Annotated in this window: 53 protein-coding genes; 38 read left to right on the forward strand and 15 right to left on the reverse strand. The window is 45.6% G+C overall.

From position 1 onward, the window contains the following. Window positions 1-47 precede the first annotated feature (47 nt). Window positions 48-953, reverse strand: a complete 906-nt coding sequence (locus B4C70_RS11860; RefSeq protein WP_290779632.1) for a magnesium transporter CorA family protein — start codon at window positions 951-953, stop codon at window positions 48-50. A 104-nt stretch (window positions 954-1,057) separates the two neighbouring features. Here B4C70_RS11860 and B4C70_RS11865 point away from each other — a divergent pair, with 104 nt between their 5' ends. After that, window positions 1,058-1,978: an HD domain-containing protein gene (locus B4C70_RS11865; protein WP_029340932.1), complete on the forward strand. Its 921-nt coding sequence runs from the start codon at window positions 1,058-1,060 to the stop codon at window positions 1,976-1,978. Window positions 1,979-1,998: 20 nt separating this feature from the next. Beyond that, window positions 1,999-3,030, forward strand: a complete 1,032-nt coding sequence (gene namA, locus B4C70_RS11870) for an NADPH dehydrogenase NamA (RefSeq protein WP_290779635.1) — start codon at window positions 1,999-2,001, stop codon at window positions 3,028-3,030. Between the two features lie 59 nt (window positions 3,031-3,089). On the opposite strand, the gene B4C70_RS11875 is transcribed toward namA, so the two are convergent. The 4 genes from B4C70_RS11875 to B4C70_RS11890 form a co-directional block, all read right to left on the reverse strand. Further along, entirely contained in the window at window positions 3,090-4,007 is a 918-nt protein-coding gene (locus tag B4C70_RS11875) for a peptidylprolyl isomerase (protein ID WP_050677713.1), read from the reverse strand. A gap of 260 nt (window positions 4,008-4,267) precedes the next feature. Further along, window positions 4,268-4,837, reverse strand: a complete 570-nt coding sequence (locus tag B4C70_RS11880) for an HTH-type transcriptional regulator Hpr (protein ID WP_023467344.1) — start codon at window positions 4,835-4,837, stop codon at window positions 4,268-4,270. 83 nt (window positions 4,838-4,920) lie between these two features. Further along, window positions 4,921-5,262: a hypothetical protein gene (locus B4C70_RS11885; RefSeq protein ID WP_290779639.1), complete on the reverse strand. Its 342-nt coding sequence runs from the start codon at window positions 5,260-5,262 to the stop codon at window positions 4,921-4,923. Between the two features lie 115 nt (window positions 5,263-5,377). Further along, entirely contained in the window at window positions 5,378-5,803 is a 426-nt protein-coding gene (locus tag B4C70_RS11890) for an HIT family protein (protein ID WP_023467346.1), read from the reverse strand. Window positions 5,804-5,931: 128 nt separating this feature from the next. Here B4C70_RS11890 and B4C70_RS11895 point away from each other — a divergent pair, with 128 nt between their 5' ends. Next, entirely contained in the window at window positions 5,932-6,984 is a 1,053-nt protein-coding gene (locus B4C70_RS11895) for a TcaA second domain-containing protein (RefSeq protein WP_290779642.1), read from the forward strand. A gap of 36 nt (window positions 6,985-7,020) precedes the next feature. On the opposite strand, the gene B4C70_RS11900 is transcribed toward B4C70_RS11895, so the two are convergent. Next, window positions 7,021-7,272, reverse strand: coding sequence for a GlsB/YeaQ/YmgE family stress response membrane protein (locus tag B4C70_RS11900; RefSeq protein WP_029340936.1), 252 nt, complete (start codon window positions 7,270-7,272; stop codon window positions 7,021-7,023). Window positions 7,273-7,305: 33 nt separating this feature from the next. Then, window positions 7,306-7,554, reverse strand: a complete 249-nt coding sequence (locus B4C70_RS11905) for a GlsB/YeaQ/YmgE family stress response membrane protein (protein WP_023467349.1) — start codon at window positions 7,552-7,554, stop codon at window positions 7,306-7,308. A 316-nt stretch (window positions 7,555-7,870) separates the two neighbouring features. Here B4C70_RS11905 and B4C70_RS11910 point away from each other — a divergent pair, with 316 nt between their 5' ends. After that, a complete protein-coding gene (locus B4C70_RS11910; protein WP_290779645.1) occupies window positions 7,871-8,605 on the forward strand; it encodes an ABC transporter ATP-binding protein in 735 nt (244 codons plus the stop codon). Further along, complete coding sequence (locus B4C70_RS11915) at window positions 8,602-9,738, forward strand: ABC transporter permease (protein WP_290779649.1); 1,137 nt, start codon at window positions 8,602-8,604, stop codon at window positions 9,736-9,738. Before B4C70_RS11910 ends, B4C70_RS11915 begins: the two co-directional genes overlap by 4 nt. 60 nt (window positions 9,739-9,798) lie before the next feature. Here B4C70_RS11915 and B4C70_RS11920 read toward each other — a convergent pair whose 3' ends face one another. Then, a complete protein-coding gene (locus tag B4C70_RS11920) occupies window positions 9,799-11,097 on the reverse strand; it encodes an ammonium transporter (protein WP_290779652.1) in 1,299 nt (432 codons plus the stop codon). Window positions 11,098-11,214: 117 nt separating this feature from the next. Between B4C70_RS11920 and B4C70_RS11925 the strand changes: the two genes are divergently transcribed. From B4C70_RS11925 to mscL, 7 genes are all read left to right on the forward strand, one after another. Continuing rightward, on the forward strand, window positions 11,215-11,517 hold the full coding sequence (locus tag B4C70_RS11925) for a MerR family transcriptional regulator (RefSeq protein ID WP_023467353.1): 303 nt from the start codon (window positions 11,215-11,217) through the stop codon (window positions 11,515-11,517). A 143-nt stretch (window positions 11,518-11,660) separates the two neighbouring features. Continuing rightward, a complete protein-coding gene (gene hemE, locus B4C70_RS11930) occupies window positions 11,661-12,707 on the forward strand; it encodes a uroporphyrinogen decarboxylase (protein WP_023467354.1) in 1,047 nt (348 codons plus the stop codon). Beyond that, the gene (hemH, locus tag B4C70_RS11935) at window positions 12,704-13,636 is read left to right on the forward strand and encodes a ferrochelatase (protein ID WP_290779655.1); all 933 of its coding nucleotides are present in this window, start codon (window positions 12,704-12,706) and stop codon (window positions 13,634-13,636) included. The genes hemE and hemH overlap by 4 nt, the downstream gene beginning before the upstream one ends. After that, on the forward strand, window positions 13,626-15,035 hold the full coding sequence (hemG, locus tag B4C70_RS11940) for a protoporphyrinogen oxidase (protein WP_290779658.1): 1,410 nt from the start codon (window positions 13,626-13,628) through the stop codon (window positions 15,033-15,035). The genes hemH and hemG overlap by 11 nt, the downstream gene beginning before the upstream one ends. Before the next feature lie 135 nt (window positions 15,036-15,170). Continuing rightward, on the forward strand, window positions 15,171-16,622 hold the full coding sequence (gene cls / locus B4C70_RS11945; RefSeq protein ID WP_290779661.1) for a cardiolipin synthase: 1,452 nt from the start codon (window positions 15,171-15,173) through the stop codon (window positions 16,620-16,622). A 75-nt stretch (window positions 16,623-16,697) separates the two neighbouring features. Next, on the forward strand, window positions 16,698-17,579 hold the full coding sequence (locus B4C70_RS11950) for a Cof-type HAD-IIB family hydrolase (protein WP_290779664.1): 882 nt from the start codon (window positions 16,698-16,700) through the stop codon (window positions 17,577-17,579). Between the two features lie 12 nt (window positions 17,580-17,591). Then, window positions 17,592-17,984 carry a large-conductance mechanosensitive channel protein MscL gene (gene mscL / locus B4C70_RS11955; RefSeq protein ID WP_035409394.1) on the forward strand — a complete coding sequence of 131 codons (393 nt, stop codon included), beginning with the start codon at window positions 17,592-17,594 and terminating at the stop codon, window positions 17,982-17,984. 51 nt (window positions 17,985-18,035) lie between these two features. Here the strand turns inward: mscL and B4C70_RS11960 are convergent, their stop codons facing one another. Further along, window positions 18,036-20,198 (reverse strand): ATP-dependent helicase, encoded by a 2,163-nt coding sequence (locus B4C70_RS11960; RefSeq protein ID WP_290779667.1) that lies wholly within the window; start codon window positions 20,196-20,198, stop codon window positions 18,036-18,038. A gap of 241 nt (window positions 20,199-20,439) precedes the next feature. Here B4C70_RS11960 and B4C70_RS11965 point away from each other — a divergent pair, with 241 nt between their 5' ends. Further along, window positions 20,440-20,943 carry a GNAT family N-acetyltransferase gene (locus B4C70_RS11965; RefSeq protein ID WP_290779686.1) on the forward strand — a complete coding sequence of 168 codons (504 nt, stop codon included), beginning with the start codon at window positions 20,440-20,442 and terminating at the stop codon, window positions 20,941-20,943. 49 nt (window positions 20,944-20,992) lie between these two features. On the opposite strand, the gene B4C70_RS11970 is transcribed toward B4C70_RS11965, so the two are convergent. The 3 genes from B4C70_RS11970 to B4C70_RS11980 form a co-directional block, all read right to left on the reverse strand. Further along, the gene (locus tag B4C70_RS11970; protein ID WP_290779689.1) at window positions 20,993-22,459 is read right to left on the reverse strand and encodes a glycoside hydrolase family 32 protein; all 1,467 of its coding nucleotides are present in this window, start codon (window positions 22,457-22,459) and stop codon (window positions 20,993-20,995) included. 86 nt (window positions 22,460-22,545) lie between these two features. After that, window positions 22,546-24,129 carry a sensor domain-containing diguanylate cyclase gene (locus B4C70_RS11975; RefSeq protein WP_290779693.1) on the reverse strand — a complete coding sequence of 528 codons (1,584 nt, stop codon included), beginning with the start codon at window positions 24,127-24,129 and terminating at the stop codon, window positions 22,546-22,548. Between the two features lie 25 nt (window positions 24,130-24,154). Beyond that, window positions 24,155-24,625, reverse strand: a complete 471-nt coding sequence (locus B4C70_RS11980; RefSeq protein ID WP_290779696.1) for a GNAT family N-acetyltransferase — start codon at window positions 24,623-24,625, stop codon at window positions 24,155-24,157. Window positions 24,626-24,782: 157 nt separating this feature from the next. On the opposite strand from B4C70_RS11980, the gene B4C70_RS11985 reads away from it, so the two are divergent. Together B4C70_RS11985 and B4C70_RS11990 are read left to right on the forward strand one after the other, a co-directional pair. Beyond that, window positions 24,783-25,700, forward strand: coding sequence for an ABC transporter ATP-binding protein (locus B4C70_RS11985; protein WP_290779699.1), 918 nt, complete (start codon window positions 24,783-24,785; stop codon window positions 25,698-25,700). Beyond that, on the forward strand, window positions 25,678-26,421 hold the full coding sequence (locus tag B4C70_RS11990; protein ID WP_290779702.1) for an ABC transporter permease: 744 nt from the start codon (window positions 25,678-25,680) through the stop codon (window positions 26,419-26,421). The genes B4C70_RS11985 and B4C70_RS11990 overlap by 23 nt, the downstream gene beginning before the upstream one ends. A 59-nt stretch (window positions 26,422-26,480) precedes the next feature. Here B4C70_RS11990 and B4C70_RS11995 read toward each other — a convergent pair whose 3' ends face one another. Next, window positions 26,481-27,053, reverse strand: a complete 573-nt coding sequence (locus tag B4C70_RS11995; protein ID WP_244989027.1) for a YczE/YyaS/YitT family protein — start codon at window positions 27,051-27,053, stop codon at window positions 26,481-26,483. A 239-nt stretch (window positions 27,054-27,292) separates the two neighbouring features. Between B4C70_RS11995 and B4C70_RS12000 the strand changes: the two genes are divergently transcribed. The 14 genes from B4C70_RS12000 (at window position 27,293) to B4C70_RS12065 (ending at window position 40,666) form a co-directional block, all read left to right on the forward strand. Next, complete coding sequence (locus B4C70_RS12000) at window positions 27,293-27,856, forward strand: glycerol-3-phosphate responsive antiterminator (protein ID WP_214728716.1); 564 nt, start codon at window positions 27,293-27,295, stop codon at window positions 27,854-27,856. A gap of 195 nt (window positions 27,857-28,051) precedes the next feature. Then, on the forward strand, window positions 28,052-28,876 hold the full coding sequence (locus B4C70_RS12005) for an MIP/aquaporin family protein (protein WP_029340954.1): 825 nt from the start codon (window positions 28,052-28,054) through the stop codon (window positions 28,874-28,876). A gap of 30 nt (window positions 28,877-28,906) precedes the next feature. Beyond that, complete coding sequence (glpK, locus tag B4C70_RS12010; RefSeq protein WP_029340955.1) at window positions 28,907-30,397, forward strand: glycerol kinase GlpK; 1,491 nt, start codon at window positions 28,907-28,909, stop codon at window positions 30,395-30,397. A gap of 133 nt (window positions 30,398-30,530) precedes the next feature. Continuing rightward, the gene (locus B4C70_RS12015; RefSeq protein ID WP_029340956.1) at window positions 30,531-32,186 is read left to right on the forward strand and encodes a glycerol-3-phosphate dehydrogenase/oxidase; all 1,656 of its coding nucleotides are present in this window, start codon (window positions 30,531-30,533) and stop codon (window positions 32,184-32,186) included. Between the two features lie 144 nt (window positions 32,187-32,330). Beyond that, window positions 32,331-33,011: a DsbA family oxidoreductase gene (locus B4C70_RS12020; protein ID WP_029340957.1), complete on the forward strand. Its 681-nt coding sequence runs from the start codon at window positions 32,331-32,333 to the stop codon at window positions 33,009-33,011. A 38-nt stretch (window positions 33,012-33,049) separates the two neighbouring features. Continuing rightward, the gene (locus B4C70_RS12025) at window positions 33,050-34,039 is read left to right on the forward strand and encodes a lipoate--protein ligase (RefSeq protein ID WP_023467375.1); all 990 of its coding nucleotides are present in this window, start codon (window positions 33,050-33,052) and stop codon (window positions 34,037-34,039) included. Between the two features lie 50 nt (window positions 34,040-34,089). Next, window positions 34,090-34,977 carry an SDR family oxidoreductase gene (locus tag B4C70_RS12030; RefSeq protein ID WP_214728718.1) on the forward strand — a complete coding sequence of 296 codons (888 nt, stop codon included), beginning with the start codon at window positions 34,090-34,092 and terminating at the stop codon, window positions 34,975-34,977. A gap of 123 nt (window positions 34,978-35,100) precedes the next feature. Continuing rightward, entirely contained in the window at window positions 35,101-36,648 is a 1,548-nt protein-coding gene (locus B4C70_RS12035; protein ID WP_290779716.1) for a fatty acid--CoA ligase family protein, read from the forward strand. A 67-nt stretch (window positions 36,649-36,715) separates the two neighbouring features. Next, window positions 36,716-37,150 carry a methylglyoxal synthase gene (gene mgsA / locus B4C70_RS12040; RefSeq protein ID WP_023467379.1) on the forward strand — a complete coding sequence of 145 codons (435 nt, stop codon included), beginning with the start codon at window positions 36,716-36,718 and terminating at the stop codon, window positions 37,148-37,150. 96 nt (window positions 37,151-37,246) lie between these two features. Further along, window positions 37,247-37,402 carry a hypothetical protein gene (locus B4C70_RS12045; RefSeq protein WP_174316041.1) on the forward strand — a complete coding sequence of 52 codons (156 nt, stop codon included), beginning with the start codon at window positions 37,247-37,249 and terminating at the stop codon, window positions 37,400-37,402. Between the two features lie 133 nt (window positions 37,403-37,535). After that, a complete protein-coding gene (locus B4C70_RS12050) occupies window positions 37,536-38,198 on the forward strand; it encodes a response regulator transcription factor (RefSeq protein ID WP_290779720.1) in 663 nt (220 codons plus the stop codon). Continuing rightward, a complete protein-coding gene (locus B4C70_RS12055) occupies window positions 38,195-39,577 on the forward strand; it encodes a sensor histidine kinase (RefSeq protein ID WP_290779723.1) in 1,383 nt (460 codons plus the stop codon). The genes B4C70_RS12050 and B4C70_RS12055 overlap by 4 nt, the downstream gene beginning before the upstream one ends. Window positions 39,578-39,687: 110 nt before the next feature. Beyond that, window positions 39,688-40,161, forward strand: a complete 474-nt coding sequence (locus tag B4C70_RS12060; RefSeq protein ID WP_029340962.1) for a competence protein ComK — start codon at window positions 39,688-39,690, stop codon at window positions 40,159-40,161. A gap of 97 nt (window positions 40,162-40,258) precedes the next feature. Continuing rightward, window positions 40,259-40,666, forward strand: coding sequence for a hypothetical protein (locus tag B4C70_RS12065; RefSeq protein WP_023467385.1), 408 nt, complete (start codon window positions 40,259-40,261; stop codon window positions 40,664-40,666). A 43-nt stretch (window positions 40,667-40,709) separates the two neighbouring features. Here the strand turns inward: B4C70_RS12065 and B4C70_RS12070 are convergent, their stop codons facing one another. Together B4C70_RS12070 and B4C70_RS12075 are read right to left on the reverse strand one after the other, a co-directional pair. Further along, window positions 40,710-41,051, reverse strand: a complete 342-nt coding sequence (locus B4C70_RS12070; RefSeq protein ID WP_029340963.1) for a hypothetical protein — start codon at window positions 41,049-41,051, stop codon at window positions 40,710-40,712. A 60-nt stretch (window positions 41,052-41,111) separates the two neighbouring features. Then, window positions 41,112-41,489, reverse strand: coding sequence for a truncated hemoglobin (locus B4C70_RS12075; RefSeq protein ID WP_290779726.1), 378 nt, complete (start codon window positions 41,487-41,489; stop codon window positions 41,112-41,114). A gap of 137 nt (window positions 41,490-41,626) precedes the next feature. Here B4C70_RS12075 and addB point away from each other — a divergent pair, with 137 nt between their 5' ends. From addB to B4C70_RS12120, 9 genes are all read left to right on the forward strand, one after another. Continuing rightward, complete coding sequence (gene addB, locus B4C70_RS12080) at window positions 41,627-45,058, forward strand: helicase-exonuclease AddAB subunit AddB (RefSeq protein ID WP_290779729.1); 3,432 nt, start codon at window positions 41,627-41,629, stop codon at window positions 45,056-45,058. Beyond that, window positions 45,055-48,606 carry a helicase-exonuclease AddAB subunit AddA gene (addA, locus tag B4C70_RS12085; protein ID WP_290779732.1) on the forward strand — a complete coding sequence of 1,184 codons (3,552 nt, stop codon included), beginning with the start codon at window positions 45,055-45,057 and terminating at the stop codon, window positions 48,604-48,606. Before addB ends, addA begins: the two co-directional genes overlap by 4 nt. A gap of 206 nt (window positions 48,607-48,812) precedes the next feature. Next, window positions 48,813-49,190: a response regulator gene (locus B4C70_RS12090; protein ID WP_290779735.1), complete on the forward strand. Its 378-nt coding sequence runs from the start codon at window positions 48,813-48,815 to the stop codon at window positions 49,188-49,190. Then, window positions 49,171-51,714, forward strand: coding sequence for a HAMP domain-containing sensor histidine kinase (locus tag B4C70_RS12095; RefSeq protein ID WP_290779738.1), 2,544 nt, complete (start codon window positions 49,171-49,173; stop codon window positions 51,712-51,714). The genes B4C70_RS12090 and B4C70_RS12095 overlap by 20 nt, the downstream gene beginning before the upstream one ends. Window positions 51,715-51,805: 91 nt before the next feature. Continuing rightward, window positions 51,806-52,174 (forward strand): DUF1516 family protein, encoded by a 369-nt coding sequence (locus B4C70_RS12100; protein WP_290779740.1) that lies wholly within the window; start codon window positions 51,806-51,808, stop codon window positions 52,172-52,174. 139 nt (window positions 52,175-52,313) lie between these two features. Continuing rightward, window positions 52,314-53,312 (forward strand): class I SAM-dependent methyltransferase, encoded by a 999-nt coding sequence (locus tag B4C70_RS12105; protein ID WP_290779742.1) that lies wholly within the window; start codon window positions 52,314-52,316, stop codon window positions 53,310-53,312. Between the two features lie 105 nt (window positions 53,313-53,417). Continuing rightward, complete coding sequence (locus B4C70_RS12110) at window positions 53,418-54,908, forward strand: phytoene desaturase family protein (RefSeq protein WP_290779745.1); 1,491 nt, start codon at window positions 53,418-53,420, stop codon at window positions 54,906-54,908. After that, window positions 54,905-56,386, forward strand: a complete 1,482-nt coding sequence (locus B4C70_RS12115) for a phytoene desaturase family protein (RefSeq protein ID WP_290779748.1) — start codon at window positions 54,905-54,907, stop codon at window positions 56,384-56,386. Before B4C70_RS12110 ends, B4C70_RS12115 begins: the two co-directional genes overlap by 4 nt. Next, window positions 56,346-57,179: a phytoene/squalene synthase family protein gene (locus tag B4C70_RS12120; RefSeq protein WP_195865595.1), complete on the forward strand. Its 834-nt coding sequence runs from the start codon at window positions 56,346-56,348 to the stop codon at window positions 57,177-57,179. The genes B4C70_RS12115 and B4C70_RS12120 overlap by 41 nt, the downstream gene beginning before the upstream one ends. Window positions 57,180-57,205 lie beyond the last annotated feature (26 nt).

The raw sequence follows: 57,205 nt of genomic DNA on the forward strand, positions 1-57,205 counted from the left end.
TTCAGTAGATATGATACAATTAGTATAACGAACTTATGTTCTGATATCTATTTTTTTGGTCGACTGTTCTTTGGCATCCGAACAAGAGCGCCTAACCATCCGCGCCAGCGCATCCAGTAGAAGATGCCACCGGTCGAGAGAAAGATCAGTCCTAGGGATAGGGCGTAACCGTATTTCCATTCTAATTCCGGCATGATTTTAAAGTTCATCCCCCAAATCGCACCGAGGGCCATCGTTGGTGTCGCGACGGCAGTAAAGATCGTTAATGCCTTCATGATTTCGTTTCCACGGAAGTTCGAGACGGTCGTCGATAAGTCGAGCAGGACCTCAATGTCTTTTTGATAATGTTCGATGAGCATCAACAGACGGCGGACACGTTTCGTAGCTAGTTTCAACGAGAGATCCTCGAGATACGCGTCCTCATCGAGAAATGATTCTTCGCCAGCCATGACGAGCTCTTGAAACGGAACGATTAAATCGGACCAGTTCTCGATCGTGTCGCGTAAAGCGAAGATGCTATCGAGTGAATCTTCATTGATGCTACCGCGCAGTTCATCTTGTCTTGAGAACAGTTCCGTCTCAAACTGATCGATACCGGCAAAATACGTGTTCAGCTGTAAAGCAAGAATCGTATAAAAAGCCGCAAAGGGATGCGCGGGAGAATAGGGAGCGACCAGGGACACGATTGAATCCGACAATCCGATTGTGATGAGTTTTTCTTTCGTTACGTAAAAGCAAATCGAGCGGCGGTCAGTTTTGTCGACAGGATTCTGCCAGGTGACGACAGCGCCATAGAGAACCCCTTTTTCCGAGCGGGTGAAGTTCATGTCTTTCGATCGCAACTGTGTGACCCAGTCCATTTCTGATTGGTCGACGGCAGCCGTCGGAAAGGTTTGTTCATAGTCAGCTAAATCGAGATAGCGGGACCAATTAAATTGAGGTTCCAGTTCCATGTTCATGACTCCCATATAGTAGAATGAAATAGTATATGCCTTAAGTGTAGTCAATGGAATATAAAAAAGACACCTATTTTACAGATAAAGGACGTGTTTCAAGTATGAAAGGAATCGGTAAATTAGCAGTTGGAGAAACGCTCGATCAACGAGCGATGATCAAGCAAGCAGTCAAAGGAATTGCAGCAAATGGGAAACCATACTTGACGCTCATCTTGACGGATAAGACAGGCGAAATCGAGACGAAGATGTGGGATACGAGTGATCTTGAAAAATATGCGCCGAAATCAATCGTCCATGCTGCTGGAGAAGTCATGGACTATCGGGGACGGACACAACTCAAGCTCAAACAAATCACGGTCCTAGAGGAGACGAATGTCGAGGACTACGTCCAATCCGCACCGATTCCGCGAGAGCAGATCGAGACGGAAGTACTCGCGTTCGTAGAATCGATTCAGAACAGTGATATGAAAAAGCTCGTTAAACATTTGATTACTTCACGATTTGACGCCTATTTCACGCATCCGGCAGCGGTCAAGAACCATCATGCTTTTTACTCGGGGCTGTCATACCACGTCCTTTCCATGTTGCGTCTAGCGGATCAAATCGCTCAACTCTATCCGACCTTAAACCGTGACGTGCTAATCAGTGGCATCATTCTGCACGATTATGCGAAAATCAAGGAGTTATCCGATCCGGTTGCACCGGAATATACGTTGCCTGGTAAACTCGTCGGTCATATTACGATGATGGTAGCGGAACTTGAAAAAGTCGGAGCAGAATTACAAATTGACGCAGAAGTACTGACGGTCTTGCAACATCTCGTCTTAAGTCATCACGGACGACCGGAATGGGGTTCTGCTGTCGCACCACAGATGCGCGAGGCAGAAGTCTTGTTCTTGATCGATAACCTTGATGCACGGATGACGATGATGGATCGTCTCCTTGAATATGTCGAGCCAGGACAGTTCTCGGAACGATCATTCGCACTAGATAATCGTGCTTTTTACCGTCCGAAGCTATAGAAGCTATAAGGGGGAAAAAGATGAAGACGAAGTTGTTTGATACGGTTCAACTCGGAGCGTTGACATTCCGAAATCGGGTCATCATGGCGCCGATGTGTATGTACAGTGCAAAAGAAGATGGACTCGTTACGGATTGGCATGTCACGCACTATGCAACCCGTGCGATGGGTGGTGTCGGTGGCGTCATCTTAGAAGCGAGTGCTGTTACGCCAGACGGTCGCATTTCAGCCGGTGATCTTGGAATTTGGTCAGATGCGCATATCGAAGGCTTACAACGGATCGCAGAGCAAGTCAAAGCAGCGGGTGCCAAAGCAGGCATTCAACTGGCCCATGCCGGGCGCAAAAGCACGACGGCAGAACCACCCCTTGCACCGAGTGCTTTACCGTTTGATGATACGTATACACATCCACGAGCATTAACGCTTGAGGAAATCGCGACGATCAAACAACAGTTCATCGATGCAGCACTGCGTGCGGAACGAGCAGGGTACGATTTCATTGAAATTCATGGGGCTCATGGTTACTTATTGAACACGTTCCTCTCTCCGTTATCAAACGTTCGTGAGGACCAATACGGTGGTTCGATTGAAAATCGGATGCACTTGTTGCTAGAGATCATTGATGGCATTCAAGCCGTTTCCAAGCTCTCGATTTGGGTCCGGATTTCAGCAGCGGATCACGCAACAGGGGGAATGACGGCGACGGATTATATTCCACTCGCAAAAGAACTAGCTGCACGTCACATCGATTTACTCGACTGTAGTTCAGGTGCTGTCGTCGCTAATGCCGTACCGGAAGTGTATCCAGGCTATCAAGTGAGCTATGCGGAAGAGTTGAAACGAGAGACGGGTATTGCAACAGGCGCGGTTGGATTGATCACGACAGCTGCCCATGCAGAAGAAATCGTCCGTAACGGTCGAGCAGATATTGTCCTGCTCGCACGTGAACTACTTCGCCAACCTTACTGGGTCTACCATGCGGCAGCCGAACTAGGAGACACGGTCGCCTTGCCGAAACAATACGAACGGGCACCGATCCGGACGGTTCGTTAACTATTCAAGATATGAAAAACGATATGAAAAAAGGAAGCCTTCGCGGCTTCCTTTTTTGATTACTGCTGTTGTTGTTGCATCATTTGTTGTTGCATTTGTTGTTGTTCTTGTTTATCTAAATCAAAAGCATCCTTGAAGTCTTTGTTTTCGATTTTAACATCGTATTCTTTCATGAGTGAACGGTAGATATCGTTCGGGTTGACTTGTGCTGCTTTTTCTTCAGCAAGTGCTTTTTTGATGCGTGATTTTTCTTTATCAAGTGTAAAGTCTTTCTTTTCTTTACGATCGACTACTTTAATGATGTGGTAACCGAATTGTGTTTTGATTGGATCGGAGATTTTACCTTCAACGCCATCCTTGAACGCATAATCTTCGAATTCCTTGACCATTTTACCTTTTGTGAAGTATCCAAGGTCTCCACCTTTTGTACCGCTACCTGTATCTGTTGATTTCTCTTTTGCGAGTTTCGCGAAGTCCGCGCCGTCATCCAATTGTTTTTTGATGTCTTTTGCTTCTGACTCTTTCGCAACGAGGATATGGCTTGCTTTGACTTCGACTTTTTCTTGGTCAAAACGCTCTTGGATTTCTTTATCTGTTACTTTTGATTTCGCAGATTTTGCTTCCGTTAAGAGCATTTGTGTGCGAAGAACTTTCTCGAATTCTTTTTCGTTCTTGATTCCAGCAGATTTCAATGTTGTACTGAACTGCTCTTTATCCGGGAACTGGTCTTTGGTCTTCTTGACTTCTGCTTCGACTTCTTTATCCGTGACTTCTTTGCCGTATTTCTTCTCAAGCAATTTGTTCATCGTTTGCTGGAAGGCGATTTGAGCACCAGCTTTTTCGTATGCTTCTTCTTGGACGTCAGCCTTGTTGACTTCGCCACCTTTGTAATTGATGACGGCTTCGTCATTTGATCCACATGCTGCTAACGTAAATACACTTGCGACTGCTGCTGCGCCTAACAATTTCTTTTTCATACATACACCCCTAATTTACCATTTATTTCAACCGTTTTATCATATCATATTCTCGTCTGGTTGACAGCTGTATCTTGTCATGCCAAGAGATACTTGCTCTTTTCCATGCTATCACATCCGAGTAGTCGGTTGAGGATAATTTTTATGGGAAATTGTGAGGGAAATAACGCTCTTGAGACATAGTAGTAATGTCCTTGTCATGAGAAAAAAAGACCTAAAAAAAAGCATTCTAGCTAGAGGCTAAAACGCTTTTGGTAAGATTATGCTTTTTTGATTGAGTCCATGACTGGATCTTGAGGGCGACGATCTGCTTCTTCTGTGATCATCTTTGATGTCTCAGCAAATATGTCCATGAAGCTGTCGCCATACAAGCGACGTACGATCGCAGAAATGTCCGTTAATTCCGGGAACTTCCCGTACAGTTCCTGAAGAGGAAGTGATGCACGGAAGACACCGTTTTCTTCAGGGCGGAACGCTTGAATCGTCTCAAGTAAGAGTGATTCGCCCTCTGGTGTCAACTGGACGTAGGTATTTCGTTTATCTGTTTCCTTTTTTGAGAACGTCAACAGTCCGCGGTCTTCTAACTTCTTCGAGAAGTTGAACGCCGTCGAGACGTGCATGACACCATACTTCGCGATCTCTGAAATCGAGGCACCGCCTAGCGCGTGTGAAATCCATAAGATATGATGTTCATTGATGTTCAGATCAAAAGGCTTGATCCAATTTTGCCAATCTTTTTCTACCGTTTTCCATAGTGCTTTGCTTAACTGGACAATCTTGTGGCTATACAACAAAGCCTCTTGTCCAGGATATAACTTTTCGTGTTCCATATCTGACTCATCCTTTCGAAAGGTGACAATGGCTCAAACGCGCAAAATGCAAACTATACAAAAACAAATCGAAGCAACGGATCTTACTTTTGTGGAGAAAGCTGGTCTGCTTCCTGTTTCGCTTCATCAGCGAGAGACTGGATCTTCGTGAGCGATGCTTGGACTTCCGTTTGGTATTCCGAGACGCTCTGCATGACTTCTTCTTTGAAGTCCATACCAGACGCTTTTGCTGTCTCTACTAAGTTCTTGCCCTCCTGGGTCAAATCCTGCACATTCGTTACGATTGTAGAATAAGAATTTCGACGTTGATGACCGTTCGAAGAGTCGCTTTTCGTACCTTGGCGAAGCGCCTTCAGACCGTAAAAAGTCACAAGTGTTAGCGTAGCACCAAAAGCGACCCAGTTACGGGCGGGACGCTTCGACATATTGAACCTCCTTTTTTAATATTAAAATATTTGTTTCATATTATTTTACCGAAAATCGAATGAAAGAAACCTATTTCGGCAATATTTTTCTAAGAATAGAAGAAAAAGAACAGACTTAGATGCGAGAAGCGATCGAGTTAGCGAGTTCAGCCAATTCCTCTGCCGTGTAATCGTCATTATGAACTTCCCATTTTGCGCCGAAACCGTCTTGTTTATCGTGACGCGGAATGAGGTGCAGGTGGAAGTGGGAGACCGATTGACCCGCTACCTTTCCTGTATTCGATAAGAGATTCATGCCAGCTGCCTCTGTCTCTTGTTGAAGCGCACGACTGATTTGCGGGATCGTCGCAAATACGTCTTGTGCTTGTTCAGGAGAAAGATCATACAAATTATCGGCATGTTGTTTTGGGATGACGAGCGTATGTCCTTTCGTCACTTGTGACAGGTCAAGGAAAGCGAGAACTTGTTCGTTCTCGAATACGATATGACCAGGGACTTCTTTGCGAGCAATTTTACAGAAGATACATGATTCTTTTTGCATGGAACGTTCACTCCCTTGGGTAAGATAATATTAGTATACGGAAAGTTTCCGACTTCCGCACGATTGACAGTCAAATTGAACCCGATACACTTAGAAACATACAGCTACTGAAGAAAGGAGCGAATTGCATGGCATCACGAGTAGCCTCAACGGCTCAAAAAAAACGAAAACGGCGTCTGCTCGTCGGTAGCGTCATCGTCGTCGGTCTTTTCTTATTATTTGCCTTTTGGTTTGGGCGTAACATGCAAGAAGCGGCGAGAATGGAAAAAACAGACGAGCGTCTTGCTACCTTGTTAAAGGAAAAGGATCAGCGTGGATTCCAAAAGCTAGTCACGATGAACGGTAAGTCACTACCGATGAGTGAAGCGACGCGACTCGTTAATTGGTTGACGGCTGACTCAGAGCGAACGGACCGAGTCATCGCGCAAGTCAAACAGGATCAAGACGCAGGGAAGCAAGTGAAGACACATCTGTTTTCGTTACAAGAAGAAGATGGATGGCTTTGGTATGATCGGTACTCTCTCGATGTGAATCCTCAACGATTAACCGTTTCGAGTGATCTACCGGGAGCGAAGATTTCACTAGATGGAGAAGAAGTCGGGACGATCGATCAGAAATCCCTTGAAGTCAAGCGTTCTCCTGGAGAGTACGATGTTCAAGTAAGTGCGGAACAATCAGGACAGACCATCGAGGAATCAAAGACTGTACAACTCGGAGATGAACCGAACGCGACAGTCGACTTTAAATTGGCTGATCGGTTCAATACGACCGTTTCGAACGAATATGCAGTCGATATCAAAACGTTACTTGAGACGGAAGTGAAAGCCCGGACTGGAAAAAGTATCAATACGATGACGGGCTATCTCGGACGTTCGCGTGATTCGTTCGAGAATACGTTCGGCACGCCTGATTCGACCGTTGCCAACCGAGCACGATACGATGGATATGAAGTGACCTATCAGTCGGGTCAGGTGGAAGAATTGTTGATCCGATTGAATAAGACTCCAGATGAACTGGAAGCCATCGCTGGAAAACCAGAACGAAAGAAGCGAGAGCAAGTCGGTATGGTTTGGGAATATCCGTCTAGTTTTCTCGAAGGTGTGTTCGAATGGTTGAATCTGCGAGCAGAAAAACGTGTCGTCGAGCGAGAAGACGGCATGTGGTTACAATTAAAAGACTAAAAAAAATCCTCGGACAGAACGTCCGAGGATTTTTGGTTATCGTTTATTCACCGCACGGAGAATGAACGATACGATGAGGATAAGAATGATAGCTCCGAGTAAAGCAGGTACGATTGCGAATCCAGCAACCATTGGACCCCAATCTCCGAATAATGCTTGACCAATCAATGCACCAACGAAACCAGCGATGATGTTACCGATAATACCACCTGGAACATCTTTACCTAAAATCAAGCTTGCTAACCAACCAATAATACCGCCAACGATTAATGCCCATAAGAATCCCATTTAAAACACTCCTTTTCAATTTGAAATATATGATTACTTGCGTACTGCCCGGAGAATAAGTGAAACGATGAAGATCAAGATGACTGCTCCGAGAATAGCCGGAATGACTGCGAAACCAGCGATTTTTGGTCCCATTGAACCAAAGATGGCTTGACCGATCATCGAACCGATGAAACCAGCGATGATGTTACCGATGATGCCACCCGGCACATCTTTCCCGATAATTAAACTTGCGATCCAACCGATGAGACCACCAATGATGAGTGCCCATAAGAAACCCATTTTTAAACATCTCCTCTACATATTAGTTTTACCTGTTTTCAGGCAGTTATAAACACGTGCGAAAATGAAAAAATCTGAAATCGTACATTCTTAAAATGACTAGACGATTAGACCACTTGATAAGGATTGAATGGACGATTCATTGATTTCACTTTCAATTTGCATGTAAATCGTTTTCATATATTGATGTAACGATTACACTTAGAGTAATTGCCGAAAAAACAAGTATTAAAACATTATATTTAAAAAAACTACGCGTTAAGCTAGAAAAACGAAGCAAACCTACTTTACGATGAGCCTGAAGGGAGTGGCAAACATGTTATTAGATATTAAAGATTTATCAGGAGGATACGGGTCAAAAACCGTCCTTCATGACATTAATATTGAAGTGGATCGGGGTGAACTCGTTGGTTTAATTGGTTTAAACGGTGCCGGAAAATCAACGACGATCAAGCACATTCTTGGATTACTACCAGTCAAGACGGGATCAGTTCGAATCAATGGGTTGGATTTAGCGACGAATGAAACCGAGTATCGTCGTCAAGTCGCGTATATTCCGGAACAGCCGATGTTATATGAACAACTGACGTTACGGGAGCATCTTCGTCTGATGGCGCAAGGATATGACGTCGAAGAGACGATTGCGACAGAACGTGCGCAACATTACGCTGAAAGACTTCGAATGACGAAGCAACTAGAATGGTTTCCAAGTGTATTCTCAAAAGGGATGAAGCAAAAAGCGATGATTTTGTGTGCACTCGTCACAGGCAGTGAGCTGTTAATCGTTGATGAACCATTCGTTGGACTAGATCCGCTCGCGATTCGTGAGTTACTTCAGATTTTTAGTGAACTGAAGCAGGATGGTAAAGGGATCTTAATGTCAACGCATATCCTTGAGACAGCAGAACGGCATTGTAATCGCTTCGTACTCTTACATGAGGGTCACATTGCAGCGGAAGGGACGACAGCTGCTTTACGCGCACGATATGGACTGCAAGATGGAACGCTGGATGATCTCTACGTTGCCGCGATCGAGGAGGCGGAACGATGAACAGCCAGTCCTTATGGAAGGAACGATATGAGGCGGCGATGACGGAGACGGTGAAATATACAAGATACATGGCGAATGGCGGACTGTTATTCACCGTTTACTTCGTTATTTTGTACGGTTTAGTCGTCTACGGTCGTTTCCTCGATCAACTCGATCCATCGTTTCCTGGTCGATATGTCATGGCAGCCTTATTTCTGATTTTACCGCTCTACCGAACAAGTCGGACGTTTCTCGTCGAAGCGGATCAAGTGTTTCTGTTACCGGTATTAGCGAAGTTATCAAGTTTCATGCAACAAGTACGAGCGTACAATGCGGTCTTTGGTATCATCCGTGCCGTGATTCCGTTTTTAGCTGTCGTTGTTCTCTATGTTCGAACGGAACAGACGACACCGTTTGAACTTGTTTTACTTGGAGCAGCACTTGCTTTGTTCGGAGCGGCTGCGAATTTATCAAAGCTTGAAGGTATCGCACATCGGACGGTGTTACTGTATGCGTTTGGAGCGGCGCTACTCGTCATCATCGATATGGCGTGGATGACGATCGTCGTCGCACTTCTCTTAATGGTCGTACTCCATTTGAAGCGTCAGGACCATCTTCCTCTACGCGAATGGATTGCACTTGAGCAGGAATCACGCGATCGTTTTTATCGATTAGCGAATTGGTTCGTCGATGTTCCCCATTTGACAGCAACGTATAAACGGCGTCGTCTCTTAAGTAACATGGTCGAGCGGATTCCACATCGAGCGCAAACGACATTCGATTACTTGTATGTCAAACAGTTCATCCGGAGTGGGGACGGGATTGGATTGATTATTCGTTTGACATTAATTGGGGCTGTGTTCATGTGGTTAGCAAATGGCAACGAGTTGTTCGTCGGGCTTGCAATCCCTGCGTTTGCAGGACTGACAAGCTTTCAGCTAGCACCGTTCACGAAGGCAGTGGACCAACACCTATTGACTCGTCTTTTACCGTTTGGAAATGCTGTACATGCGAAACAGAAAATAATCCGCTTCGCAGCAATCAGTCAATGCATCGTCCTGACGCTACTTGGATTCTTCTTCAGTGGATCCCTCTATGTCGTTGGTGGGGCAGCCTTGGCGCTTGTGATTGGTGAATACTACGCTCGAAAGTAATAAACAAGAAAGAGCCTACGCGATGAATCCATCGTGTAGGCTCTTGTTCTTTACTAGTTATTAATTGACACGTTCGTTTGAGAGGTCTTCTTCTTCAACCATACGCAATTCTTTGCTGACAGGAGCAGGGAGATCGTAAGAAGATTGACCATGTTCTGCAACATCCAGTCCGCGGAGTTCATCTTCGCGTGTGATCCGAAGACCAATCGTAAGGTCGAGAACTTTTAAGAATGCGTAACTTAAGACGCTGACGATGACGACGGCAAAGACGACACCAAGTGCTTGAACACCGAGTTGCGTAAAACCGCCACCATAGAAGAGACCAGCTTGTCCGATCCCTGTGATTTCAACGAGTCGTGGTGAAGCGAAGAATCCAGTTGCGAGTGTACCCCAGATACCAGCGACGCCATGAACGGAGAAGGCACATAGTGGATCATCGACGCGGCTTGCGAGAAGAATGCTCGTTCCATATGTCATCACACCAGCGAGGAAACCGATGACGACAGCTGCCCACGGTTCAACGAAGGCACAGGCTGCTGTGATGGCGACAAGTGCAGCTAACACGCCGTTGATGATCGAAGGGATATCTGCGACGCGACGGTGCCAGAATGAGATGGCAAGAGCACCGAGTGCACCTGCTGCAGTCGCAAGTAACGTCGTCAAGGCAACGTAACTAAAGAATCCATCGGCAATCGTTAGTGTCGAACCAGCGTTGAAGCCGAACCAACATAACCAGAGGATGAAGGCACCAACGACAGAATAGATGACGTTGTGTCCAAGTAACGGTGTTTTTTCAGCACCGATTCGTTTCTTGAGCAGTAAAGCGGCAACGAGTGCAGCGATCCCACCTTGTAAGTGAACGACCGTTGATCCAGCGAAGTCTTGCATCCCGAGCGAACCAAGGAATCCACCTGCCCAAACGGAACGAGCAATGATCGGATAGATGATAGCAACGAAAAACGTTCCGAACAACAAGTAAACGGATAATTTAGCACGTTCTGCGAATCCGCCCCAAGCGATTGCGAGAGAGACGGCGACAAACGAGAGTTGGAAGAGGAACTTTACATCAATCGTGATGTTCGACCAATCAAGGCTGCTGAATCCTCCATGTAAGAAGAATCCTTCTGTTCCGATAATGGAGTTACCATCACCGAACGTCAATCCGAATCCGATAGCCCAAAAGGCGAGAGCGGCAACTGAGAAGCTGATAATTTGTTTAACAGCGACGTGCCCTGCGTTCTTTGCCCGTAACATCCCTGTTTCCAGAAGTAAGAATCCGATTTGCATCGTAAAGACGAGCAGTGCTGCGAATAAGACATAAAACGTATCGACTGAGATAGCGAGTTGTTCCAGTTTCATTGTCGTTCCTCCTTTATCCATTTAAAGTATGTGTTTACTTTAGACGGAAATACTTTCAAAGAAACGTGTTGTGTCAGAAAATCTGACATGGTATTTTTGTGGAAAGGAGTGACGAAGATGAACTACCGCGAAAAAAAGGTGATGTCGATCGGAATCGTCTGTGAATTGACCGGCTTGTCAGAACGTCAGATTCGTTACTATGAGGAACGGAAGCTAATCTTTCCAGAACGGACAAATGGAAAGACACGAAAATATTCGTTTACGGATGTCGAGCGACTCGTCGAAGTCGCGGAAAAAATCGAGGATGGCTGGCGCACGCACGAAATTCGAGAAAAAGAACGCAAGGTAACGGAACAACAACGTTCTGACTTGATTCGTGGTCAGTTGAATGCTGCATTCGGTCTTTACAAGAAACAGTGAACATTTCATGAACTGGTAACAGAACTGTCATTTTGTAAACGATTTATTGGCACAGACTTCTTAATTTCAGATATAATGTTTCTGTGTTCACAAACTTATCGTACGTTTTTTTGGGGCGTTAGAACGAGTATAAAGGGGTAGTTATGATGAAGAAATTCAATGATACGTTTTTGCGGGCGATCCGTGGCGAGCAGATTGATCACGTTCCCGTCTGGTACATGCGACAAGCAGGTCGTTATCAAGCGGAATATCGTGAAATCAAGAAGACACGGACGCTTTTCGAGATCACACATGACTCGGAGCTAGGCGCATATGTGACAGAACTACCTGTAAAACAACTAGGGGTCGATGCAGCGATTCTGTATAAAGACATCATGACGCCACTTCCATCGATGGGCGTTGACGTCGAAATCAAGAGTGGTATCGGTCCAGTCATCGCGAACCCGATTCGCACGATGGCAGATGTCGAAGCATTACAACCATTTAACCGTGAAGATATTCCATATATCTATGAAACGATTCGTTTGTTACGGGAACGACTCGAAGTACCGTTGATTGGTTTTTCCGGGGCACCATTCACGCTTGCGAGCTATATGATTGAAGGTGGTCCTTCGAAGGGATACCATAAAACGAAAGCATTGATGTATGGACAACCTGAGGTGTGGCATGCCTTAATGGAGAAACTAGGTGACATGGTCATCGATTACATCAAATCACAAGTGGATGCAGGAATCCAAGCGTTCCAAATCTTTGATTCATGGGTCGGAACGACAAGCCGGAAAGATTATGTTCGTTACATCAAGCCAACGATGGAACGCATTTTCACGGAATTAAAAGATACAGGCGTGCCGATGATCATGTTCGGTGTAGGAGCGAGTCACTTGGCAGAAGAATGGCACAGTTTACCGTTAGACGTCGTCGGACTTGATTGGCGTTTGTCGATTGACGAAGCACGTGAGCGTGGACTGACGAAACCTGTTCAAGGAAACCTCGATCCGTCTTATCTGTTAGCACCTTGGGATATCCTTGAAGCAAAAACGAAGGAAATTCTCGACATGGGAATGAAGCAACCAGGATTTATCTTTAACCTCGGTCACGGCATCTTCCCGGAAGTCGATCCAGAAGTATTGAAACGTTTGACTGCATTTATCCATGATTATTCGAAAGAAAAAATGGAGGTAGGAAAATGAAGACGTTAGGACTACTTGTTATGGCGTACGGTACGCCATATAAACCAGAAGATATCGAGCGTTATTATACGCACATTCGTCGCGGACGCAAACCGTCTCCAGAAGCATTGGCAGAGTTAACGGAACGTTACGAAGCCATCGGTGGTGTCTCACCACTCGCACAAGTCACGATTGATCAGGCTGAAGAGCTACACCGTCAACTGTCTGAGAAATATGCCGGTGAAATCGAGTTTAAGCTTTATCTTGGTCTAAAGCACATCGAGCCATTCGTTGAGGATGCTGTCGAGCAAATGGCAAAAGACGGCATCACAGAAGCGGTCACAGTCGTTTTAGCACCGCACTATTCGACGTTCAGTATTCGTTCATATAATGGTCGTGCGAAGGAAGTCGCAGATCAGCACGGTATTCGTCTCGCATCCGTTGAATCGTGGTACAAAGAAGAAGCATTTCTCGATTGGTGGGGGAAAGAAATCCGCAAGACGTTCGACGCTTTACCAGTTCCTGAAGAAAAAGCCGTTCTCGTCGTTTCGGCGCACAGTCTGCCTGAGAAAATCATCGCAAACGGCGATCCGTACCCAGAGCAATTGAAAGAAACTGCCGAATTGATCGCACAACGTGCCGGTGTACCGCATATGATCACAGGTTGGCAATCAGCTGGACAAACACCTGAGCCATGGCTCGGTCCTGATGTTCAGGATCTGACACGTGATGTTTACGAAGAAAAAGGATACGAAGCGTTCGTTTACGTGCCAGTCGGCTTCGTTGCGGACCATCTAGAAGTATTATTCGATAATGACTATGAGTGTAAAGTCGTCTGCGACGAACTCGGAATCCATTATGCGCGACCTGTCATGCCAAACGCGGATCCTGCTTTCATGAAAGCTGTCACGGAAGCCGTCGCGAAACAGGTGGATAGTTATGTCCAGTAAACGTCTCGTCATCGTGGGCGGCGGTATATCAGGACTTGCGGCCGCCTATTATGCAGAGAAACAGTTTCCGGAAATGAACATCACGTTACTTGAGGCAGAAGGTCGTCTCGGTGGTAAGGTGGCAACATATCGGGACGAAGGATTGACGATCGAGCGGGGACCAGATTCGTATGTCGCACGAAAACACGTACTGACGGATCTCATCGAAGAGATTGGATTAGGGGAGCAACTCGTTCGTAATAACACGTCGCAAGCCTATGTATTGGATGCGCGAGGTCTCCATCCGATTCCAAAAGGTGCCGTCATGGGTATCCCGACGGATTTAGAGTTATTTGCAGAGACTTCTTTGTTGACGGAAGAAGAAAAAGCAGAAGTGTCAGAACGATTGCTTCACCCGGATCCTGATTTGACGATTCCAGAAACAGATATCCCACTAGGAGAGTATTTGCGTCCGCGTCTTGGAGATGCGCTCGTCGAGAAGCTGATCGAACCGCTTCTTTCAGGCATTTATGCTGGTGATATCGATCGGATGAGTACGTTTGCGACCTACCCGCAATTTGTTGCAAATGAACAAAAGGCAGGAAGTTTGTTTGAAGGAATGCGTCTCATGCGTCCGCTTGACCAACAACAAGGTCCGACGCTCAAAGCTACAGGTCAATTTTTATCGCTCGCTACTGGACTCGAGTCTCTCGTCGAGCGGCTAGAAGAGGTGCTTGAACGGACAGAAATTCGTCTTGAGACACCACTTCGCTCGATTAAACGGGAAGAAGATGGGCGGTATCGTCTCGAAACGGATCATGGTCCAGAGTATGCCGATGATATTTTGTTGACGATTCCGCATCGCCAAGTCGTGTCCCTGTTACCAGAAGCGATGCTTCCTGGGCTTGCGAACCTTTCGACACATTCGACGGCGACAGTCACGTTGATTTTCGATAAGGAAACAGCGTTGCCGATCGATGGAACAGGTTTCATCGTCAACCGTCAGGCACCGTATTCGATTACAGCGTGTACGGCGATTGATCAAAAGTGGAATCATGCAGCACCGAATCATACCGTGCTTCGTGCCTTCATCGGTCGCCCCGGAAAAGATGCACTCGTTCGTGAATCAGACGAAATGATTGAACGGGTCGTCTTAGAAGATCTTGAAGCCATCTGTGGTCGTCCGTTGCAACCGGAACGTGTCGTCATCAGTCGTTTATTAGACGGCTTACCGGCCTATACGGTAGGACATGCACAGCGGATTCAAGAAGTGCGAGAAATCGTCGCTTCTCACTATCCACACATTCATTTAGCCGGACTTGCTTATGATGGTGTTGGATTGCCAGACTGTGTAGCAGGTGTCAAAGCGACACTTGAACAAATGGCGTTACAACAACCGGAACCATGTCAAGAATCATGAAAGACCTAAACCTTTTTGAAGCCATTCGTGCTTTAAAAAGGTTTTTTTGTCTTCAAAAGAATGACACGGAAGGAAACGGGAATAGGAGACAAGGGACCAAAATCGAACAATACCGTTGAAACGGGAGGGAATCGTATGGTGGAAGTATGGAGTACGTTCACGATCATCATCGTCTACGGATTGCTCATCATGAATATCTTGGCGGTCCTAACGGTTATTTTTCTCGAACGGCGCGATATTGGTGCGACGTGGGCATGGGTGTTCATCTTGTATTTCGTTCCGCTCGTTGGGTTTCTCGTCTATCTGTTTTTCGGAAGACTGTTGAAAAAATCGAATTTTTATCGTATTACGGAAGAAGAACAACTAGAACAGGATAGACGGATCGCCTTACAGAAAAAAGAACTTGTAACGATGGGACGACACCCGATGATTCAAAAGCACCGGGATATGATTCGGATGAATTTGATGTCGAACGGTTCCCTGCTCAGTCTCTCGAATCAATTGCAGATACTTTCGGATGGCGAGCAAAAATTCAATCGGATGATCCAAGATATCCGCCAGGCTGAGCATGAAGTGAATATCCAATATTACATCATTCAGAAAGATCGTCTCGGGTTAGCGTTGATCGATACATTGACCGATTGTGCCCATCGTGGGATCAAAGTCCGTCTATTGTATGATGCTGTCGGATCACGAAGTCTCAAACGGACGGATTTTAAGGATTTACTCGCACACGGAGGAGAAGTGTTTGCCTTTTTCCCGTCGACGATCGGATTCGTTAATTTTCGATTGAACAACCGCAATCACCGTAAATCCTGTATCATCGACGGTCGAATCGGCTACATTGGTGGCTTCAACGTTGGTACGGAATATCTCGGTATCGATGAAAAGTTCGGCTACTGGCGGGATACACATTTTCGCTTGGAAGGTGACGTCGTTCATGATCAACTCGATCGCTTTATTCTCGACTGGAACCAAGCAAGTGACGTCTATACGGAAAAATCTTTGTTTTACTATGGAACGCATAGGATTCAGGATATATTACCGATGCAAATCGTCACATCGGGTCCGGATTCCCGTTCAGAGTATTTGAAGCTTGCCTTGATCAAGATGATCAACGAAGCAAAACGGACGATTTATATCCAATCGCCTTATTTCATTCCAGACACGAGTTATTTAGATGCATGTAAGGCAGCCCTTCTGTCCGGAGTGGAAGTCCGCATCATGATTCCGAACAAGCCGGATCACCCATTTGTTTACTGGGCAACGACTGCTGCTGTAGGAGAGTTGTTATCGTACGGAGCTAAAGTCTACACGTATGAACCTGGATTTTTACACGCAAAGACGATCGTCGTTGATGGCGAGATTGCTTCAGTCGGGACGACGAATATCGATGCGCGAAGCTTTCGGTTGAACTTTGAAATGAACACGATCGTCTATGATCAGGTAATAGCGATTGAACTAGAACGTCTCTTCCTCGCTGATTGTGAGGTATCAAAGCTCATGACGGTCGAGTCGTATGTTGCGCGTTCAAGAATGATCAAATTTAAGGAAAGTATTTCGCGTTTGTTGTCACCGATCTTGTAAACCGTGTTTACGACCAGTCAAAATGTGAAAAATGGTATAGTGGTATGGAAATAGAAAAAGAGGAGAGTGAAGACGATGGCAAATCCAATTAAATTACTCGTATCAGATATGGATGGTACCGTTCTTTCGGGCAAACAACGAATAGAACCGGAGACGATTCAGGCAATTGAAGCAGCACGCGAACAAGGTGTCGAGTTTGCAATTGCAACAGGACGTAATTACTTAAATGCTAAAGAATTGACGGATGCCGCAGGAATTCATTGTCCGATCATTGCTTCAAACGGGGCACGTGTTATGACCGTCGATGGAGAAGAGTTGAGTGCGACGACTCTGACGACAGAACAAGCACAGCAAATTTACGGCATCATTAGCCAGTACGAAGTCTTTTTCGAGATGTTCTGTGATCAAGGACTCGTGACAGCGCAAGGAGCGACGATTGATGCAGCCTACGATTCGTTAAAAGAATTAAGTGAAGAAAGTGATCGGGCAAAACAAGTGCTTGATTTCTTCCACGATCGCTATTATGTCCAAGAAGACGTCAAGATGATTGATGGATTCCGGTCATACATTCGTAATCAAGCGGGAAAAGTATTCAAATTCATTTCGTTCTCATTTGATCAAGAATTGATGAAAACAATCTGGCAGGAAATCGAGCAGAAAGTCGAGGGTGTCTATGTCACGTCGTCAGGACACGATAACATCGAAGTCATGGCAGTCGGTGCCGATAAAGGAACGGCAGTTAAAATCCTCGCGGACCACCTTGGTGTGCCGATCGAACAAGTCGCTGTCATCGGTGATAATCTGAACGATCTTCCCATGTTTAAGGTTGCTGGAAAGGCGATCGCGATGGGGAATGGTCATGATGAAGCAAAAGCGATTGCGCATCATGTGACGAAAACAAACGATGAGCACGGCGTCGGATATGCGATTCAGCAATTGGCGTCCCGTGCTTGGTAAGGGGGACGTTTCATGTTTAAGGCATTTAAGGAGTTTGCTTTTCGAGGCAATGTGATCGATTTAGCGGTCGGAGTCATTCTCGGTGCTGCGTTCAGCGGGATTATCAAATCACTCGTCGACAGCGTCTTCATGCCGTTGATCGGTATCATCATCGGTGGTATTGATGTCAAAGGATTATCAATCATGGTCGGAAATGCAAAATTACAGTACGGTCAGTTCCTTCAGGCGAGTATCGAATTCTTATTGATTGCCTTTGCTTTGTTCATCTTCGTCAAAGGAATCACTTCGTTCCGGAAGAAGGAAGAAGTCGTCGAAGAAGAAGCGGTACCAACGACAGAAGAAAAACTATTGACAGAAATCAGAGATGCCTTGATTCGTCAAAATGAGTCATCACCTAAAAACTGATATATACCAAAAGCCTGTCTCACATATTTATGTGAAACAGGCTTTTTTGGCTCATAAAATTTCGAGTAATGCATTTTCGGAGCAGACTTGTAACGAAAGCTGTTTTTTCATTCCTTGATCAAATGAAATTTCTAGCACGTCATCAACCAGGTGCAAGACGGTTCCGGGACCAAATGCTGTATGCGATACACGCATGTTCTCAGTGATCGGAAGTGGAGGAACTTTAGCTCGCGCTGCAATGGCAGGACGTTGGCGTTCTATTTTTCGTTTTGCGGAATCCGGTGTAACAAGACGATGAACGTCTTCGACGAATGGTGAGACATCGAACGATTTCGATTTAAAACGATAAGACAGGAGATGCAGTTCGTGTCGTGCCCGTGTCATCCCGACGTAAAACAAGCGTGCTGCTTCTTCCATATCATCGAGTTGTCCATTCTTGTACGCCTTGATCGTGTCAGCCGATGGAAGAATACCAGCAACGAGATCAATCATAAAGACGCGATCAAATTCAAGCCCCTTTGCACTGTGAAAGGTCGAAAGGGTGACCGCATTTTGATTTTTGTTTTGTTTCGCATCACGCATCAACTGTTCGAGATGCGCGATCCGCTCACGAAAGGCGAGTAACGTCGGTACATCACTTGCGATGTTATCGATCGTATTTAATGTCTCAAGCAGGTGATCGAGACTAAAACCGAGACTCTCACTCATTTTCCGCAAATTCTTTTCGTAGCCCAGTTCATGACGAATCAATGAGAGGGCAGCAGACGGTCGAACGGTCTGAATGGAAGCGAATGTGCGCTTCATTTGTTGAAGTTGTTTCTTTTGATAAAACTTCATCTCGATTTTGTTTATGAGTAGATCAAATACAGATTCACCCGAACCAAACTGTTGCAATTGAGCCAGTTGAGCTTTCGAGATATATCCGGCGAACTTCGTATGGATGGTTGCTAGAACCTCGATACCTGTTGGATCTTGTGCGAATGTCATGAAATTTAAAATATCCTTCAAAATCCAATGACTGAAGAATTTATGATCAACATCCTTAATGTAAAAAGGAATGTTTGCTTGATCTAACGCATTCATGACGTTGATCGAAGAAGCATTGTTGCGATATAAGATAGCGACTTCGCGGTAATTCGTTTCCGTCCGTAACTGATTCAATAAATAACGAGTCTGATCTTCATAAGTCGGTAGCGTCTCTAAGATAATTGGACGAACCGCAGCATTCTCCGTGAACATCTGTTTCGGATAACGTGCTTTATTACGTTGGATGAACTGATTGGCGACTGAGACGATGTCCTTTGATGAGCGATAATTTTGTTCCATGTAAAGAATCGTCGCATTCGGATACGTATCCTTGAAGTGGAGAATCTTGGATGCATCTGCGCCACGCCAACTGTAAAGCGTCTGGTCATCGTCCGCGACGACACAAAGACGGTTATGCGGTAAGGCTAACTTCTCGACCAATTGATGCTGAACGAGCGACGTATCCTGACTTTCATCCGTTAGGATATAGTCGAAGCGTCGCTGATAATGTTGCAACAGACGACGGTCTTGCTCCAAAATCGTATTCGCATACGTCAACATATCATCAAAGTCGAGTAACGGATGTAAGGGATCACGCGACTTGAATTGTTCATATGCCACATAGATATCAGGGAAATGTTTGATCGTCGTCGGTACTGCCTTGATCTCCTTTAAAGAAAGAAGACGATTCTTGACGAAGGAAATCATTCGTAATAACTCATCCATTTGATCATCGGTAATGACACTCCGATTAATTTCCTGGAAAATACGGCGCAGTAACATCCGTTTATGTGGCGCATTCGGATGTTGTTGATCCATCGGTCCTTCGATGATCGTATAGGAGAGGCGTTGTTGAGACGTATGGTCCCGGACGACTTGAAAAGCAAAACTGTGGATTGTCGAAAAAGCCGCTGTTGTTCCGATTAGTTCATGGAATAAATGATAAAATCGATCCGCCATCTCGCGAGCTGCCGCTTTACTGAAGGTCAGTCCAAGAATACGATGTGGTTCAATTTTTTTTTGTAAAATCAAATAGGCAATCTTAAAATTAAGGGTCGTTGTTTTTCCAGAGCCGGGTGAGGCGAGTAACAGCAACGGACCATGGTCATGTTCAATTGCCTGTTGTTGGACAGGATTCAATTGAATGCCGGTCAATCGCTCCATCTGTTTGAAAAAATCTTCATGCATGATACAGTTCACCTCGAGCGTTTAATTTCGTGTCCATTAAATCGAACTCTCCCTAGTGTAGCATTTTTAATGATCGGATTGGATTACTGAAAGACGAACCGTGGAATAAAGAGACAAAAGACTATTGGAAGCAATGTAAGAGGAGTGCCTTTAAAAGACTAGGCAAATGGACTCAAAAATATTAAAATGGGAATAGATGTAAGAGAGTGCTCTCTTGTCCTGTACAAAGAGGGAAGGCGGAATGAGAATGTCTGTAGTGAAATTACACATGTATACAAATGAACATTATGAACAATGTGAGGCGTTCATTCTTCCGGAAGAACAAGTTCAGTTTACTTCTTTTCCAACGGATGTCGTTACGGATGCGGTTGCACATCCCGATAAGTTTCCGGTTGTTATTAAAAAAGACGAGCTCGTCGTCGGATTTTTTATTCTCCATCTCAATCCCCCTAAAACACACCGGACGGATGAACAAAGTGTCCTGTTACGTGCCTTTTCGATTGATGAACGGCATCAACATCAAGGATATGCGAAAGAGGCAATGATGCAGTTGCCAGAGTTCGTGCATCATCATTTTCCAGAAGTCACAGCGATCACACTAGCAGTCAATAAAAAGAATATTGCTGCAAAATCACTGTATTTCAAGACGGGATATGTCGATACGTTACAATCGGTCATGGGTCCAATCGGAGAGCAACATATTCTCGCCTTCGATTTAGAAAAGGAATCACGATTGAAGCAGTGAAGTAAAAAAGCATTTTCCTGATTCTATTCAGGAAAATGCTTTTTGCTATTTAAGATAAATCATAAATAGAGAGGTGGGCAGTCGCCTCACCAGAGAATCCGATACCTCGACTCGTTGCTTTTGGGAAAATACGTCCGCTTGCGACGGCTTCTCCATCATTGAGGAAAAGTTCGAACGAGGACCGGTCCACAAACAAACGTAATGTCTGCAAGTCTTTCGAAAGGACAGTCGATCGTGATGTACCAAATGATTCAGCAGGAACCTCCACACCCGAACGACTCCGGTCAATCGTAAATTGACGCGAAACGACATCATATTTAAATAGGGTTTCTTCTGTAGCGTCTTGACGAATTGAGAAGCGGAACGAATCCGACGACAGCTTCAAGTCTGTCATCACGAGTTCGAAAATCTCGGCTTCCGCAACCGTCACATCTTGCTCGAAAAGAATCGTTTCGTCAAATAAGGTTTCTTTTCGTAGCTGTGTCAGTTCATGGACAGGTCGTTGACGAAGTTGTCCCTGTTCGATCGTTAATTCACGCGGCAATGTCAAAGCATGTGCCCAGTTATAAATGTCAGAAGGATAACTAATGTCCGGTAAACCCATCCAACCAACAAGAATCCGTCGACCATCTGCCGCCTCAGTTGTTTGTGGCGCATAGAAGTCGAATCCGAAATCGAGTTCTTGGAAAGGTTCATGTGTGAATGTTAAGTTGGGTAAAGCTAACGGTTCCCCGATGAAGTAACCGGACTGGAAAATATTTTGATAGTTCGTACCATCTGGCTCAATCCCTTGAGGACTAAAGAGAAAGACGCCTTTTCCATTAAGCTCGAAATAATCAGGACATTCCCACATATAACCGAATGTCGGGTAGTTCGTCCGTAACTCACCGACCAACGTCCAGTGCTCTGCATCTTGAGACTGATAAATGACAGTACAACCTGTCAAGTCAGTGCGCTGTGCTCCAAGTATGCAGTACCAGATGCCCGATGCATCTTGAAAGACTTTCGGATCACGAAAATGTTCTGTATAGCCTTCAGGAACGGTTGGAATAGCAGGTGGTAAGTGTTTTTCAATCCGTCCATCCGAACGAAGGTGCCCAACGATTTGACTCGTATGGCGATTCCACTCTGCGTCCCGTTTGTTACCGGTGTACATGATGTGCACTTGATCATCTTTGATGAAGCCACTACCGGAATAAGCGCCGTGCGAATCAGGATCGTCATTTGGAATCAAGGCGGCCCCTTCATCGAACCAATGTACGAGGTCTTTTGATGTCATGTGATACCAGTACTTTAGACCATGAACAGGACCGAGTGGGAACCATTGATAAAATAAATGATAAAGACCGTCGTGGTAGACAAAGCCGTTCGGATCATTCAAAAGTCCGGTTGGAGGTTGGATATGGTAAGAAAATCGCCAAGGAGATGTTCTTACTTCTTCCTTCATCGCTTGGTATACGGTCGGATCGACATCCGAGAGGGGACGATATCGTGCTTCACGTGTCCATTGATTCATGCTGACAGCTCCTTGTTGAAAATTTATACGCTTCTCGTTCACCTTACGGAGGAGAAACGCGCTTGTCAATCCTCCGTTCCAAAAGGTCAATGAACGGAAATACATCCTTTACCATCTTGCTTCGAACGATAGAGCGCTAAATCCGCATGGTGCATGACTTGCTCGAGCGATTCACCTGCTATCTGTTCAGCGAGTCCGATGCTCATTCCGATATGGACGGTCTGTTCTTCTAAATGATAAGGCATCGAGACATGGGCAATCCATTGTTCACCTAAGTGTTGTGCTTCTACTACAGACTGATTCGTTAAGACGATGATGAACTCATCGCCACCAAGACGAGCGACGAAGCCACCAGGTGGAAGTAACTGTTTGAGACGTTGACCGACCTCGATCAGGAGGAGATCACCAAGTGCGTGCCCATATGTGTCGTTAACTGCTTTAAAACCGTCTAAATCGAGACAAAGGTAGATGGAATGCGTTCCTATAGGTAATTGTTCGATGTATTGAGCAAGACCATTTCGATTCGCAAGACCCGTGAGACTGTCACGTTGCGATAATCGTTCAAACGTCAGTTTTTCTTTTTCGGTATGCAGCAATCGACGAATCAGTTGCTGTAGGGCATCTGTCAATGTCTCGATTTCTCGGATTCCACGATGGTTCGGAAGTGATTTTGAAGGATCACCTTGCATTTGTTGTGCGGCATGCGTGATTTTTAAGAGTGGTCGAGTCAGCAGTTTCGCTAACATCCACCCAAGCAGAGCTGTAATGAGAGAGGCAATTAACCCAGCGATAAAAATCGTTTGACGTAAAGCGTCGGCATCAGCGAAGGCAATCGAAGTCGGTTGACGCACGAGAACCGTCCACCCGAGTCCGTCGTAGTCCTTATAACCGCGACTCGTACTTTGACTAGAGACGAATTCTTTCCCTTGCCAGGAAGCGGTCGCAGAAGCATTCGACATCAGCGTTACGCTATCGGGTAATGTTTTACCGCTCCATCCGTTTGGTCCAAGCAAAATCGTCTTTCGATCTTGACTAATGATGAACACATCGACTTGTTGGAGAGAGGAAGTAGCACTCTGAAAGCTTTGTTCAATCGCTTTTGCCCATTCGAAACTGAGATGTGTTGCGAGGACACCAGAAAATCGACCCTGATCATATAAAGGTGTACTAATATCGACGAATTGGAGTGGCTCACCGCTTGGGTTCGGCAATAATTTTGCGAGTAGGACAGCTTCATGGACATCCCCGATGAATGGTTGTGATAAGGCTTGTTGGAAGACAGGGCGTTCCTTGATCGACGTTCCTTCAAGAATCTGGTTCGTTGACGCAACGACTTTACCTTCCGCATCTAAGCGACCAATCCAAGAAAAGTCAGGAATCTGTCGTTGTAACTCTTCGAGTGTCTGCCGTGTTTCTGCTTTTTGTTCTGTTTGTTGGATTGTTGATAAGGAACCTAGCAATTTTACTTCGGCATAACGTGACCACATGTAATGATCAAGCTTATCAGATAGTTGGTGAGCGGTCGTTGACAGATTCATCCCGACTTCCGATTGGAGTCGGTTTGTTGCATGTTGACTAATGAAGAAAGTTAATCCGAGCGTCATGCTAAAAAATAGCAGGGAAATCAATCCTGCCAATAAAACATCAAAGCGAAGTGAGGGTCTGGACATTGTGTGATACTCCATTCATGCGTTTTCATTTGTTTTTACTTACATCATACACGTAGACGTCTACGAGTTGTTCACGATTCGAGAGACTCGTTCGCACGTAGTGGAAATCGTGTTTTTCCCAAAAGCGTAGGGCCCTTAAATTATCAGGTAAGACTGCGAGATGAATGTAAGATTCCTGACTTAGGAATTGATCACAAAATGCGGATAGTAACCGACTGCTAGTTCCCGTTCCGTGCTGAGAAGCATCCAATAAGAATAGACCGATCCAAGGTGTACCGTCTTTCGGGTGCTTCGGTAGGTAGTCAATCAGTAAGACAGGTTCTCCGTCCACATACCCAATCAGCGATACGGTATCTGGATTTAAATACTCTTCCTGTAAGGTCGAATCAGAGAGTGGAAGCACTCGTTCTTCTAAGAGCGCATATTCAGGAACGCTCGCATACAACGATTGAATGATCGGAAAATGTTCGCGTGTCACTTCTTTAAAAATAATCATCTAGCGGCTCCATTCTTTAGTTATTTTTCGCACGGAACTAATCGTATTGAGGAGTTTCATTTGGAATCGGATTACATATTTGTAAGGAATGGAACTTTTCCTTTAAAATCACGTACACTAATAGCATAGACAAAATATGAATGAGGAGGAAGAGCAGATGTTAAAGATTGAAAATATCTCAAAGCGTCTCGGGAAAGAGCAAATTTTAAAAGACGTCAGTTTTGAGGTATCGCCAGGAGAAGTGTTCGGCTTCCTCGGACCGAACGGAGCAGGGAAAACGACGACGATTCGCATCATCACGGGACTACTCGAGCAGGATGCAGGGAAAGTCACGGTCAATGGATTTGATGTCGTAGAAGAGCGTTCGAAAGCGTTGACGCAAATCGGAGCAATCGTTGAGAACCCAGCGTTTTATCCTTATCTGACAGGAAAACAAAACTTGGTTCATGCAAAAAACCTGATTCCAGGACTCGGCCAAGTTGATTATGATGCACTAGCACGACTCGTTGGTCTTGAAGGAAAGCTTTCAAAAAAAGTCGGAGAGTACTCACTCGGAATGAAGCAACGACTCGGAATTGCTCGTGCCTTGCTACATAACCCGCGCGTCTTGATCTTAGATGAACCGACGAATGGTCTGGACCCATCCGGGATTGCGGAGCTTCGTGAATATTTACGTCAAATGGCGCGTGAGCAAGATATCGCGATTTTAATTTCAAGCCATATGTTGAGTGAGATGGAACAAATCAGTGATCGTTACGCGATCATCGATCAGGGTGTCATCAAGTCGGTCGAGTCCGTTCGTAATGAAACCGGAGCGAAAATCGCTCTTCGTGTTAATGCAGAAGCAATGACAGATGTACTCGATGCCCTTCGCGTCGCAAACTACCCATCAGAAGTACTCGAGAATAAAATCATTATCACCGCACCGGAAAATGAGTGTCCAGCTATCGCGCGACTCGTCGTACCGATTGCCGATTTACATGAATTGACCGTCAAACGCTTGACGCTCGAGGAACAATTCCTGCAAGTAACGAAAAAAGAGGGGGATTCACATGTTTTCGCTCATACAAAATGAATGGATGAAATGGTGGACGACTAAAAAAGCGAAGATCGTCTTAGCGCTATATGTCGTTATTGCAGTTGGTATTATCATCATTGCAAAGACGAATGATTTTGAGTTCACACGTTATGATTATTATTCATTAACATTCCTGTTGTTGACTTCCTTGTTAGGTATCATCACGATCGTCTTCACGGCAGAAGCCATCGGGAATGAAGTACGTTATGACACGATGAAACACTTATTAATGAGTCCGTATTCCAGAATGACGATTTACTTCTCGAAATTGATCTTCTCGATTTTGATCATGTTATTTCAATTCGTGTTCATCGCTGCGATCGTCTACGCAGGCTCATTTGCGTTTTCAGAAGCAGGAGATCCAATTCTGTTCCGAGATACGATCGTCGAAGTTGTCAGTCCGATCTTTACGATATTCATGACGTTATTCTTCTCATTGTTATTCCGTTCTGTCGGAATGATCATCGGCTTCACCGTACTGGCTCAGTTCTTTACGAGCATTGCGGGTAACTTACTGATTGGCTTCAAGCCAGCAATCGCTAAGTGGATCATATTCATGCATTTAGACTGGTCAATGTATTTCAAGGATTCTATGACCTATGGTACGAGTGAAGCGATGAGAACATCTTTGACATTCTCCGTCTTGTTCGTATTGGCACACATCATCGTCTTGTTAGGTGCATCGATTCTTGTCTTCCAAAGAAAATCATATACGTAAATGAAAGAGCTCCTGCTGATAGATAAATTCGTCTATCAGCAGAAGCTCTTTTTCAGTATTCAAGAACTTGTTCGTTTAGGCGGACGTGCTGTAATCGGGAACAATTGCTGGAACCATTCGATTAGTGGACCGTTCAATAAGAGGAAAATGAAAGTTCCGACTCCGATGCCGATCAGTTCGCGTTCAATTAGTGAAAAGAGGCAAGCAATCACAAAAGGAATGCCGAGGCTGATCGTTGCTCCGAGCGATGTACTTTTAAAACGACTGATGAGTGACTTCATCAAGTAATCCGGTGGCATCAATACGAATCCGATTTGGAGATAGAGGGCGAGTCCAAGTGAAATCAACGGCATGCCGATCAACATGTACACGGCGCGCATCCACAATCCTTGTGGTGTATAAATCAATTGATGGATCGATAAGAAGAAATCAATCGCGGCGCCGAAAAGGACGACGAGTGCAAAACTAAGGACGATCGTCCACCAACTGAAGCGGCTTCCGAGAAAGAGTGTTGCAATCAAGGCGAGTACATGTAGGACGATGATCGCTAGTCCAACGGTTAACGGTGAGATTGCCGCGACGGCTTCACTCGCTGAAGTCCAAGGTGCACTCCCGATCGAGGCGGTCACCATGAAGCTGTTTCCTAAGGCGTTAATTAAAATAGAAAATAAATAGATGACAATCCGTTTTTGCTGACTCATTGACGTGCACAGACGGTAGGACTGCGCGTTCACCTCCTGAAAAGAAATCGTTTCGTTAAGCTATACCCTAATCGTAGCGCTCTTTTCACTTATTTTCATGAAAAGAGCATTGCCTATTCCTTATGTTTCACGACATACTTAGGACACATTACGAATCAGGGGGAGAACGTATGACATATTTTGGACAGAAGATCCTGCCTTCCGTTAGAAAATTAGAAGACTTTGAAAAGATGCTGAAGAGTCCATATGAATATGGGGTCTTACTCGAAATGCACGTATCGCGTTTAAAAGCAGTCTACGAGATGGCGCATCGTTACGACAAAAAAATGTTTTTGCACATGGATCTCGTTCAAGGATTAAAAAATGATGAATACGCAACGGAATACGTCTGCCAAGAATTGAAACCGTATGGTGTCATTTCGACGAAGGCAAGCGTCATCTTGAAAGCACGTCAAAAAAAGGTCAAGACGATGCAACGCATGTTCTTACTCGATTCGAGTTCACTTGAAAAGAGTTATCAACTTATGGAACGGACGCAACCTGATTACATCGAAGTGTTACCAGGGTTAATGCCAAAGTACATTCAAGAAGTGAAAGAAAAGACGGGACGTCTCATTTTTGCAGGAGGACTCATCGATACGGTCGAGGAAGTGGAACAAGCGATTGAAGCAGGTGCCTCAAGTATCACGACATCGAATAAGGATTTGTGGCGTCATTTTGAACCACGCTCCTAATCGGGGTGTGAGGAAAATCATTCGGATTATTTGACAGCGTTTTCACTGGTTGTTATAGTGATATCAAGTTGATACAAAGTGACGGAGAAAAGGGAGATTCACGTGTGAGTCCTGCTTGAAGAAAATTCAAGCATGAACTGACGTGGATCTCCTTTTTATGTTGCTTTTTTCACATAACAAAAAGGAGGAATACACATGTCACCCTTACTAGCGGAATTTTTAGGTACAGCCTTGCTTGTCGCGCTTGGAAACGGTGTTGGTGCAGGCGTTAGTTTGACGAAATCGTTTGCGAAGGATGCAGGCTGGATCGTCATCACGTTTGCCTGGGGTTTTGCTGTGGCGATTGCAGCGTATGCCGTCGGTCAATTCAGTGGAGCACACCTTAATCCAGCAGTAACGCTTGGTTTAGCCTTTGACGGTTCATTTGCATGGGCGGACGTACCAGGCTATATCGTCGCTCAAATTGCCGGCGGGATACTTGGTGCAAGTCTTGTTTTCGTTCATTACTTACCACACTGGGCGGAGACGAAAGACCCAGCAACGAAACTCGGCGTCTTTGCGACGTCACCAGCGATTCCACATACATTTGCCAATCTAATGAGTGAAATGATTGCGACATTCTTACTTGTCATCGGGTTGTTATCGATCGGAGCGAATAAGTTCTCAGATGGTTTAAATCCATTGATCGTCGGTTTCTTGATCGTCAGCCTCGGTATGTCATTCGGAGGCACGACAGGATATGCGATGAATCCGGCGCGGGACCTTGGTCCACGTATCGCTCACTTCATCTTACCGATTCATGGAAAAGGATCTTCGAACTGGGGATACTCATGGATTCCGGTTCTCGGACCAGTTCTCGGTGGAAGTCTTGGCGGATTGTTTTATCGTTCGGTCTTCACAGGAAAAGATACACCGGCTTTTTGGGTTGTAGGACTTGTGACAATCGTCATATTAGGCTTATGCTATAGATTCGGTGTTCGTCCGAACAAAACAACGTCAGTGGAGTCAAAGTCAGCTTAACTTATTTAGATACAAAAGGATGGGGAAGAGATGGAGAACTACATTTTGTCATTGGATCAGGGAACGACGAGTACACGTGCGATCCTGTTTAATCGTGCCGGCGAGATCGTCCATTCAGCACAACAGGAATTCACGCAGTATTTTCCGAAACCAGGTTGGGTCGAACACAACGCAAACGAGATTTGGGGAAGTGTCCTTGCTGTCGTGGCGACTTGTCTGACGGAGGCGAACGTAAAGCCATCGCAGATTGCTGGTATTGGAATCACGAACCAACGTGAAACAGCTGTCGTCTGGGAAAAAGAAACAGGGAAACCGATTCACAATGCAGTCGTGTGGCAATCGAGACAAACGGCTGAAATCTGTGAAGCGCTTCGAGCAGCCGGTCATGCCGAGCTCTTCCGTGAGAAGACAGGTCTATTGATTGACGCTTATTTCTCTGGTACGAAAGTCAAATGGATTTTAGATCATGTCGAAGGAGCACGGGAACGTGCTGAACGTGGTGAACTATTGTTCGGTACGATCGATACGTGGCTCATCTGGAAATTATCCGGCGGAAAAGCACATGTGACCGACTATTCGAATGCAAGTCGTACGTTGATGTATAACATTCATGAATTAAAATGGGATGACGAGTTACTCGGCATCTTAGATGTCCCGAAAGCGATGCTTCCAGAAGTACGACCATCTTCTGAAGTGTACGCAGAGACAGCAGGGTATCACTTCTTCGGAGAATCAGTTCCGATTGCTGGAGCAGCGGGCGATCAGCAAGCCGCATTGTTTGGTCAAGCGTGTTTTGATACAGGAATGGCGAAGAACACATACGGTACAGGCTGCTTCATGTTGATGAACACAGGGGAAGAGGCTGTGAAATCAGATCACGGATTGCTGACGACGATCGCGTGGGGCGTCGATGGAAAAGTGGAGTATGCTTTAGAAGGAAGTATCTTCGTCGCAGGATCTGCGATTCAATGGTTACGTGACGGCTTACGTCTCATTGATGATGCCAAAGAATCAGAAGGATACGCAACACGCGTCACGTCTTCAGACGGTGTCTACGTTGTACCAGCATTCGTTGGTCTCGGTACACCTTACTGGGATTCAGACGTTCGTGGTGCCGTCTTCGGTTTGACACGTGGTACGGAAAAAGAACATTTCATCCGCGCGACACTTGAATCACTCGCTTATCAGACACGTGACGTCTTATCGGCGATGGAGCAAGATTCAGGGATTGAGATGAAAACACTTCGCGTTGACGGTGGAGCGGTTAAGAACGATTTCTTGATGCAGTTCCAAGGTGATATCATTCAAGCACCAGTTGAGCGTCCGGAAATCAATGAAACGACGGCGTTAGGCGCAGCGTACCTTGCAGGTCTTGCTGTCGGATTCTTTGAGAACCGTGAACAGATCGCGACGCAATGGAAAAAAGAACGTCGCTTCGAGCCAAGCATGGCGAAAGAAGAGACGGATGCGCTCTATGGTGGATGGCAAAAAGCTGTTCAAGCTACGATGTTGTTCAAATGATGTGAGATATGTTATAGTAAGGTCAAGTTAATAAATCGGTCGGAGAATATGGAGAGACCACAGCAGCAGTTGACATAGTCAGCGTGTTTGTTGTGGTCTCTTTTTTTTCGAACCTAAACAGGAGGAACTATTCATGGCTAACCAACCATTCTCAAGCAAAAACCGTGCAGATGTCTACAATCGATTAACACGTGAAGAACTCGATCTACTCGTCGTAGGTGGCGGTATCACAGGTGCGGGGATCGCCCTCGATGCGGCGTCACGCGGTATGAAGATTGGCCTCGTCGAAATGCAGGATTTCGCGTCCGGTACGTCTAGTCGTTCAACGAAATTAGTCCATGGTGGTCTACGTTATTTAAAACAATTCGAAGTTCAAATGGTCGCGGAAGTCGGTAAAGAACGTGCGATCGTTTACGAAAACGGACCACATGTCACGACACCAGAGTGGATGTTGCTTCCGATGCATAAAGGCGGTACGTTCGGACCATTCAGTACGTCGATCGGTCTTCGTGTCTATGACTTCTTAGCAGGTGTTAAACGTTCTGAGTGGCGTTCGATGTTATCTGCGAAAGAAACATTGGCAAAAGAACCACTCGTCAAACAACAAGGTCTTAAAGGTGGCGGATACTACGTCGAGTACCGTACGGATGACGCTCGTCTTACGATCGAAGTCATGAAAGAAGCGGTTGAACACGGTGCACGTGTCGTCAACTATACAAAAGCAGAAGAAATCATCTATGATGCTGGGAAAGTCGTCGGAATGCGTGTGACGGATCTTTTGACAGGTGACGTGCATGAAATCCGTGCGAAAAAAGTCGTCAACGCGACAGGTCCATGGGTCGATGAATTACGTGAAAAAGATGGCTCTAAAGTCGGGAAACAACTTCGTTTGACAAAAGGTGTCCACGTCGTCATCGATCAATCGAAATTCCCACTCAAACAAGCGGTCTACTTCGATACACCAGACGGTCGGATGATCTTCGCGATTCCACGTGATGGAAAAGCATACGTGGGTACGACAGATACGTTCTTCGATAAAGATACAGCACATCCGAAGTTCACAGTCGAAGACCAAGACTACGTCCTAGACGCGATTCACTATATGTTCCCAGAGGTTAAAGTGACAGCAGAAGACGTAGAATCAAGCTGGGCTGGTGTACGTCCATTGATTTATGAAGAAGGAAAAGATCCTTCTGAAATTTCTCGTAAAGATGAAGTTTGGCAATCTGAGTCAGGTCTCATCACGATTGCTGGTGGGAAATTGACTGGATACCGTAAAATGGGCGAGCACGTCGTTGATCTCGTCGCTAAACTTTTGAAAAAAGAAGAAAACGTCGCATACGCACGTTGTTCGACGAAAAACATGCCAATGTCTGGTGGACACGTCGGCGGAGCAAAAGGATTTGCTGAATTCCTTAAAGCTCAAACAGCAACGAATGGTCTAACGACAGAAGAAGTTCAATTCCTTGCAAAACGCTACGGTTCGAACTTACCGAAAGTACTTGAATATGCAGCAGCATACGATGCGGCAACGACAGCTCTTCCACGTTCTGTCTATGCACAACTCCACTACAGCATCGAACATGAAATGGTCGCTCGTCCGATCGACTTCTTCATCCGTCGTACAGGCGCTGTCTTCTTCGACATCGCGTGGGCTCGTACTCACAAAGACGCGGTCATCAAAGAGATGAAATCTGTCTTGAACTGGACTGCAGAACAAACAGCTGCTTACACGAAAGAACTCGATATCGAAATCGAAGATGCAGCGCATGCACTCGTGACAGAATAAGTTTTAAAATGGTAAAGAACCAAGATGCAATGTCTTGGTTCTTTTTTGTATGAAGTCAAGGAGGTCTTGGGCGGAAAGATTGCAACTCTGCCTAGAGGCGACTATGCTTAAAGTATGATATCGCACAAAAAGGAGAGAACACAGATGAAAGTAGAAGTATGGTCGGATTATGCATGTCCGTTTTGTTATATTGGGAAGCGTCGCCTAGAACAAGCGATTGCGAATGAAAAGTTGGATGTCGAGGTCGAATTTAAAAGCTTTGAACTCGATCCAGATGCACCAGCAGTACCAACGCAAGGATTATACGAAATTCTTGCTTCAAAATATGGAACGACTCTCGAGCAAGCACGGAATATGTCGCAAGGTGTCGTTGATACGGCACGTCAGGAAGGCTTGCACTATGAGATGGATCGTGTCATCCCAGCCAATACATTCGAGGCTCATCGCCTGACTCAATTCGCTAAAAAACATGGTAAGATGAATGCAGTATCAGAAGCCTTGTTCACAGCGTATTTCATGAATGGAGAAGATTTAAATGACCCAACCATTCTGACACGGATTGCAGTAGATGCTGGACTTGCTGAAGCAGACGTCACAGCGTTTCTCGCTTCAGAAGAACTGGCGACAGATGTTCGAGAAGAAGAAGCAATGGCGCAACAACTCGGTGTTCGTGGTGTACCGTTCTTCGTCTTCGACCGGAAATATGCCATTTCAGGCGCACAACCAGTAGAGGCATTCGAACAAGTCTTCGCGAAAATTCGCCAAGAACAAACACTTGAAGTCATCGCTGAAGGTGACGCATGTGGTGTTGACGGCTGTAACTGATCAATTATGATTCCATCACAAAGGAGCACGAAACCCTTATGAAATTCATCTTCCATCCTGAGATTCGCGATGCGCGAATCAATCTCGCTGTTGAAGAATTCATCTTGAACAACCTGAACGTCAATGAAGAAGACTATTTCTTGTTTTATATCAACGGTCCGTCGATCATCGTCGGAAAAAACCAGAACACGAACGAAGAAGTCAATCTGAAGTATGTTGAGGAAAACGGCATCCACGTCGTCCGTCGTCTTTCCGGTGGTGGCGCTGTGTATCATGACGAAGGAAACTTGAACTTCAGTTTCTTGACGAAAGATGACGGAGATTCGTTTAACAACTATAAAAAGTTCACGGAGCCGGTTGTACAAGCGCTGCATAAACTCGGTGTCGAAGCGGAGTTATCCGGACGAAACGATATTCATGTCGGAAGCCGGAAAATCAGTGGGAATGCCCAGTTCACGACTAAAGGGCGGATGTTTAGTCACGGGACACTGATGCTCGATTCAAACATTGAAGAAGTCGTCAATGCGCTTGTCGTCAGTGAAGAGAAGATGCGCTCTAAAGGCATTAAATCAGTCCGGAGCCGTGTCGCGAATATTTCGGAATTTCTGTCAGAACCATTGACGATGGAACAATTCGTCGATCATCTCCTTGCTTCGATCTATGAAGGGAAAGAGATTGAACGGTATATTTTGACAGAAGAGGACTGGGATAAAGTACGTGCCATCTCGGCAGAACGTTATGGCAACTGGGAGTGGAATTTCGGAAAATCGCCGAAATTCGATGTCATCCATAAAAAACGATTCCCGATCGGGACGATTGATTTCCGATTAAACGTTAAAAAAGGCATCATTGAAGAAGCGAAGATCTACGGCGACTTCTTTGGTGTCGAAGATGCGGAAGAAATCGCACGGGCGCTCGAAGGTTCACGTTATGACCGTGCGTCTCTTCGCGAAGTGCTCGGTCGCTATGAATTGAAAAAATATTTCGGGGCTGTCGAACTTGATGAGGTCCTAGACGTTTTAGCGTAAGTCTTTATGGGAAAACTCTTTCTATCAACTGCATAGGGGGAGTTTTTTTCATGGGCTATAATAAAGATAATTTTTTAGAAGGTTCGTTGACGGACTTTATTGATTTTGAACGGATTTCAGAAGGGTTACCAAAAACGGAGGATCAACAACCGTTACCATATTATGAGCGTGATGATTATAAGGCAGCAGGTAAACTGGAAGGAAAAGTAGCAATCGTCACAGGCGGAAACTCTGGGATTGGACGCGCTGTCTCGATTGCTTATGTCCGGGAAGGTGCAAAAGTCGTCATCGCTTTCTACGGTGATCAAGAGGGCGCGGAAGAAACAAAAGCACGTCTCGAGGAACTAGGAGGCGAAGTCCTGCTCTCTCAAGGGGATATCGGAGATGCGGAGTACTGTGAAACACTCGTCCAAAAAACAATCGATCGTTTTGGTCGCTTAGATATCGTCGTCAATAATGCGAGCATGCAAAAACCTGAAGATAGTCTGAAGGACATCACAGACGAGTCGATGGAAAAGACGTTCAAGACGAATATCTTCGGAATGATGCGTCTTGCACGTGCTGCGCTACCGTACCTTTCACTCGGTTCTGCCATCATCAATACGACATCGTCGACGGCATACGAAGGGAACGCGCTTTTAATTGACTATTCTGCGACGAAGGGAGCCATCGTCAGCTTCACGCGGAGTCTTTCAATGAACTTAGCGAAAGAAGGAATTCGTGTTAATGCCGTCGCACCAGGCCCAATCTGGACGCCGCTCATCACAGAAACGTTCCCACATGAATCGGTCAAGACATTCGGGAAGAATACACCGATGGATCGTCCGGGACAGCCAGCTGAAATGGCATCGGCATATGTCTTCTTAGCGTGTAATGATTCAAGTTATATGACAGGACAAGTTCTTCATTTAAACGGTGGCGTCATCGTCAACGGTTAAAAAGAAACTCGGTGAAAACGTTTCCAAAAAGTGTTACACTATCCATACGGTCGCTTTTGACTACGTATGGATTTTTTTACGCAAAAAATGAATAGTCATTCATTCGAAAGGGGAATTTTGCTCATGCTTGGATTGATTCAATCCGTCGAAGAAACCGCTCGAACACATCCGGACTCAACCGCGTATGTGTTTGAGGACACGCAAATCAGCTATCGTGAGTTCGTCGAGAAGTTTCACCGGGCAGCCGGTGCGCTTGAAGCGAACGGAATCCGAAAAGGCGATCATGTCGCGCTGATCTTAGGGAATAGCCCAGCATTCCTAGTGGCATATTACGCCATCATGAAACAAGGGGCAATCGCGATTCCAATCAACCCTACATATACACCGGATGAGATCGGGTATATCCTGATGAACGGTGATGTGAAGGGGATTTTAGGCATTGCGCCGCTCGTCGAAGCTGCAAAAGATCGTCTCGTGCATTTACCGAATCTCAAGATTGTTGTCTCTGTTCCTTACGCGGATCAAGAAGGACCAAACGAAACACATCAACAAGTGACGTTCATCACGCTCGATCGCTGGCTCGAAATCGAACATCCATTGACAGAAGTGACGAATGAACTGGACGACATCGCTGTCATTCTCTATACGAGTGGAACGACAGGAAAACCAAAAGGTGCGATGTTGTCACACCGTAATCTGACATCAAATGCGCGCTCGATTGGAGATTATCTACATGTATCTAGTAGCGATCGAACACTTGCTGTGTTACCGATGTTCCATGTCTTTTGTTTGACGGTCGTCGTCAATGCTTCACTCGCACATGGAGCGTCAATCATCATCGCTTCTCGTTTCTCACCACAGGAGACGTTCGAGTTAGCGAAAAAAGAACAGGTGACAATCTTCGCGGGAGTGCCAACGATGTATAATTTCTTACTTCAAACCGTGAAGGCCCATCCAGAATATGCGACCTATTTTGAATCAACACGTTTGTTCGTCTCAGGGGGAGCGAGTCTTCCAGTGCCGCTTCTTGAAGCGTTTGATCGGACGTTCCAGTGTCATATCCTCGAAGGATACGGTTTATCGGAAGCATCACCCGTCACTTGTTTCAATCCGGTCAATGGTATTCAGAAACCAGGATCGATTGGTACGTCGATCGTCGATGTCGAAAACAAAGTCGTCGATGAACTCGGACAGGAATTACCAGATGGTCAAGTCGGAGAATTGATCGTTCGTGGACCGAACGTCATGACGGGTTATTACAAGATGCCGGAAGAGTCGCAAGCGACGTTACGCGACGGCTGGCTGTTTACGGGTGATTTAGCTCGTCGAGATGAGGATGGATACTTCTATATCGTTGATCGCAAAAAGGACATGATCATCGTCGGTGGTTACAACGTCTATCCACGTGAGGTCGAAGAAGTGCTTTATCAACATCCAAATGTCATCGAAGCAGCCGTCATCGGCATACCGGACGAGGAGATGGGCGAGGCTGTCAAAGCATTTGTCGTTGCCCGTGAGATGATGACAAAAGAGGAAACACAGGCGTTCTGTGCTACATCACTCGCAAAATATAAATGTCCGACACAGATTGAGTTCATCGATCAATTACCTCGTAATACGACCGGAAAGATTTTACGGACCGTATTGAAGAAACAACCGACGAATTCATGAGTGGAATCAAGAACTTCAGGTTTCTGAAGTTCTTTTTCTGTGCATAGACAAGAAGGAGGGGATACAGATGAACATCGCATTGATTGCACATGATGAAAAAAAGGATGAGATGATGGGCTTTACACGAGCTTACGCCGCATTCTTCAAGAAAAATACATTGTATGCGACAGGAACGACCGGACAACGAATCATGGAAGCAACCGACTTGCACGTCCATCGCTGTAAGTCAGGTCCACTCGGTGGTGATCAGGAAATTGGCGCTCTCGTGGCGCAAGGGAAAATCGATATCGTAATCTTCTTACGGGATCCACTGACGGCGCAACCACATGAACCGGACGTCTCGGCACTCATTCGATTATGCGACGTATACGATCTGCCGCTTGCGACGAATGTTGGAACTGCTGAAATTTTAATCAATGGACTCGAACAAGGACAATTCGATTGGAAGGAAATCATCCGAAAACGTCATGAACTGGAACAACAAAAGTTTTTAGACGATTAATTTCATGAGAACGCTTCTCATTTTCGTTTGAGCGTGATATAGTCAGTTTGAGGATGATACTGATTATCAATTGCGATGGAAAAGGTGGCGAAGAAAATGGAGATTCTATTAATGACGGGTGTAACGGTATTGTTAGGAGGCGGCGTTGGATTTTTGACGCACGTCGTAAAAATGGAACGTCGTCAACAGGTAACACCTGTGACTTCAAAGAACGAGCAAGTAGCGTATCCAGCGCTCCGTCTCGTCAAATAATAGAAAATTTATGACTTCGCCTTTCTTTTCTTTTGAAAAGAAAGGTTTTTTGAATTATTATCCACTCTCCCATAATTTTGCGGAATTCCTTTGTTACACTGAAACAAAGCACATTAGTCGAGGAGTGAGAGCCATGCATACAATCTATTTAGTTGATGATGAAGTGAACTTGAATCGTGTACTCGTGAAATATTTGGAGCAAGAAGGATGGCAGGTGAAGTCGTTTACGTCTGGTGAGGCAGCGGCCTCTGCCATCGTTGAAAAGCCTGACTTATGGATTTTAGACATCATGCTACCGGATATGGATGGTTTTCAATTGATTAAGCGGATCAAGGCACATGATGAGACGACACCTGTCATCTTCATCTCGGCTCGTGATGAGGACATCGATAAAATCATTGGTCTTGAGATGGGATCAGACGATTACATCGCAAAACCGTTCCTTCCGCGCGAACTGGTCATTCGTGTCAAAAAAATCTTAGCACGTACGTATGCGACACCAAAGAGTGGTGTCATCCAATACGGTGATTATATGATTTATCCAGAGAAACGAATCATCGAAGAGAATGGTCAAGAAATCGATCTAACCTCAAAAGAGTACGATCTACTGATTTTATTTGCGACACAAATCGGGACGCCGATGTCTCGCGAGCAGATTCTCGTCAGTGTCTGGGGTGACGATTATTTCGGATCGGATCGCGTCGTCGATGATCTTGTCCGTCGTGTCCGTAAGAAATTAACGAAACTGGAACTCGAAACGATCTATGGTATTGGCTATCGCTTGGTGTCTGCATGAAAAATCGCAGTCTCGGATTTCAGATTTGGGCGATGTTTCTGCTCGTCATCGTCACATTATCTGCAGTCATTCTCCTTGTCATCCGCTCATCGATCGGAAATTTCATCGATGAACAGGTCTATTCGACGCTTGAGAATAGTGAGGTCTTCTTCTCGAAGGATGCCTCTGTCATCGAGATGCTACAAGATAATCCGATTGAATTTGACCGCCGAAAACAGGAGTCCCGTTCTGTTAATATCTTACTCCTTTCTAAAAACGGAAAGCTCTATTACGGTGGAGCACCACAACAGCTGATCAATCAGATGTACCGTGATGCGATTGATCAAAAAACAGTTACAGCAAAGTATACAACGCGTCTTGATAAAGAAGATGTATACTACAGTATTCGAAAAATCGAGGATAGTGGTGAAACGTACTATCGTGTCTCCTATGTTTGGGATGCGTATCGACAAGAACTGATTACGCAGTTATTCTCGAAAATCGGATTCGTCGTCATCATTGGAAGTATCTTTACGCTATTCATTGCCTTTTGGTTAGCGCGACGGTTGACACAACCACTCGTCGAAATCGAGGGAGCGGTCGGGAAGATCGCGGCTCAGAAATGGGATACACCACTTCCACTTGATCGTGGGGATGAAATCGGACGACTCGCACGATCGGTCGATGCGATGCGGATGGATCTTGAAAAACAAGATAAGGCACAAAAATCATTACTTCAAAACATCTCCCATGATTTGAAGACACCGATCATGGTCATCCGAAGTTATGCCCAGTCCATCTCAGACGGGATTTATCCAGATGGTGATTTGACCGGATCCGTATCCGTCATTGATGAAGAGGCGGAGCGGTTAGAGAAAAAAGTCGCGGCTCTACTTTATGTCACGAAGCTCGACTATTTCGAGCTCGATCGTTCGACCTGGGACAATGTTGACATCGACCGGATGGTGCATCTGTTGAAAAATCGCTTTTCTGGAACGAAGTCACTGGAATGGCATGTCAGCGGAGAAGCAGGAATTGTTCTTGGTGAAGGAGAGCAGTTACGTGTTGCGCTAGAAAATGTCATGGACAATGCGATTCGTTATGCCGAAACACGAATCGATATCCGATTGTCCGGAACAGCGGATCAGGTGCATATCGAAATCGAAAATGACGGACCACCGCTTGACGCCTCCTCGCCACTGTTCCATCAATTCTCACGTGGCAAGGAAGGAAAGTTTGGGCTTGGTCTCTATATCGTCAAACGGATCGTTGAGCGTCATGATGGAACGGTCGCAATCGAAAACCGTTCTGCGGGAAATGGAGTCGGAAAAGTTTGTGTGATTTTTAATTTCCCACGTCATTTTATTGAGCAAGAGGAAAAAAAACCAAAAGAATTTTAAAAACGGGATCTTTGGATCTCGTTTTTTTCGTTAGGAAATAATCGTTCCGTTCATGCAAAGTAAAAGGAAGTTTGATATAACCAATATAATCCAGGAAGGGAGCGAAGGAGATGTCATACCCAATCACGGAAGAAACGTTAGCCTTGATCCCGCGATACGGTCAATACGGTGAACCGCAGACACTCGTCATCAAGGAACATTCTGAAAGTATTTTAGATGGTCATCCCATTAAGTTGATTGAAGAATCCTGTTTGTATTTTGGTTCGTCGATGCGTGGAAGAATTGAAGCAGCGCGGCATATTCTTGGTCCGAACCGAAAGACACCTGTTTTAGTGGATTGGCAAGCACAGACGATTTTCTTTCCAACGACCGCAAAAGAAAAGGCAGAATGTATTTGGATTAATTTTAAACAGATGAAGACTGTTCAGAAAAAATCGGGTAAAGTACAAGTCGAATTTCAGACCGGGCAATGTATCGATACCGATGCATCTGCGTACAGCATCGAGCGACAACGGATTAAAACGCTGGAACTGGCGTATGAAATGCAACGTCGTTTTCAGTTGCCGGAGTTTAAGAATCGGTGAAAAGTGGAAACACATAACAGGAATCTTACTTACGTAAGGAGAAACAGTAGAGAGAGAAATCATAGGGAGGTGAAGCGGTAACTTTTACCGCGACACGATGAATGAATCATACGAATGGTTAAATCGCCGAAAACTACAGCCTGGATTTGGTGCGACTGGAGGCAGACGCTTTATCAGTTCTCGTATCGTGCGTCCGGAAAATACACCGGGTAAACGAATCAAAGGAATTAAACGGGCACGACAATTGGTCGTCGATGATGCTGGAAATCGCCGTTGGGTAACGAAACGCATCGTCGTGACGGATGCTGCGAAACACGTCACGATGAACCGTCGGACATCTATCGCCTTGAAGGAGACGAATGAGTCGCGCCTTGAGCAAGTCAAACAAAAACTAGCATCTAACAAAAAGGTCTTATTACCGATTTTGGCGGCAACAGGGATCGCTGTCGCAGGTGGCGTTCTTGCTTACGTTCTTCGTCGGAAGAAAAAACAATCTGATCAATAAAAAATAAGCCGTTCTCCAATCGGAGGATGGCTTATTTCATGCATTATAAGAATCGTTTTCGTAAAGAAGTCGAGAGTGCTTTGTCTGCGATTTCTTCTAGTTCCGTCAAGTTTGTCGGATCAAAGCTATCATTGTAGAAACGACCTACGAAGTCGACACGATCGTAATCGAGTTCCTTGAAAATCAAGTGTTTATGGTCGTCATAAAAAACAACACGATAGTAATCAGATCCACGTTCAAGTGTTACGAGACCTTTGATATGATCCAATTTTTTTTGTTCTTCGGTTTGCTCTTCCTCGAGCGTGTCATCCTCGTTCGTCGATGCTTCTGCTTGCTCGATCGCATTCTTTACGAGTTCAGGTCGTTGTTCTTGTTCTTCCGTCATGTTTTATCGCCTCCAATTATTATTTTACATGGAAATGGACAGATGAGAAAGAAAAATCCCTCAGTCCATCTGGTGTGCTTCACAAACGCGTAGTACATTCATCGCGCCAATTCGTAATCGCTCGAGTAGTTGGAGTCGTGCTTCTTCATTTGGAATCGTATCAAGAGAAGCTACTTCCATCAGTTCCAACCAACGGATGGCATGTTCTTTTTGAATCGGTAATAACCGGTGAATCATCGCTAAACTCGCCGGCGGTTGATCCGGGTCGCGCGGTCCTCCTGTCAATTGGATCAAGAAGACGAGTTGTGCCTGTTCGACACGTTGTCGATCTTCAGGGAATAACGGTCGCAACAGTGAATCATGGTAGACTTGATGATAGAACGAGCGAACCAAGGATGTGAGTATATGCTCGCCTCCGACGGTTTCGTAAAGTGACAAGAAGCATCACCTGCCTTACATAGGATGTGTCCTGATTATAGCAAATTTATACATAGAAGACATGCGCCAAAAACAGTACATTTGTTCTTGTTTGTGAGATACTAAGAGTAAAGAAAAACGAGAAGGAGGTTTTCTTGATGAACCATATGCATATTGGTCGTGCCGGTAGTGGGAAAACGACACAATTGATCGAGCGCGTCGTACAAGAACTCGAGCAACGACCACTAGGAGAGAAGATGTATTTCATCGTTCCAGATCAGATGTCATTTGAAATGGAGCGGCGGATTGCGACAGATGAACGGATAGCAGGTCTTGTTCGTCTTGAGGTCATGAGTCTACGGCGCTTTGCGTTTCATATTTTACGCGATTACGGGAATCAAGCGATTCCATTTCTTGATGAGACGGGGACACAGCTATTACTGCGACAGGTCGTTGAGGAATCAGAAGACGAACTGAAGATTTTTAAACGAACTAAAAACATGCCTGGATTTTTCCAAGGACTTGATGAGCTCATTGCGTCGTTTAAACGTTCGTTGATTGAGCCAGACATGTTGCGTCAAGTGAGTGATCGCTCTCTCGAACGGTCACCGAAATTAAACGACCTTGCGTTGATTTATGAGCGCTTTACGGAACGAATTGTCGATAAAGCACTCCATGCAGACGATTACTATACGACGTTGCTCGAATTACTTCCAAAAGCGCGACTGGATCAAGCGACGATCATCGTCGACGGATTTTATGAATTTTCGCTCCAGGAACAACAAGTTTTACTCGCCTTGATGCAACAAGTGGCTGAGATGCATATTAGTTTTACGATGGATGCAACGGATCCTTATGCGAAACAAACTTCTTTTGGTGTGTCTCAGCGGTGCTACATGCAATTGATCGGTCAGATGCAGGAACTGTCGATTCCATATGAAGAAATTTTGTATGATCAACCAATCAAGTTTCAATCAGAAGGACTACGACATTTGGAGCAGGCCTTGTTGAAGCCGGGATATCCTCCTGTCGATCATGACATTGAGGGCTTTCAGATGACAGCTGCAGTTAACCGTCAAGTTGAAGCAGAATCAGCCGTGCGGAAAGCGATTCAACTCGTTCGACAAAAAGGGTATCGGTTTCATGAGATGGCATTCGTCGTGCGACATCTTGAGCCGTATGCGGATCACTTGGAACGAGCCTTCCACATGTATGATGTTCCATATTTCTTGGATCAACGTGAGTCGATGGTTCATCATCCACTCGTTGACTTGATTCAATCTGCTTTGGACATCGTAACGTCGGGTTATCGGGAAGAAACGGTCTTTCGTTTGCTGAAGACGGAGCTCTTGCCGATTCCCGCGGAAGATGCGCGTCTAGCGCTCGATCGTTTTGAGACCTTCGTGCTCGAACGCGGCATCAAAGGGTCGATGTGGCAACAACCGTGGCAATTAAAGCGGCGCCTAGCAGAGGAAGTTCGCTTAACGGAAGAGGAGCTTGCGCAAGAAGAAGAACTGAACCATTTACGAACATTCGTCGTCGACTTGATTGAACCGTTGCACCGCCGGCTGAAACAGGCGAAGACGATGAGCGCGTATACGAAAGGTCTGTATCAATTCCTTGAAGAACAAAAAATTGCAGAACGTTTAATGGAATGGCGTAAGCAAGCACTAGAGCAGGATCAATTACTTGTTGCGCGCGAGCATGATCAAGTATATGAAGCGATACTTCATCTATTCGAGCAGCTAGAAGCTGCTGCGCCTGAGCATACCTTATCAACGGATTTGTTCGTCCAGATGGTCGAGACAGGACTTGAGAGCCTTCGTTTTGCACTTGTTCCGCCATCGCTCGATCAAGTCATCGCGACGGACTATGTCCGTGGACGATTACAACGAGTAAAAGTCGTCTTTTTACTCGGAGCGAATGATGGTTTGATTCCGTTCGTTCAAGATCAATCAAAGTTACTGTCCGAAAATGATCATGACTTCTTACATGAACATGGTATTCCGGTTGGAAAAGCATCTCTTGATGTGTTTGATGATGAGCTGTTTTACCTGTATCAAGGGATGATGGCTCCAAGTGAAGCCTTGTATGTTAGTTACGCACTTGTCGATGAAGAAGGAAAGGCGCTTCAGCCGGCAGCGATCACAAAACAATTAAAACGACAACTGTTGCTCGATCGTCCGATTAAGACGCACTTTGCGGAAGCTGGGGAACACGCACCGCAAGAACAACTTGATTTCGTGACGAGTCCAGAGCGTGCGGCAGCAGCGACAGCGATTGAACTTCGACGTCTTCAACGACGTTATCCGATTCAGCCGATTTGGTTCGAGGTGTACAATACGCTTCTCGAAAACGGACGGGGACGTGAACGGATGGGGTTATTCTCGAGTGCCTTGTTCTATCAAAATCAAGCGGAAGCGTTACCGGAAGGGTTGGCGCATCGTCTATATGGTGATTCACTGCAAGCGAGCGTTTCGCGTTTTGAGACCTATAACGCCTGCTCGTATAAGCATTTTGCTCGGTATGGGCTTCGTTTGCGCGAGCGAAAGCTTTATAAATTCGAAGCACCGGACATCGGAAATCTGTTCCACGGCGCATTAAATGATCTATCGCTCAGTATTAAAGCTTCTGGACGTCAGTGGCGAGAGCTTGACGGCGAGACATGTGGAACACTTGCGAAGGAAGCTGTCGAGAAAGTGACACCGGAAATTCAGAACGCGATTTTGATGAGTTCGAGTCGGTTCGGTTATATCAAGAAAAAATTAACCGATGTTGTGGAACAGACTGCGAAAATGCTCGTTGAGCAGGCGAAACGAACGGATTTTGAACCGGATTTATTTGAAATCAGTTTTGGGAACGCGACCTTCCCACCATTACGCTTTACGTTACCAGATGGAACGGAAATCGAATTCACGGGTCGGATCGACCGGATTGATCAGGCGACGATCGGGGATCAGTTATACGTTCGCATCATTGACTACAAATCAAGTGCGCGGGGACTGGATTTTGCGGAAATCTATTATGGGCTCGCCATTCAGATGTTGCTGTATTTGAAGACAGTCGTGGAACAGTCGGAATTGCTCTATCAACAGCAGGCAAAACCTGCGGGTGCGCTTTATTTCCATGTCAAGAATCCGATGTTACGAGGCGATTTATCTGCTGATGAAGCAGAACGTAATCGACTATTGCTCGAGTCCTATCAAATGCAGGGCGTCATTCTCGAGAATGATGAAGTACTGCGGGCTATGGATCATATTGCGTACGATGAACGAAAAAAATCACCACTCGTCAAAGTGACATTCACGAAAAACGGACTCCATAAGACACAGACGAAAGGTGTCGTGCAGGAGGAGGATTTATCGGCGCTGATGGACCATGCATGGGAGGCGTTAAAAGACAGCAGCCAGGATATTTATGATGGAGATATCGCCATCAATCCATTTGATTATCAGGAACGGACACCTTGCAGCTTCTGCGAATACCGATCGGTCTGTCAATTCGATGAGTCACTCGGGAATCAGTATCGCCCATTAAAACCGATGTCTGAAAAAGAAGTGCTGGAACGGTTGAAGGAGGAAGAAGAATGAGTGTGCGTTGGACAGAAGAACAACAACAAGCTATTTCAGCGAGAGGAGGACATATCTTAGTTTCAGCAGCTGCTGGATCAGGAAAGACCGCTGTCCTTGTCGAGCGACTGACGCAACGTTTGATCGATCCCGAAGATGAGCTGTCAGCGGATCGTATACTAGTTGCCACCTTTACGAATGCGGCAGCGCGTGAGATGAAGACGCGGGTCATCGAGGTCATGGATCAGCGTATCAAAGAGGCGCCGGATGATTTGTATCTAAAAAAGCAGCGTCAACTGATGAACCGGGCCCAAATCACGACGATCCATTCATTTTGTCTATCGATTCTACGCGAGAATTATTACCGGATCGGTTTGGATCCGGCATTTCGGATAGCTGACGAATCTGAATTGTTATTACTGCAAGACGATGTCTTAGAAGCAGTCTTCGAGTCGTTCTATGCTTCTGAGGATCCGGGATTCTATGATTTGATTGATAGTTATACATCGGACCGGGATGATCAAGCGATGCTGTCGCTGATTTCGAATCTCTACCGTTTTTCTCGATCCTTACCTGACCCAGAAGCGTTTTACGCGCATTTGATCAGTCAGTACGATCAGCCGATTGACCCGGACGATTCGCCACTTATGCAACGATTGGTTGAACTGGAATGGGAGACATTGTCGAATCTGTTGGGACGTTACCGAGAACTAGCGTTTGAATTGGAACAGTCCGGATATACGGAAATGGGACAGATGATGCGACAGGATATGGCTCCGTTTGGAGTACTTGAAACGTCAGTGCGGCGATGGTCGATGGTTGCGTTTGCCTTTCAAGCAGTGGAGTTCGGTCGCTGGAAAAGTCCGCGTGGGGATGAAGGAATCAAACCGTTCCAGACAGAGCGAACACGTCTTGTTGCAGAGTTTAAAAAGATGAAGGAACTGTTCGTTCAAAAAACAGGTGTCGATTACTTGGAGGATTTACGATCCCAGTTACGACACGTAGAGACGATCGTCACACTCGTGCGTCAATTCGCAAATGATTATCTCGAAGCGAAACAACAACGAGGAATCGTTGATTTTTCAGATCTTGAACATTTTGCATTAGAGATCTTGACGGATGAAGGAGAACCGTCAGACGTAGCAAAGCTTCTAAGGGAGCGCTTCGTTGAAGTACTCGTTGATGAATACCAAGATACGAATGAAGTGCAGGAACGCATCATCCAACTGGTCTCGAAAACGGATGAGGCGACAGGGAATTTATTCATGGTCGGAGATGTCAAACAATCCATCTATAAATTTCGTCATGCTGAACCAGGATTGTTCCTAGAAAAATTCAAACGATTCCAGCAGACGGACGTCGGAACACGGATCGATTTAACGAAAAACTTCCGAAGTCGCCTTGAGGTGCTGGATGGAACGAATCAAATCTTTCGACAAGTCATGGATGAGACGGTTGGAGAAATTGATTACGATGAAGCCGCCCATCTTCGACTCGGTAATCTGAGTTATTTAGAATCGGAGCAAGTCGCACCTGAATTGCTTTTAATCGATCCGCTAGATAGTGAAAAGGAAGAGGTTGAAGCACGAGCGATTGCGACGCGAATTTTAGAACTCGTTGATTCGAAGCATCCACATCTGATTTACGATGCGAAAGCGAACCGATTCCGAACCTGTGAATACCGCGATATCGTCGTCTTAGCACGGTCGCGTGGTAAGCGTGTCCAAGCACTTGTCGAGGTATTTGAACAGTATGAGATTCCAGTTTATGCGGATACGACGGGTGGATATTTCCAAGCGACGGAAATTCAAATCATGATGGCGTTGCTTAAGACGATCGATAATCCGCTTCAAGACATCCCGCTCGCCAGTCTGTTACGATCGCCGATTTTCGGTGTGGCGGATCGCGATTTGGGACGGATTCGAGCAAAACAAAAAGAAGGAAGCTTTTATGAGGCGGCACTTGCGATGGCGTCAGAGGAGTCGGAACTCGGTATCCGAATCGATGAGATCATCCGTCAGATTCAAGCATGGCGAACCGAGGCGCGTGGGAGTGCGCTTCCAACCTTCATTCGGTCGTTGTTTGATCAGACCGGCTATTTTGAGTATGTCGGCTGTCTCGCCGGAGGCAGAAGTCGTCAAGCTAACTTGAATGCCTTATATGAGCGGGCGAAGCAATATGAGACGTCCGGCTATCGTGGGTTGTATCGTTTTCTCCGTCTAATTAATCGGTTGATCGAACGAGGAGAAGACTTCGCGGAAGCTCGTTCACTCGGTGAAGACGAAGATGTTGTCCGCATCATGACGATTCACCAGTCAAAAGGACTCGAGTTCCCAGTGACGATTGTCAGCCAATTGACGAAGCAATTCAATAAACAGGATCAGATGCAAGCGATCCAGTTGCATAAGACGTATGGTATTGCTCTGGATGCAATCGATCCAATCCGTCGTTTGCGATCCGGAACGTTGCTGAAAGAAGTCATCCGCCGGGAAATGGATCGAGAAATGAAGGCGGAAGAGATGCGGGTTCTGTATGTCGCGATGACCCGGGCAAAAGAAAAGCTAATTCTCGTTGGAACAGTCAAGGATTTAGAAGATCAAATGGCGACTTGGCAGATGACACCACCCGATGAAGTCCTGTTACCGGAAAATGATCGGCGCCAAGCGAAAAGTTATGCGGAATGGGTCGTCCCGGCAGTCTTGCGCAGCAGCTTACTGCGTCCGGATGAGACGAACTGGTCGATTCGCGCGATGTCGTTGGAGGAATTAGCACCGTACCAAGAGATTTCAACGCTTGTGGAGCAACTTGAGCACGTCCAGCAGCTTGAAAAAATCGACGTCCCGGTCAATTCACACGTCAAAGAAATTGTCGAGTCGGCGTTTTCGTATCAGTATCCGCATCTACTCGCGACAGAGACGGCAGCGAAACAGACCGTCACGGAACTGAAGCGTGCGGAACAACTCGAGCGCGCAGCCTTTGAAACAACGTATCGTCAAACGACCTATTATCGAACACCACAATTTCTCGGACCCGTACTCAGTGGAGCGGAACGAGGAACGGTCTTACACTTAGCGATGCAATTATATGAACCGGATATAGCGCTTACGCAACAGATCGATCAATGGGAAGCGACGGAACGGATTACGCCCATCGAAGCAACGACGATGCGAGAAGCAACAGCACAATTACAAGGATTCCTCGATTCCGAGATCGGGCGATTGTTCGATGAACGACTACGGACGAATCATGTCTATCGAGAGTTGCCGTTTACGTATAAAATCGAGGCGGCACGTTTCCGGAAAGACTGGACGGGTCCTTCAGACGATGCTGTCATGCAAGGAATCGTCGACTGCTTGATTCAAGATGGAGAGTCGTATATCTTGCTCGATTATAAATCGGATCAAATTGTTACGACGGAAGTCGGACAGACACCTGCTGATATGTTACGAGAACGATATGCGACTCAGCTGAACCTGTATCAAGAAGCGTTAGAAGCCATTCTTCATATTCAGATTACACGGAAGGTCATCTATGCGTTTGCTTTAGAAGAAACGATTGATTTAGTTTAATTTAATTTTGATACGATCGAGACCTTCCTCGTTCTCCTACTTAAGGTAGAGATGAGGGAGGTTTTAGTATAGGACGAAAGAGGGATGAGGAATAAGGAGACAAAATCAGTTTCTGAAGTGATTTCCGTTTCTTATTATGAAGGAACTGTGTAGAATAAAGAAGATATGTCACTTTAGTGGTGGATAATTTTGGGAGGTTTTAATAGATGGCACGTATTTTATTAGCAGAAGATGAAGATGTCTTACGCATGTTAGTACTCGATACATTAGAAGATGAAGGATACACGATCGATGAAGCGACAGATGGAGACGAAGCGTATCAAAAAATCATGAACGCTGAATATGATCTCGTTTTACTCGATTACATGATGCCTGGAATGACAGGAATTGAAGTCATCGAAAAAGTCAGACAACATCCGGATAAGCAACATTTAAAAATCATGATGCTGACGGCTAAAAGTCAACAATCCGACCGGGAACGCGCGGAAGAAATCGGTGCGAACTATTTCTTCTCAAAACCTTTTAGTCCTCTAGAGTTGATTAATGTAGTAGGAGGAATACTGAGTGATTACAAAGTGGATTAATCGAAAAATCGGACGCCAACTCATGGCTTCCTTTTATGTCGTATTAGCTACATTGATGATTTCATCATTGATCGTCTACAACTACACCGACACGAAACTGCAGGCGACCCGGGCGAAGTTAGAAGACATCCGTGATCGAAGTGCACGCGCAGGTGCCTTATGGGAAGAGTGGCAAGATGTCCAGTTCAACATGCGCGGATATGCCTTGATGGGAAATGCGGATTTATATAATCAGGTCATGGCCCAACAAGATAAGATTGATCAGCAGACAGAATGGTTCGAAAAAAATGCGATCTATGATCAAGGAAAGGCATTCGCCAAGTCCTCGAGAGAATTATATGGTTATTATTTCGATGCTATCTTGCCGCTTGTTCAATCCTATGTCAAAGCGAAAGAATCAGGAGATGTCACGGAATCTTTCTTAAAAGGAACGACGCTTGCTGAACTACCACTCGGTCAAAAGTTGTTAGCTGAAGGTCAAATCCAGTTAGATAGTCAAGGAAACATCGATGTATTATCAGAGATTAATAAAAGTGAATTAGCACTCGGTGGCTATCGTGAATTTTTGGAAGATTGGGCACAACGGACAAGTAATCAATTAGAACGGGAAATCCGAACGACACAACTGATTTGGTTAGCGAATATCGTCGTCTTGATTGCCGTCTTGATCTTCTTCATCTACCCCTTCATCCGCCGGATCACGATAGGATTATTGTCTCTCGTCAAAAACAGTCAACGGCTTGCGAATGGTGAGGATGTCTCGAGCGTCAAAGTACCAAATCGTAAAGATGAAATTGGTATTCTGGCGTTATCATTCAACCAGATGGCGAGTTCGATTTCTGAAAACAAACAGCACCTATTAGCAAAAAATGAAGAGTTGCAGGCGCAGCAGGAAGAACTGCAAGCTCAGCAAGAAGAATTGCAAGCACAACAGCAAGAGCTTGAAGAAGCATTGGAGCTGACGATGCGAAATGAACAGCATCTCCAGTACCGGAATGATTTAACCGAGACACTTGCGGCACGTGAGTCATTGACCGCTTATCCCGAAATCATCGAGAAGCTCGTCACGATCACGGATTCGGAGATCGGTGCATTGGTGTTCGTGGATGAGGAAGATAGTTATTCTGTCGTCACTTACGGGATGACGGATGAACTGGCAGAACAGTTGCTTCAAAATGATGCGTCACTGTTGAAACGAGCAGAATCGCTGAAGACCCCAGTTCATTCTTCTAAACAAGTCGCGAGCAATCATCCATTACCGTATCCGTACTATATGTATGAAACGGCTGTGCCGATTCTCGATCCAACGGCAGATGATATCATCGCGTATATTTACCTTGTCCGTTACCGCGATCAGTTCACGAATGAACAGATGCGAGACGCCATGTCCTTCTCTCGTCAACTGTCACTATCGCTCTTGCGAATGCGTTTATTTGACGAGATGACGAAAGAAAAAGCGAAGACGGAGCGAATTCTCGATTCGATTCGAGAGGCCGTCATCTATCTCGAGCCAGGAAAAGAAGAGGTCTTCGTCAATCGACCGTTATACGATCTTTTCCCGGAATTACGATATGGTGTTCACACGGAGCAAGAAACGCTTCAAACATGTCTTGAAGTCATTCGATCTGTCGTCGATGAACCTGAAGTCTTCAGCAGATATGTCGATTCAGTTCTCCGTGGAGAATTACCGACGGATAGTCTACAATTCTCGATTCGAAATGAGACGGTATTCATTCAATTTTATGTCGAGGTGATTCAGATTCATCAGGTGCATAAAGGAACGATGCTTGTCATGCGTGATGTGACGAAAGAGACTGAAATGGACCGTTTGAAATCAGAGCTCGTTTCGACCGTGTCTCATGAACTTCGGACGCCGCTCTCTTCGATTTACGGCTTTACAGAGCTCATGCTCAACCGAGATATTGAAGAATCGCGCCAAGATCGGTATTTGCGGACGATCCATTCCGAAACGGAACGTCTTGCGAATCTCGTCAATGATTTCTTAGATGTCCAGCGCATGGAGTCGGGCACACAATCCTATAAGAAAGCATCCGTGAACGTTCATGCGATTGCTGAAGAAACGACACAATTTTATGCCGCTTCGACACAAGCCCATCGGATTACGTTCCGTCATGAAGGAGATCAATTGCCTGTCATTGAAGCAGATGAAGAAAAAATCAGGCAGTTACTCAATAATTTATTGAATAATGCAGTGAAATATTCACCATCTGGTGGTGCGATTGATGTTGTACTGACGACATCGCTTGATCAAGTCATTCTTCAAGTCCGGGATGAGGGAATCGGGATTCCGGAACAATCGCTCAGTCGTCTCTTTGAAAAATTCTATCGCGTCGACAATTCGGACAGTCGCAAAATCGGTGGTACGGGTCTTGGTCTAGCCATCTGTAAGGAAATCGTAACCGGTCATGGTGGAGAAATTCACGTGGAATCGGTCGTAAGGGAAGGAAGTCTCTTCACCGTCAAATTTCCACTCGTCCAGTCCACACATGTGACAATCTCCTGAAAAAACCATAGAGCAACAAAATAACACTAGGTGTTCGTACGGAAATCAGATACGATGAGAGATGAGATAGGAAAAGAAAGGAGGAAATGAAATGCCAATCACAGCATTTGTTCACACACACGTCTTACTTTGGGTACTTTTGTTGGTCACGTTCTTCGTTGCGTTTTCGATGTACAAGAACAATAAAAAAGCCGCAAAAGGCATTCATATGGCGTTCCGTCTTCTGCTTTTATTGACGTTCGCGACAGGTCTTTATCTGTACATTGAAATTCCTAACAAGGAAGGCTTATATCATGCGAAGATTACAGCAGGTCTTCTGACGCTCATCTTCGGAGAATTGACACTCGTTCGTGTCAAAAAGGGTAAAGCCTATTCCGGTTTCGTCATCGGATTCATCGTGCTCGTTCTTGTCACAGTATTCCTTGGGTATTCGCTCCCATACGGTATGAAGTTCTTTTAAGTGCATGCGAAATCAAAGAGTCCTTTTCGACCTCACAGGTTGAAAGGACTCTTTTTGTCGTGTCCGCTAGTAATTTTTGTTTACAAGTGGTTGTTATTTGGGAAAAGGGATGTATTACACAGTAGAGAGGGGAACGCTTGTGGCACAGTTGAAGGAATGGACGAAAGTCTTCCGGGCACGGAAATGGATGAAACGCGCAGAACCGGTGTTACCACTTTGGCATGGATACATCGGTTATAAATATGGTTTATTTGATGCTCTTCAAACGGGAGCGACGCAAGCAGAGGCTCAACTGCGGATGCAACGTCCGCTGACACAGGAAGCGTTATCCCGCTGGTTCGAGGTCGGCGTAGCTGTTGGTCACTTAAAGAAAAAAGATTTACGTTACACAGCGACGCGTCATGTATTGCCGGAACTTTCTCAATCAGACGATCGCAGTATCGGATTCATGTTATCGGAAATGATGGAGTTACATTTACCCGCATTATTCTCTTATCCACAGTTTCTAGAAGAGGGTCAACAGAAAGTTTTCAATGGTGAAGAACACGGCGACATCGTTGCCGAAACGTCGGCACTTGTTGAGACCGTCGCTTTTCCAGCCGTACGTCATATCATTCGTAGTCGCAATCTGACATCACTTCTTGATATCGGCTGTGCCTATGGCGGATATCTCCGCAAAATCCATGAGGCGTTGCCTGATTTGCGACTCGCTGGAATCGATATCGAAGAATCGGTCATTGCAGAAGCAAAACGACGAGATACAAGCGGAGAAATTGACTTTGTCGTCGGAGACATTAAGACATTCGATGTCAAAGAGACCTATGACGGAGTCATGATGAATAATATTTTATATTACTTCCCACAACCGGAACGTCTTGCGCTTCTAGAAGGCGTTCGCCGTTTCGTTAAAGATGACGGGACAGTCATTCTGGTAACACCACTTCGTGACAGTTCGCATGGTGCGCCGTTCTCGGCAGCATTTAATGCTTTCATGACGTTGCATGAGAATCTGTATCCATTACCAAGCAAAGAAGAACTGAAAGAGGATTTATCGAAAGCTGGGTTTGAAAACATTTCGATCACACCATTCTTAAAAGAAGGTGCCTGGTATATCGTGACTGCAAACGCCACTTCCTAAGCGAAGTCTGGCGTTTTTACAGTTGGAAGACAGTTTAAATTTGTCGCTCTTACTATGTGCTTAGTATAATAGTTGAAACGATGAGAGATAAAAGGAGAGATTTGGGTGAAGCGACGCGTAGCAGTGATAGGAGCAGGACCAGGGGGACTTGCATGTGCCTTATTATTAGCGGGAAAAGGAATAGATGTCACCGTCTATGAAAAACAAACGCAGGTCGGCGGGCGTACTTCTGCCGTCAAGATAGATGACTATACGTTTGATCGAGGACCAACATTCCTCAATATGCCGCACATTCTAGAAAACGTTTTTCATGAAGCCGGTCTACGATTAGAAGATTATCTGAATCTTAAAGCGCTTGATCCGATGTACACGCTTTATTTTAAAGGTGGAACAGAGCAATTCACGATGACGACGGACCGGGACCGGATGAAAGAGACGATTGAACAGCACTTTCCGGGAAACGGAGAGGGATATGATCGATTCATGGCAGAGCAGGCGCTAAAACTCGGTAAGTTGATGCCCATTCTCCAGACACGTCATGACCGATTAACAGACTACTTATCACCGCGTGTCTTAACAGCACTTCCGCGTCTTTCACTTGGGCGATCCCTTTATGATGTCTTATCCGACTATTTCACGAGTGAAGAACTAAAGTATGCGTTTACGTTCCAAGCCAAATATTTAGGCATGTCAGCTTGGGAATGTCCAGGTGGCTTTTCAATCTTGTCCTACATGGAACATGCTTACGGTGTCCATCATCCGATTGGTGGGATGCATCAGGTGCCGCTTGCGATGCAACGCGCGATTGAAGAACTCGGTGGAACAGTTCAATTAGGTACAGGCATCAAGCAGTTGATCTTGAACGGGAAAGCTGTCGAAGGGGTGATCCTTGAATCAGGGCAACACGAGCTGTTTGATGAAGTCATCATCGGTGCGGACTTCGCACATGCGATGAACCATCTCGTGCCGGAAGGTGTACTGAAAAAATGGTCCCGACCAAAAATTGACCGTAAAAAATTCTCGTGCTCGACATTCATGTTATACCTTGGTGTCAACCGGACGTTTGATGCACCACACCATACAATCTACTTCGCAGAGGACTATGAGAAAAACGTTCGCGAGATGACACAGACTCTGGAATTATCGGATGACTTTTCGTTCTATGTCCAAAATCCATCTGTCCTTGATCCGACGCTAGCACCTGAAGGCAAGTCTGCTATGTATGTATTAGTGCCAGTGCCGAACAATTACTCTGGACTTGATTGGTCGATTGAAGGACCGAAACTACGTCGTCGTGTTCTGGACGCACTTGAAACACGTTCGCCGTATCAAGGGATTGAAGCAGCAATCGAAGTCGAAGAGATGTTCACGCCGGACGATTGGGAAGCGATGGGGATTCATCAAGGCGCTACGTTTAATCTCGGGCATCAGTTGACACAAATGATGTACTTCCGACCGCATAATCAATTTGAAGAGCTCGATCACTTGTATCTCGTCGGAGGTGGCACACATCCGGGTAGCGGATTACCGACGATTTTCGAATCCGCTCGCATCACAGCAGAACTCGTGCTCAAAAAAGAAGGGGTGCGAACATGAAGATAGGATTCGTAGGAGCAGGTGTCGGTACACTGCATGCAGCGCTTTTGCTGACAGCAAGACATCCAGGAGTCGAGATTACGATTTTTGAAAAAGAAGGACGTGTCGGTGGTCGCTTACGATCCGTCGATTTTGAATCGGGAGGACGGATCGATGAAGGTCCGACGATCGTCTTGATGCCAGGTAAGTTAAAAGAGCAGTTGGCAGAAGCCGGTGTGACAGGTGTAGAACTCGAACGCGTCGATCCGTTGTATGACCTTCACTTTGACGACGGTACGGTCGTTACGAAAGTAGCTGATGTCGTGGATCAAGCGATTGCGATTGAACGTCAATTCGGAGAAGGTCGTGGATTTTATGAATTCATGCACCAAAAAGAAAAGGATTATGAGACGAGTGTATCGAAATTTTTAGAACGTGGTTATCGTCGGAAGACGGAGTTACTTCATCCAGAAATGATGCGCCCGTTATTGCAGATGCATGCTTTAGAGACCGCACATGATCACTTGAAGCGATACTTCAAGAGTAAATATTTGCGTATGGCGTATAGTTTCCCGACATTTTATATCGGTGGAAATCCATATACGACACCATCGATCTATGGTTTGATTCCATACCGGGAACAAGCGGAAGGTGTCTGGTATGTTAAAGGCGGTTATTTCTCGCTTGCTGAACGTATGTATGACACATTAGTCGAACGAGGTGTCCGATTCGTCTTCGAAGCACCCGTCGAACGGATTGTTGTCGAACGAGGACAGGCGAAGGAAATTGTCTTGCAAGATGGCACACAGGAAGCATTTGATCAAATCGTACTAAACGGTGAGTTTCCATTGATGGAACGTCTTGTAGAAGGTAAACAACCTAAGACCTATACGCCTTCAGGCGGTACGCTATTGCTGTATTTCAAGATGAAGGGGAAAGTCGATTTACCGGTGCACCGCTTCTTGATGCCGAATGACTTGGAACCACTCATGACGAACATCTTTAAAAAAGGACGATTACCAGAATATCCAGCAGTCTATCTATTCCATCCGAGTCGGATTGACTCTAGTCTGACAGGGACTGAGGATAGTGTCGTTTACTCATTGATTCCTTCTCCGCGTGGTTACGGCGTAGAAGATTATAAAAAAGTGGGCTTCATCGAAACCGTACTTGAAAAAATTGAGCATCATCATCCGGGATTCCGGGAACAGATACAAGAAATGAAGATTCGTACACCGAATGATGCACAGGCTTTTGGCTTATACAAAGGAGGCAGTTTTGGTATTGCCCCAACGATTCGTCAATCGGCTGCCTTAAAGACACAGGCGAAACCGTATCCTGACATCGATCGCCTGTATGCCGTTGGAGCATCAGTACATCCGTGTGGAGGAGTACCAGTCGTCATGATGGGTGCAACGATACTCGTAAACCGAATGGAACAAGAGATGGGGTGGAAACATGAATTCAGTGACGATCCAGAACGCGTATATCAAATGTGAGGAAGTCATTCAGTCCGGATCTAAGACGTTCTATAAAGCCTTTTCACTCTTACCAAAAGCAGATCGACAAGCTGTTTATGCCATCTATACATTTTGCCGGTTCCTCGATGATACCGTCGATGAGTCGGATACGCCGAAAGAGAGTTTACTAGCTTTCTTGAATGAATTCAAACGATTCCGTGATGGCGAAGTATTAGATAAACCGTTATGGATTGCGTTGGCAGACGTATTTGAACGTTATGAAATGGATGAGACGCCGTTTCTAGAGCTGGCAGAAGGCATGCGGTGGGATATCGAAAAGAACCGTTATCAGACACTTGAAGAGACCGAACAGTACAGTTATTACGTAGCGAGCACGGTCGGTTTGATGTTGTTGCCAATTCTTGCCCCGCAACAGCCTGATCTCCGAAAGTCCGCTATCGATCTTGGAATCGCCATGCAACTGACGAATATTTTACGCGATGTCGGTGAAGATGCAAAACGCGGCCGTATCTACTTGCCCCATGCATGGATGGAGACATACGGTGTCACAGCGGAGTCGTTACTCGCTGGTCGTCCTTCAGGAGACTTCATCGGTCTCTGGGAAGAGGTCGCCCTTCGAGCAGAGCATCTGTATGACGCGGCGATTCCATCGTTTGAACGGTATCCACGAGAGAGTCGGCGTGCTCTAAAGGCTGCTGCGTTCCTCTATCGTGGCATTCTCGATGCAGCGCGGGATAATCACTACGACGTCTTTACAAAACGGGCGTACGTCAGCCGTTGGCAAAAAATGAAGTTACTTGCTACGATTTAATACATGACCATAGAAAAAAGACCTTG

It is taken from the genome of Exiguobacterium sp. UBA5002 (genome assembly GCF_002396765.1).
Lineage (GTDB): Bacteria > Bacillota > Bacilli > Exiguobacteriales > Exiguobacteriaceae > Exiguobacterium_A.

Excerpts from the sequence above, each read along its gene's own strand:
- B4C70_RS11860 (WP_290779632.1), bottom strand. The coding sequence starts at position 953 with ATGGAACTGGAACCTCAATTTAATTGGTCCCGCTATCTCGATTTAGCT.
- B4C70_RS11865 (WP_029340932.1), top strand. The coding sequence starts at position 1,058 with ATGAAAGGAATCGGTAAATTAGCAGTTGGAGAAACGCTCGATCAACGA.
- namA (WP_290779635.1), top strand. The coding sequence starts at position 1,999 with ATGAAGACGAAGTTGTTTGATACGGTTCAACTCGGAGCGTTGACATTC.
- B4C70_RS11875 (WP_050677713.1), bottom strand. The coding sequence starts at position 4,007 with ATGAAAAAGAAATTGTTAGGCGCAGCAGCAGTCGCAAGTGTATTTACG.
- B4C70_RS11880 (WP_023467344.1), bottom strand. The coding sequence starts at position 4,837 with ATGGAACACGAAAAGTTATATCCTGGACAAGAGGCTTTGTTGTATAGC.
- B4C70_RS11885 (WP_290779639.1), bottom strand. The coding sequence starts at position 5,262 with ATGTCGAAGCGTCCCGCCCGTAACTGGGTCGCTTTTGGTGCTACGCTA.
- B4C70_RS11890 (WP_023467346.1), bottom strand. The coding sequence starts at position 5,803 with ATGCAAAAAGAATCATGTATCTTCTGTAAAATTGCTCGCAAAGAAGTC.
- B4C70_RS11895 (WP_290779642.1), top strand. The coding sequence starts at position 5,932 with ATGGCATCACGAGTAGCCTCAACGGCTCAAAAAAAACGAAAACGGCGT.
- B4C70_RS11900 (WP_029340936.1), bottom strand. The coding sequence starts at position 7,272 with ATGGGATTCTTATGGGCATTAATCGTTGGCGGTATTATTGGTTGGTTA.
- B4C70_RS11905 (WP_023467349.1), bottom strand. The coding sequence starts at position 7,554 with ATGGGTTTCTTATGGGCACTCATCATTGGTGGTCTCATCGGTTGGATC.
- B4C70_RS11910 (WP_290779645.1), top strand. The coding sequence starts at position 7,871 with ATGTTATTAGATATTAAAGATTTATCAGGAGGATACGGGTCAAAAACC.
- B4C70_RS11915 (WP_290779649.1), top strand. The coding sequence starts at position 8,602 with ATGAACAGCCAGTCCTTATGGAAGGAACGATATGAGGCGGCGATGACG.
- B4C70_RS11920 (WP_290779652.1), bottom strand. The coding sequence starts at position 11,097 with ATGAAACTGGAACAACTCGCTATCTCAGTCGATACGTTTTATGTCTTA.
- B4C70_RS11925 (WP_023467353.1), top strand. The coding sequence starts at position 11,215 with ATGAACTACCGCGAAAAAAAGGTGATGTCGATCGGAATCGTCTGTGAA.
- hemE (WP_023467354.1), top strand. The coding sequence starts at position 11,661 with ATGATGAAGAAATTCAATGATACGTTTTTGCGGGCGATCCGTGGCGAG.
- hemH (WP_290779655.1), top strand. The coding sequence starts at position 12,704 with ATGAAGACGTTAGGACTACTTGTTATGGCGTACGGTACGCCATATAAA.
- hemG (WP_290779658.1), top strand. The coding sequence starts at position 13,626 with ATGTCCAGTAAACGTCTCGTCATCGTGGGCGGCGGTATATCAGGACTT.
- cls (WP_290779661.1), top strand. The coding sequence starts at position 15,171 with ATGGTGGAAGTATGGAGTACGTTCACGATCATCATCGTCTACGGATTG.
- B4C70_RS11950 (WP_290779664.1), top strand. The coding sequence starts at position 16,698 with ATGGCAAATCCAATTAAATTACTCGTATCAGATATGGATGGTACCGTT.
- mscL (WP_035409394.1), top strand. The coding sequence starts at position 17,592 with ATGTTTAAGGCATTTAAGGAGTTTGCTTTTCGAGGCAATGTGATCGAT.
- B4C70_RS11960 (WP_290779667.1), bottom strand. The coding sequence starts at position 20,198 with ATGCATGAAGATTTTTTCAAACAGATGGAGCGATTGACCGGCATTCAA.
- B4C70_RS11965 (WP_290779686.1), top strand. The coding sequence starts at position 20,440 with ATGAGAATGTCTGTAGTGAAATTACACATGTATACAAATGAACATTAT.
- B4C70_RS11970 (WP_290779689.1), bottom strand. The coding sequence starts at position 22,459 with ATGAATCAATGGACACGTGAAGCACGATATCGTCCCCTCTCGGATGTC.
- B4C70_RS11975 (WP_290779693.1), bottom strand. The coding sequence starts at position 24,129 with ATGTCCAGACCCTCACTTCGCTTTGATGTTTTATTGGCAGGATTGATT.
- B4C70_RS11980 (WP_290779696.1), bottom strand. The coding sequence starts at position 24,625 with ATGATTATTTTTAAAGAAGTGACACGCGAACATTTTCCGATCATTCAA.
- B4C70_RS11985 (WP_290779699.1), top strand. The coding sequence starts at position 24,783 with ATGTTAAAGATTGAAAATATCTCAAAGCGTCTCGGGAAAGAGCAAATT.
- B4C70_RS11990 (WP_290779702.1), top strand. The coding sequence starts at position 25,678 with ATGTTTTCGCTCATACAAAATGAATGGATGAAATGGTGGACGACTAAA.
- B4C70_RS11995 (WP_244989027.1), bottom strand. The coding sequence starts at position 27,053 with ATGGTGACCGCCTCGATCGGGAGTGCACCTTGGACTTCAGCGAGTGAA.
- B4C70_RS12000 (WP_214728716.1), top strand. The coding sequence starts at position 27,293 with ATGACATATTTTGGACAGAAGATCCTGCCTTCCGTTAGAAAATTAGAA.
- B4C70_RS12005 (WP_029340954.1), top strand. The coding sequence starts at position 28,052 with ATGTCACCCTTACTAGCGGAATTTTTAGGTACAGCCTTGCTTGTCGCG.
- glpK (WP_029340955.1), top strand. The coding sequence starts at position 28,907 with ATGGAGAACTACATTTTGTCATTGGATCAGGGAACGACGAGTACACGT.
- B4C70_RS12015 (WP_029340956.1), top strand. The coding sequence starts at position 30,531 with ATGGCTAACCAACCATTCTCAAGCAAAAACCGTGCAGATGTCTACAAT.
- B4C70_RS12020 (WP_029340957.1), top strand. The coding sequence starts at position 32,331 with ATGAAAGTAGAAGTATGGTCGGATTATGCATGTCCGTTTTGTTATATT.
- B4C70_RS12025 (WP_023467375.1), top strand. The coding sequence starts at position 33,050 with ATGAAATTCATCTTCCATCCTGAGATTCGCGATGCGCGAATCAATCTC.
- B4C70_RS12030 (WP_214728718.1), top strand. The coding sequence starts at position 34,090 with ATGGGCTATAATAAAGATAATTTTTTAGAAGGTTCGTTGACGGACTTT.
- B4C70_RS12035 (WP_290779716.1), top strand. The coding sequence starts at position 35,101 with ATGCTTGGATTGATTCAATCCGTCGAAGAAACCGCTCGAACACATCCG.
- mgsA (WP_023467379.1), top strand. The coding sequence starts at position 36,716 with ATGAACATCGCATTGATTGCACATGATGAAAAAAAGGATGAGATGATG.
- B4C70_RS12045 (WP_174316041.1), top strand. The coding sequence starts at position 37,247 with ATGGAGATTCTATTAATGACGGGTGTAACGGTATTGTTAGGAGGCGGC.
- B4C70_RS12050 (WP_290779720.1), top strand. The coding sequence starts at position 37,536 with ATGCATACAATCTATTTAGTTGATGATGAAGTGAACTTGAATCGTGTA.
- B4C70_RS12055 (WP_290779723.1), top strand. The coding sequence starts at position 38,195 with ATGAAAAATCGCAGTCTCGGATTTCAGATTTGGGCGATGTTTCTGCTC.
- B4C70_RS12060 (WP_029340962.1), top strand. The coding sequence starts at position 39,688 with ATGTCATACCCAATCACGGAAGAAACGTTAGCCTTGATCCCGCGATAC.
- B4C70_RS12065 (WP_023467385.1), top strand. The coding sequence starts at position 40,259 with ATGAATGAATCATACGAATGGTTAAATCGCCGAAAACTACAGCCTGGA.
- B4C70_RS12070 (WP_029340963.1), bottom strand. The coding sequence starts at position 41,051 with ATGACGGAAGAACAAGAACAACGACCTGAACTCGTAAAGAATGCGATC.
- addB (WP_290779729.1), top strand. The coding sequence starts at position 41,627 with ATGAACCATATGCATATTGGTCGTGCCGGTAGTGGGAAAACGACACAA.
- addA (WP_290779732.1), top strand. The coding sequence starts at position 45,055 with ATGAGTGTGCGTTGGACAGAAGAACAACAACAAGCTATTTCAGCGAGA.
- B4C70_RS12090 (WP_290779735.1), top strand. The coding sequence starts at position 48,813 with ATGGCACGTATTTTATTAGCAGAAGATGAAGATGTCTTACGCATGTTA.
- B4C70_RS12100 (WP_290779740.1), top strand. The coding sequence starts at position 51,806 with ATGCCAATCACAGCATTTGTTCACACACACGTCTTACTTTGGGTACTT.
- B4C70_RS12115 (WP_290779748.1), top strand. The coding sequence starts at position 54,905 with ATGAAGATAGGATTCGTAGGAGCAGGTGTCGGTACACTGCATGCAGCG.
- B4C70_RS12120 (WP_195865595.1), top strand. The coding sequence starts at position 56,346 with ATGAATTCAGTGACGATCCAGAACGCGTATATCAAATGTGAGGAAGTC.